The organism is Janthinobacterium sp. SUN120, from assembly GCF_030397735.1.
In the GTDB taxonomy this organism is placed as follows: domain Bacteria; phylum Pseudomonadota; class Gammaproteobacteria; order Burkholderiales; family Burkholderiaceae_D; genus Janthinobacterium; species Janthinobacterium kumbetense.
This window is the reverse complement of the sequence record NZ_JAPUBW010000007.1, coordinates 56,245-110,787: the sequence shown is the minus strand read 5'-3', so window position 1 is coordinate 110,787 and position 54,543 is coordinate 56,245. Positions and strand designations below refer to the sequence as shown.

At 63.1% G+C, this 54,543-nt stretch carries 61 protein-coding genes (1 of these 61 only partly in view); 38 read left to right on the top strand and 23 right to left on the bottom strand.

All coding sequences use genetic code 11. The annotated features are described in order from the left end of the window. Window positions 1-3, top strand: the end of a protein-coding gene (proC, locus tag O0879_RS26620) for a pyrroline-5-carboxylate reductase (RefSeq protein ID WP_099665474.1). It extends 828 nt beyond the left edge of the window; only the last 3 of its 831 coding nucleotides appear in the window; its start codon lies beyond the left edge, outside the window; its stop codon occupies window positions 1-3. Here proC and O0879_RS26615 read toward each other — a convergent pair whose 3' ends face one another. The 8 genes from O0879_RS26615 to O0879_RS26580 form a co-directional block, all read right to left on the bottom strand. Continuing rightward, window positions 4-720, bottom strand: a complete 717-nt coding sequence (locus tag O0879_RS26615) for an anti-sigma factor (protein WP_289919623.1) — start codon at window positions 718-720, stop codon at window positions 4-6. Further along, window positions 717-1,274, bottom strand: coding sequence for a sigma-70 family RNA polymerase sigma factor (locus tag O0879_RS26610; RefSeq protein ID WP_180278816.1), 558 nt, complete (start codon window positions 1,272-1,274; stop codon window positions 717-719). Before O0879_RS26610 ends, O0879_RS26615 begins: the two co-directional genes overlap by 4 nt. A 92-nt stretch (window positions 1,275-1,366) precedes the next feature. Continuing rightward, window positions 1,367-1,924: a DUF3455 domain-containing protein gene (locus O0879_RS26605; protein ID WP_099665472.1), complete on the bottom strand. Its 558-nt coding sequence runs from the start codon at window positions 1,922-1,924 to the stop codon at window positions 1,367-1,369. Between the two features lie 90 nt (window positions 1,925-2,014). Beyond that, a complete protein-coding gene (locus O0879_RS26600; protein ID WP_289906834.1) occupies window positions 2,015-2,362 on the bottom strand; it encodes a hypothetical protein in 348 nt (115 codons plus the stop codon). Next, window positions 2,359-2,745, bottom strand: coding sequence for a phage holin family protein (locus O0879_RS26595; protein WP_289919621.1), 387 nt, complete (start codon window positions 2,743-2,745; stop codon window positions 2,359-2,361). The genes O0879_RS26600 and O0879_RS26595 overlap by 4 nt, the downstream gene beginning before the upstream one ends. Before the next feature lie 56 nt (window positions 2,746-2,801). After that, entirely contained in the window at window positions 2,802-3,158 is a 357-nt protein-coding gene (locus tag O0879_RS26590) for a DUF883 family protein (RefSeq protein ID WP_099665471.1), read from the bottom strand. 108 nt (window positions 3,159-3,266) lie between these two features. Next, window positions 3,267-4,121 carry a 4-hydroxybenzoate octaprenyltransferase gene (gene ubiA, locus O0879_RS26585; protein WP_034784859.1) on the bottom strand — a complete coding sequence of 285 codons (855 nt, stop codon included), beginning with the start codon at window positions 4,119-4,121 and terminating at the stop codon, window positions 3,267-3,269. Window positions 4,122-4,198: 77 nt separating this feature from the next. Continuing rightward, window positions 4,199-5,137, bottom strand: a complete 939-nt coding sequence (locus O0879_RS26580; RefSeq protein ID WP_099665470.1) for a hydrogen peroxide-inducible genes activator — start codon at window positions 5,135-5,137, stop codon at window positions 4,199-4,201. A 134-nt stretch (window positions 5,138-5,271) separates the two neighbouring features. Here O0879_RS26580 and O0879_RS26575 point away from each other — a divergent pair, with 134 nt between their 5' ends. From O0879_RS26575 to O0879_RS26540, 8 genes are all read left to right on the top strand, one after another. Further along, entirely contained in the window at window positions 5,272-5,511 is a 240-nt protein-coding gene (locus tag O0879_RS26575; protein WP_077399697.1) for a DUF3717 domain-containing protein, read from the top strand. 44 nt (window positions 5,512-5,555) lie between these two features. Then, the gene (gene rfaE2 / locus O0879_RS26570) at window positions 5,556-6,038 is read left to right on the top strand and encodes a D-glycero-beta-D-manno-heptose 1-phosphate adenylyltransferase (protein ID WP_251351044.1); all 483 of its coding nucleotides are present in this window, start codon (window positions 5,556-5,558) and stop codon (window positions 6,036-6,038) included. Window positions 6,039-6,215: 177 nt separating this feature from the next. After that, the gene (locus O0879_RS26565; protein WP_289919619.1) at window positions 6,216-7,649 is read left to right on the top strand and encodes a hypothetical protein; all 1,434 of its coding nucleotides are present in this window, start codon (window positions 6,216-6,218) and stop codon (window positions 7,647-7,649) included. Further along, window positions 7,646-9,121, top strand: coding sequence for a hypothetical protein (locus tag O0879_RS26560; RefSeq protein ID WP_289919617.1), 1,476 nt, complete (start codon window positions 7,646-7,648; stop codon window positions 9,119-9,121). The genes O0879_RS26565 and O0879_RS26560 overlap by 4 nt, the downstream gene beginning before the upstream one ends. A gap of 44 nt (window positions 9,122-9,165) precedes the next feature. Next, on the top strand, window positions 9,166-9,615 hold the full coding sequence (locus O0879_RS26555; protein ID WP_289906843.1) for a hypothetical protein: 450 nt from the start codon (window positions 9,166-9,168) through the stop codon (window positions 9,613-9,615). Between the two features lie 36 nt (window positions 9,616-9,651). Then, entirely contained in the window at window positions 9,652-13,350 is a 3,699-nt protein-coding gene (locus tag O0879_RS26550) for a tubulin-like doman-containing protein (RefSeq protein ID WP_289900390.1), read from the top strand. Between the two features lie 33 nt (window positions 13,351-13,383). Then, window positions 13,384-14,625 (top strand): hypothetical protein, encoded by a 1,242-nt coding sequence (locus tag O0879_RS26545; protein WP_289919615.1) that lies wholly within the window; start codon window positions 13,384-13,386, stop codon window positions 14,623-14,625. Between the two features lie 17 nt (window positions 14,626-14,642). Beyond that, complete coding sequence (locus tag O0879_RS26540) at window positions 14,643-15,392, top strand: hypothetical protein (protein WP_289919613.1); 750 nt, start codon at window positions 14,643-14,645, stop codon at window positions 15,390-15,392. Window positions 15,393-15,534: 142 nt separating this feature from the next. On the opposite strand, the gene trmL is transcribed toward O0879_RS26540, so the two are convergent. Continuing rightward, on the bottom strand, window positions 15,535-16,005 hold the full coding sequence (gene trmL / locus O0879_RS26535; RefSeq protein WP_099665463.1) for a tRNA (uridine(34)/cytosine(34)/5-carboxymethylaminomethyluridine(34)-2'-O)-methyltransferase TrmL: 471 nt from the start codon (window positions 16,003-16,005) through the stop codon (window positions 15,535-15,537). A 38-nt stretch (window positions 16,006-16,043) separates the two neighbouring features. Then, window positions 16,044-16,793 (bottom strand): ComF family protein, encoded by a 750-nt coding sequence (locus tag O0879_RS26530; RefSeq protein WP_289919612.1) that lies wholly within the window; start codon window positions 16,791-16,793, stop codon window positions 16,044-16,046. Window positions 16,794-16,850: 57 nt separating this feature from the next. On the opposite strand from O0879_RS26530, the gene O0879_RS26525 reads away from it, so the two are divergent. The 7 genes from O0879_RS26525 (at window position 16,851) to O0879_RS26495 (ending at window position 22,946) form a co-directional block, all read left to right on the top strand. Then, window positions 16,851-17,774, top strand: coding sequence for a methyltransferase domain-containing protein (locus O0879_RS26525; protein WP_251351052.1), 924 nt, complete (start codon window positions 16,851-16,853; stop codon window positions 17,772-17,774). 465 nt (window positions 17,775-18,239) lie between these two features. Continuing rightward, complete coding sequence (gene coxB / locus O0879_RS26520; protein ID WP_099665461.1) at window positions 18,240-19,448, top strand: cytochrome c oxidase subunit II; 1,209 nt, start codon at window positions 18,240-18,242, stop codon at window positions 19,446-19,448. Between the two features lie 13 nt (window positions 19,449-19,461). Further along, window positions 19,462-21,060 (top strand): cytochrome c oxidase subunit I, encoded by a 1,599-nt coding sequence (gene ctaD, locus O0879_RS26515; RefSeq protein ID WP_099665460.1) that lies wholly within the window; start codon window positions 19,462-19,464, stop codon window positions 21,058-21,060. Between the two features lie 80 nt (window positions 21,061-21,140). Further along, window positions 21,141-21,260, top strand: a complete 120-nt coding sequence (locus O0879_RS26510) for a cytochrome oxidase small assembly protein (protein ID WP_289919610.1) — start codon at window positions 21,141-21,143, stop codon at window positions 21,258-21,260. Then, a complete protein-coding gene (locus O0879_RS26505) occupies window positions 21,257-21,829 on the top strand; it encodes a cytochrome c oxidase assembly protein (RefSeq protein WP_099668235.1) in 573 nt (190 codons plus the stop codon). The genes O0879_RS26510 and O0879_RS26505 overlap by 4 nt, the downstream gene beginning before the upstream one ends. A gap of 9 nt (window positions 21,830-21,838) precedes the next feature. Next, the gene (locus tag O0879_RS26500; RefSeq protein WP_077399736.1) at window positions 21,839-22,045 is read left to right on the top strand and encodes a DUF2970 domain-containing protein; all 207 of its coding nucleotides are present in this window, start codon (window positions 21,839-21,841) and stop codon (window positions 22,043-22,045) included. A 40-nt stretch (window positions 22,046-22,085) separates the two neighbouring features. Then, the gene (locus O0879_RS26495; protein WP_099665459.1) at window positions 22,086-22,946 is read left to right on the top strand and encodes a cytochrome c oxidase subunit 3; all 861 of its coding nucleotides are present in this window, start codon (window positions 22,086-22,088) and stop codon (window positions 22,944-22,946) included. Window positions 22,947-23,193: 247 nt separating this feature from the next. Here O0879_RS26495 and O0879_RS26490 read toward each other — a convergent pair whose 3' ends face one another. Further along, a complete protein-coding gene (locus O0879_RS26490; protein WP_034748996.1) occupies window positions 23,194-23,394 on the bottom strand; it encodes a twin transmembrane helix small protein in 201 nt (66 codons plus the stop codon). A gap of 36 nt (window positions 23,395-23,430) precedes the next feature. Between O0879_RS26490 and O0879_RS26485 the strand changes: the two genes are divergently transcribed. The 6 genes from O0879_RS26485 to O0879_RS26460 are packed head-to-tail and all read left to right on the top strand — an operon-like array spanning window position 23,431 to window position 28,593. Next, entirely contained in the window at window positions 23,431-24,189 is a 759-nt protein-coding gene (locus O0879_RS26485) for an SURF1 family protein (protein ID WP_289919607.1), read from the top strand. After that, on the top strand, window positions 24,170-24,793 hold the full coding sequence (locus tag O0879_RS26480) for a cytochrome C oxidase subunit I (protein WP_289919606.1): 624 nt from the start codon (window positions 24,170-24,172) through the stop codon (window positions 24,791-24,793). The genes O0879_RS26485 and O0879_RS26480 overlap by 20 nt, the downstream gene beginning before the upstream one ends. Window positions 24,794-24,811: 18 nt before the next feature. Then, entirely contained in the window at window positions 24,812-25,981 is a 1,170-nt protein-coding gene (locus O0879_RS26475; RefSeq protein WP_289919776.1) for a COX15/CtaA family protein, read from the top strand. Further along, entirely contained in the window at window positions 25,982-26,881 is a 900-nt protein-coding gene (gene cyoE / locus O0879_RS26470) for a heme o synthase (RefSeq protein WP_070258805.1), read from the top strand. Next, a complete protein-coding gene (locus tag O0879_RS26465; protein WP_289919604.1) occupies window positions 26,878-27,471 on the top strand; it encodes an SCO family protein in 594 nt (197 codons plus the stop codon). Before cyoE ends, O0879_RS26465 begins: the two co-directional genes overlap by 4 nt. 42 nt (window positions 27,472-27,513) lie before the next feature. Further along, window positions 27,514-28,593 carry an AI-2E family transporter gene (locus O0879_RS26460; RefSeq protein WP_099665455.1) on the top strand — a complete coding sequence of 360 codons (1,080 nt, stop codon included), beginning with the start codon at window positions 27,514-27,516 and terminating at the stop codon, window positions 28,591-28,593. Here O0879_RS26460 and O0879_RS26455 read toward each other — a convergent pair. The 3 genes from O0879_RS26455 to nhaR all read right to left on the bottom strand — a co-directional run bounded on the left by O0879_RS26455 (window position 28,590) and on the right by nhaR (window position 32,423). Then, on the bottom strand, window positions 28,590-29,930 hold the full coding sequence (locus O0879_RS26455) for a hemolysin family protein (RefSeq protein ID WP_289919601.1): 1,341 nt from the start codon (window positions 29,928-29,930) through the stop codon (window positions 28,590-28,592). The genes O0879_RS26460 and O0879_RS26455 overlap by 4 nt on opposite strands. Before the next feature lie 120 nt (window positions 29,931-30,050). Continuing rightward, window positions 30,051-31,385 carry an MFS transporter gene (locus O0879_RS26450; protein WP_289919599.1) on the bottom strand — a complete coding sequence of 445 codons (1,335 nt, stop codon included), beginning with the start codon at window positions 31,383-31,385 and terminating at the stop codon, window positions 30,051-30,053. A 123-nt stretch (window positions 31,386-31,508) separates the two neighbouring features. After that, the gene (gene nhaR / locus O0879_RS26445) at window positions 31,509-32,423 is read right to left on the bottom strand and encodes a transcriptional activator NhaR (protein ID WP_289919597.1); all 915 of its coding nucleotides are present in this window, start codon (window positions 32,421-32,423) and stop codon (window positions 31,509-31,511) included. 117 nt (window positions 32,424-32,540) lie between these two features. Here nhaR and O0879_RS26440 point away from each other — a divergent pair, with 117 nt between their 5' ends. The 5 genes from O0879_RS26440 to O0879_RS26420 all read left to right on the top strand — a co-directional run bounded on the left by O0879_RS26440 (window position 32,541) and on the right by O0879_RS26420 (window position 36,011). Then, entirely contained in the window at window positions 32,541-33,614 is a 1,074-nt protein-coding gene (locus O0879_RS26440; RefSeq protein WP_076568380.1) for a DUF475 domain-containing protein, read from the top strand. 131 nt (window positions 33,615-33,745) lie between these two features. Beyond that, a complete protein-coding gene (locus tag O0879_RS26435; RefSeq protein WP_070222543.1) occupies window positions 33,746-34,321 on the top strand; it encodes a TerD family protein in 576 nt (191 codons plus the stop codon). Between the two features lie 79 nt (window positions 34,322-34,400). Further along, a complete protein-coding gene (locus O0879_RS26430; RefSeq protein ID WP_099665452.1) occupies window positions 34,401-35,096 on the top strand; it encodes a TIGR00266 family protein in 696 nt (231 codons plus the stop codon). A gap of 34 nt (window positions 35,097-35,130) precedes the next feature. After that, complete coding sequence (locus O0879_RS26425; RefSeq protein WP_289919595.1) at window positions 35,131-35,712, top strand: TerD family protein; 582 nt, start codon at window positions 35,131-35,133, stop codon at window positions 35,710-35,712. 80 nt (window positions 35,713-35,792) lie between these two features. Then, the gene (locus tag O0879_RS26420; RefSeq protein WP_034784905.1) at window positions 35,793-36,011 is read left to right on the top strand and encodes a hypothetical protein; all 219 of its coding nucleotides are present in this window, start codon (window positions 35,793-35,795) and stop codon (window positions 36,009-36,011) included. 70 nt (window positions 36,012-36,081) lie between these two features. Here O0879_RS26420 and O0879_RS26415 read toward each other — a convergent pair whose 3' ends face one another. The 3 genes from O0879_RS26415 to O0879_RS26405 form a co-directional block, all read right to left on the bottom strand. Beyond that, the gene (locus tag O0879_RS26415) at window positions 36,082-37,734 is read right to left on the bottom strand and encodes a patatin-like phospholipase family protein (protein WP_289913642.1); all 1,653 of its coding nucleotides are present in this window, start codon (window positions 37,732-37,734) and stop codon (window positions 36,082-36,084) included. 241 nt (window positions 37,735-37,975) lie between these two features. Then, window positions 37,976-38,830, bottom strand: coding sequence for a DUF3667 domain-containing protein (locus tag O0879_RS26410; RefSeq protein WP_289919773.1), 855 nt, complete (start codon window positions 38,828-38,830; stop codon window positions 37,976-37,978). Between the two features lie 139 nt (window positions 38,831-38,969). Beyond that, a complete protein-coding gene (locus O0879_RS26405; protein ID WP_289919594.1) occupies window positions 38,970-39,668 on the bottom strand; it encodes a helix-turn-helix transcriptional regulator in 699 nt (232 codons plus the stop codon). Between the two features lie 76 nt (window positions 39,669-39,744). Between O0879_RS26405 and O0879_RS26400 the strand changes: the two genes are divergently transcribed. After that, window positions 39,745-40,872, top strand: a complete 1,128-nt coding sequence (locus O0879_RS26400; RefSeq protein WP_289919591.1) for a cytochrome P450 — start codon at window positions 39,745-39,747, stop codon at window positions 40,870-40,872. Further along, window positions 40,869-41,216 carry an antibiotic biosynthesis monooxygenase gene (locus O0879_RS26395; RefSeq protein ID WP_289900380.1) on the top strand — a complete coding sequence of 116 codons (348 nt, stop codon included), beginning with the start codon at window positions 40,869-40,871 and terminating at the stop codon, window positions 41,214-41,216. The genes O0879_RS26400 and O0879_RS26395 overlap by 4 nt, the downstream gene beginning before the upstream one ends. A 3-nt stretch (window positions 41,217-41,219) precedes the next feature. Here O0879_RS26395 and O0879_RS26390 read toward each other — a convergent pair whose 3' ends face one another. Continuing rightward, window positions 41,220-41,672 (bottom strand): hypothetical protein, encoded by a 453-nt coding sequence (locus O0879_RS26390; RefSeq protein WP_289919588.1) that lies wholly within the window; start codon window positions 41,670-41,672, stop codon window positions 41,220-41,222. A 178-nt stretch (window positions 41,673-41,850) separates the two neighbouring features. Between O0879_RS26390 and O0879_RS26385 the strand changes: the two genes are divergently transcribed. Next, window positions 41,851-42,117: a hypothetical protein gene (locus O0879_RS26385; protein ID WP_077399791.1), complete on the top strand. Its 267-nt coding sequence runs from the start codon at window positions 41,851-41,853 to the stop codon at window positions 42,115-42,117. Window positions 42,118-42,207: 90 nt separating this feature from the next. On the opposite strand, the gene rpoH is transcribed toward O0879_RS26385, so the two are convergent. From rpoH to O0879_RS26360, 5 genes are all read right to left on the bottom strand, one after another. Beyond that, window positions 42,208-43,107, bottom strand: a complete 900-nt coding sequence (gene rpoH / locus O0879_RS26380) for an RNA polymerase sigma factor RpoH (protein WP_170846504.1) — start codon at window positions 43,105-43,107, stop codon at window positions 42,208-42,210. Between the two features lie 411 nt (window positions 43,108-43,518). After that, window positions 43,519-44,439: a permease-like cell division protein FtsX gene (ftsX, locus tag O0879_RS26375; protein WP_099665445.1), complete on the bottom strand. Its 921-nt coding sequence runs from the start codon at window positions 44,437-44,439 to the stop codon at window positions 43,519-43,521. Then, window positions 44,436-45,173, bottom strand: coding sequence for an ATP-binding cassette domain-containing protein (locus tag O0879_RS26370; protein ID WP_077399798.1), 738 nt, complete (start codon window positions 45,171-45,173; stop codon window positions 44,436-44,438). Before O0879_RS26370 ends, ftsX begins: the two co-directional genes overlap by 4 nt. Window positions 45,174-45,181: 8 nt before the next feature. Continuing rightward, complete coding sequence (gene ftsY / locus O0879_RS26365; RefSeq protein ID WP_251351064.1) at window positions 45,182-46,240, bottom strand: signal recognition particle-docking protein FtsY; 1,059 nt, start codon at window positions 46,238-46,240, stop codon at window positions 45,182-45,184. Window positions 46,241-46,404: 164 nt separating this feature from the next. Then, window positions 46,405-47,346 (bottom strand): MerR family transcriptional regulator, encoded by a 942-nt coding sequence (locus O0879_RS26360; RefSeq protein WP_289913646.1) that lies wholly within the window; start codon window positions 47,344-47,346, stop codon window positions 46,405-46,407. Between the two features lie 205 nt (window positions 47,347-47,551). Between O0879_RS26360 and O0879_RS26355 the strand changes: the two genes are divergently transcribed. The 8 genes from O0879_RS26355 to O0879_RS26320 all read left to right on the top strand — a co-directional run bounded on the left by O0879_RS26355 (window position 47,552) and on the right by O0879_RS26320 (window position 54,467). Continuing rightward, complete coding sequence (locus O0879_RS26355) at window positions 47,552-48,865, top strand: FAD-dependent oxidoreductase (RefSeq protein ID WP_289919586.1); 1,314 nt, start codon at window positions 47,552-47,554, stop codon at window positions 48,863-48,865. Then, entirely contained in the window at window positions 48,855-49,652 is a 798-nt protein-coding gene (locus O0879_RS26350) for a DUF1365 domain-containing protein (protein WP_289919584.1), read from the top strand. Before O0879_RS26355 ends, O0879_RS26350 begins: the two co-directional genes overlap by 11 nt. A 74-nt stretch (window positions 49,653-49,726) precedes the next feature. Further along, the gene (locus O0879_RS26345) at window positions 49,727-50,890 is read left to right on the top strand and encodes a cyclopropane-fatty-acyl-phospholipid synthase family protein (protein ID WP_289919772.1); all 1,164 of its coding nucleotides are present in this window, start codon (window positions 49,727-49,729) and stop codon (window positions 50,888-50,890) included. Next, on the top strand, window positions 50,890-51,441 hold the full coding sequence (locus O0879_RS26340; protein ID WP_289919581.1) for a chalcone isomerase family protein: 552 nt from the start codon (window positions 50,890-50,892) through the stop codon (window positions 51,439-51,441). Before O0879_RS26345 ends, O0879_RS26340 begins: the two co-directional genes overlap by 1 nt. Next, window positions 51,438-52,721 (top strand): MFS transporter, encoded by a 1,284-nt coding sequence (locus tag O0879_RS26335; protein WP_289919578.1) that lies wholly within the window; start codon window positions 51,438-51,440, stop codon window positions 52,719-52,721. The genes O0879_RS26340 and O0879_RS26335 overlap by 4 nt, the downstream gene beginning before the upstream one ends. After that, the gene (locus tag O0879_RS26330) at window positions 52,718-53,269 is read left to right on the top strand and encodes a DUF3833 domain-containing protein (RefSeq protein WP_289919771.1); all 552 of its coding nucleotides are present in this window, start codon (window positions 52,718-52,720) and stop codon (window positions 53,267-53,269) included. Before O0879_RS26335 ends, O0879_RS26330 begins: the two co-directional genes overlap by 4 nt. Then, window positions 53,266-54,033 (top strand): SDR family NAD(P)-dependent oxidoreductase, encoded by a 768-nt coding sequence (locus O0879_RS26325; RefSeq protein ID WP_289919577.1) that lies wholly within the window; start codon window positions 53,266-53,268, stop codon window positions 54,031-54,033. Before O0879_RS26330 ends, O0879_RS26325 begins: the two co-directional genes overlap by 4 nt. Continuing rightward, on the top strand, window positions 54,030-54,467 hold the full coding sequence (locus O0879_RS26320; protein WP_289919575.1) for a nuclear transport factor 2 family protein: 438 nt from the start codon (window positions 54,030-54,032) through the stop codon (window positions 54,465-54,467). The genes O0879_RS26325 and O0879_RS26320 overlap by 4 nt, the downstream gene beginning before the upstream one ends. Window positions 54,468-54,543 lie beyond the last annotated feature (76 nt).

The following is a 54,543-nucleotide window of genomic DNA, read 5'->3' as shown; positions in this document are numbered from 1 at the left end:
TAATTAGATCACCTTGACGGCGCGGCCGATGTATAAAACCGGTCCCGTCGGCCGGCCTGTGGGCGAGCCCGTTACCGGTTCCAGGGTGATTTCAAACAGTTGCTCCGGCTGCAGCGGCGGCAGCTTGTCCAATGTCAACTTGAGGCTTTGTCCCGGCTTGACCAGGCCCAGCGAGACGGGTGCGCCCCAGTCCTTGCCCTTGGTCCAGAATTGCAGGGCCTTTTGCTGCGGCACGCTGGTCGGTCCCAGCGGGATCAGGCTCAGGTCGCGGTTCTTGCCGCCGCGTCCGCCCGCCTGCACGATCCAGCCCGGCGATTTATCCTGCGGCGCCACCAGCACCACCAGGTAGCCGGGTCCGCTGGGTGTTTGCAGTTGCACGCTGACCAGCACGGCCAGCGCGGCCGTGGCCGCCAAGCCGCCGCCCGCCAGCACTCTCCAGAAGGCCAGGCTGTTCCACCACGCTTGCCAGCCGCCCGCCTGCCGCACGGCTGAAGGCGTCAACAGGCTGGCGCTGATGCGCGGCCACAGTTGCGCGGAGGGCGTTTCGGGCGGCGCCAGGGTCGTCAAGGGCAGCAGACGCCGTTCCCAGGCTTCGACGGCGTCGCGCAAGGCTGCGTCGCGCGGCAAGCGCTGTTCCACTTCCGCCCGTTCGGCCAGTTCCAATGTGCCCAGCACGTATTCGCTGGCCAGCCTGTGCAATTCCTCGTCGCCGTTGATCATCCCATGCACTCCCGCAAGGCGGCCAGGCCCCGCTTGACCCAGGCCTTGACGGTGCCCAGCGGCGCTTGCAGGCGCTGCGCGATTTCGCTGTGGGAACAGCCATCGACATAGGCGTACAGGATGCTGTTGCGCTTCGATTCATCCAGGTGGCCCAGGCAATCGTGCAGCTTGCCCAGGTTCGCCTGGTCGGCATAGGCTTCGCCCGCATCGTGGCTGTGGCGTTCGTGCAGCAGGGTTTCCACGGTATCCTCGTCGGCCGGTACTTCATGGGCGCGGGCGCGGGCCACGTCCAGCGCCTGGTGCCGCACCACCACATAGATCCAGCCCTTGCCGCTGCCGCGCGTGGCGTCGAAACTGCCGGCGCGGCGCCAGATATTCAGGAAGGCGTCGTGCAGCACGTCTTCGGCCAGGGCCCGCTGGCGCACGATGCGCAGGGCCACGCCCAGCAGGTAGCGGCTTTCCTGCTGGTACAGGCCGTGCAATGCCTGCTGCTCGCCCCTGGCGCAGGCGCGCAGGGCGGCATCGTAATCGAACGGAGTGGCTAGCGTTGGCAAGGTCGGCGCAATCGTCAATAGTAAACGGTTAGCAAGTTTTCAAGGCCGAGTATAGGCTAGAAACCCGCTTGCCAACCGTCGCTTTCACTGATTTAGGCGGCCTTCCAGAAAATGTAGTCGGCTTGATAGGGCACCCATTGCTTGGCGCCGATGCTTTCCATGCCGCAGGGGCTGCTTGGCGCCACGCCGCCGCTGGTGGCCACGCGCTGGATGTAGCTGACGCCCTGCATGGCGCCGCTGCCCGTGGCCGGATTGGCCTTCACCAGCTGGTACGGGATATTTCCCGCGCCGGCCGGCGCCACGGCCACTTGCGTCGCCGTCACTTTCGAGCCGTCCAGGTTGGCCCAGGTGGCCGGTGGACCGACATACGTGCCCACTTGCATGCCGCTGCGGTCGTTCAAGGCCGCGTCCGGTCCCACGAAAACCCATTCATGGCCCGTCATGTCTTTCTTGGCCTTGCATTCGTAGGCGATCTTGCCTACGCCCACGGTCTGCATGGCCACCTGGTGGCCATCGGGCACCTTGACGGCGTTCGGTAATTGTTCTTGCGAATAGCGCGCGCTCATGGGAGCGCAAGCGCTCAGCAGCAGGGCGGCGCCCAGCACAGCGAGGGCGGGAACGGCGTGGCGTGGGGCGGTGAAGGCAAGCATGGCGAACTCCTGGTAGTTGGCTCAACCGGCTGGTTGATACCATTACTACGCATGGGTCTGCCATTTGGATGCAGCCGGGTCAAAAATATTTTATGACGGCGTTTCTTTCTTGCTGAAACGCTGCGCCAGCGCCAGCAGGACGGGCATGGCGGTGGCGGCGTGCTTGAGCAGCGCGCCGCTGGCCCGCAGCAGCGGCAGGATGCGGCGCGGACGCACCAATGCCAGGCCCAGCACGGCGCCGCCCACCATCAGGGGAATTTTGAAACGCGTGGCCAGGGTGTGGCGCAGATTGCCGCCCGTCAGCGGTTCCAGCAACTGGCGCGTCTGCACGCCCAGGGCCAGGCGCTGCAGCGCGCATTCGGCCAGCAGCGCGTCGCGCCGCTGCGCCAGGCTGGCGGCCGTGTGGACGCTGGACAATTTGGTGGGGTGCGTGGTCATGGCCGCTCCGATCCCCGGCGCGCCAGCAATTGCAGCTCGTCCAGGTCTTTGTTCAGTTCGGAAAGTGTAAAAGAAAGCAGTTTCGGCTTGCTGCGGAAACTGGCGCGCACGCCCAGCAGGGTGGCAATGGCGGCGACGATGAAGACGGCGGCCGTGATGGCGATGGCGGCGATGCGGTGCGTATCCCAGAACAGCACGATGGCGAGGAACACGATCAAGACCAGGCCGACGAACAGGCACAGCAGTGCCAGCATGGCCAGCGCCAGATAGGACAGGAAGCGCAGCGACTCTTCTTCCATTTCCACGGCCGCCAGGGCCAGACGGGTCTGGACGATGGCGGCGAGGGTCGCTGCGACTTGGGCGACATGGTGCACGATAGCCATATGCTGCCTTTCGCGTCAGGTGACGGCCTGCGCCGTCGGTACCGCGTCGTTACAATCTAGCGGCGCGACGAGGAAAGCAGCAGACCGAACAGCACGCCGACGACGGCGCCCGCGCCCACGGCTTTCCAGGGATTGTCCTGCACGTATTCGTCGGTGGCCTTGGCCGCCTTCTTGGTCCGTTCGAGCAAGTCTTCTTCCAGCTTGATCAAGTCTTTCTTGGCCGTTTCCAGGGTGGCGATGAACTTGTCCTTGACGGCTTTGACATTCTCACCCGTCTGATCCTTGGCGCCATCGAGCCAGCCTTCTGCTTCATCGATGACGGTCTTCAAGTCGCCGACCAGTTTGTCGCGAGCCTTGTCGGCGTCGGCGAGGATGCTGTCGCTGCTGGATTTTCCGGTATGTATCGAGCTCATGTATTACCTCATGGAAGTGAAACTGCACAGTGAAATACCAGTGTAGGCAGCTGCGGCCAGGCTTGTCTTGCGCCGCCTCAAGGGCTGCCGCGGCGCAAGGGTCATTGCTTAACGGAAAGCAAAGTCCAGTACCACGCCCGCAAATACCGCCGCTCCTAGCCAGTTATTATGCCGGAATGCCGCAAAACACGGCATACGCTCGCGTGCGCGGATCAAGGTGTAGTGATAAACGGCGCAGCCGGCCGCCACCAGCAAGCCCGCGACGAACCAGTAACGCAAGCCCAGATACCAGCCGCATGCCAGCCACAGCAGCAGGAAAACGGCATAGCAGGCCATGACGATGGCCACGTCGTAGCGGCCGAAGGTGATGGCCGAGGTCTTGATGCCGATTTTCAAGTCATCGTCGCGGTCGACCATCGCGTATTCCGTATCGTAGGCCACGGCCCAGAAGACATTGCCCAGCAGCAGCAGCCAGGCGACGGCGGGCACGGCATCCGTGATGGCGGCAAAGCCCATGGGAATGCCGAAGCCGAAGGCGATGCCGAGATACGCTTGCGGAATCGCAAAGAATCGCTTGAAATAGGGATAGGTGCCGGCGATGATGACGGCGGCCACGGACAGCTGCTTGGTCAGCGCGTTGAGGGGCAGGATCAGGCAAAAGGCCAGCACGGTCAGCACGCCTGCCACGGCCAGCGCTTCCTTGCCGCTGATGCGTCCGCTGGTGATGGGGCGCTCGGCCGTGCGCTTGACGAATTTGTCGATATCCTGGTCGGCGTAGTCATTGATGGCGCAGCCTGCCGAGCGCATCAGGAAAGTGCCGAGGGTAAAGATGAGCAGCAGCCGCCAGTCCGGCACGCCCTGCTGCGCCAGCCACAGCGCGCACAGGGTAGGCCACAGCAGCAATACGGTACCGATAGGCTTGTCCAGCCGTATCAGGCGGAAATACAGCGCCAGCTTGTTCATGGAAGACTCGATCTTGTTGAAGAGAAAGGTCGATTATCGCAAATAGTATGTAAATGTACTATTTTGCGCCTGGGGCGCTAGTCTTCATCCTCGCACAGCGGCGTAATGCCGGGCAAGTTGCAGCTGGCGATGGCCGCGCACAGGGCGTCGATGGCGGCCTTGCGCGTGAAACTCTTGCGCCACAGCATGACCACGCGGCGCGAGGGCACGGGGGCGGCGAAGGGCCGGTATTCGAGCATGCCGTCGGTGGCGTGCATATTGGCGACGGAGGCGCGCGGCAAGACCGTCAGGCCGATGCCGCTGGCCACCATGTGGCGGATGGTTTCCAGCGAGGAACCCTCAAACGTGCGCTGCATGCCATTGCCGGGCGAGGAAAAACGCGCCATTTCGGGGCACACTTCCAGCACCTGGTCGCGGAAACAGTGGCCATTGCCCAGCAGCAGCATGGTTTCCGATTTCAAGTCTTGCGCGGCGATTTTCTCGCGCGCCGTCCATGGATGCTGGCGCGGCATGGCGACGACGAACGGTTCGTCATACAGTTCCTGCATGGCCATGCCGTGTTCGGGCAGGGGCAGGGCCATGATGGCCACGTCCAGTTCGCCCTGGCGCAGCAATTCGAGCAGGCGAACCGTGAAGTTTTCCTGCAAGATCAAGGGCATCTGCGGTACCTGGTCTATCATGGCCTTGACCAGGGGCGGCAGCAGGTAGGGGCCGATCGTGTAGATCACGCCCAGGCGCAGGGGGCCGGCCAGCGGGTCCTTGTTTTGCTTGGCGAGTTCCTTGATGGCGGCCGTCTGTTCCAGCACGCGCTCGGCTTGCGCAATGATTTGCGCGCCAAGTGGCGTGACGGAGATTTCCGCGCCGCCCCGTTCGAACAGGACCACGCCCAATTCGTCTTCGAGTTTCTTGATGGCCACTGACAGGGTGGGCTGGGCAACGAAGCAGGCTTCGGCGGCGTGGCCGAAGTGCTTCGCTCGCGCGACTGCAACGATATATTTCAGTTCAGTCAGTGTCATAGGTTGATTGAAACACAGGAAGTACTTACTTGCAATGAATGAAAGGTGGCGCAAACGTGAAACTGTGGCGCCGATGGCGTATTGTAGCGGATCGCCCCCTATAATGCGGGACCGGGCGTCGAAGGGAGATGGCGATGGAATTGCGGATGCAGGCGCTGGAAGCGGCGATCAATTACTGGCGTGCCAGGCAACCGGCGCGCGGCAACGAATATGCGCTGTCGCCGCCCGTCAGCCGCCTGGCCGGCGTGTATGCGCTGATGATTTATTACCGGCAAGATCGCATCGCCGAAGAGACCCTGGAACCGGCCGTCGTGGCCCTGATCGATGCCTGGCGCCGGGATGCCGGCGGCATCCAAGGCGATAGCCACGCCTGAGTGCGACCATGGCGTGACCCCATTTAACCCAACCAGAGATATCCATGCCTGATTTTGAAAACAAACTGTGCGGCCGCGACGAATTGCGCGCCCGCGCCGCGGCCCTGCCGAAGCCGGTGGTGGTGACGAACGGCGTGTTCGACATTTTGCACCGCGGCCACGTGACCTACCTGGCGCAGGCGCGCGCACTGGGCGCCTCGCTGATCGTTGCCGTGAATACCGATGCCTCGGTGAAACGCCTGGGCAAGGGCGATGACCGTCCCCTGAACAGCTGCGAAGACCGCATGGCCGTGCTGGCCGCGCTGGAAGCGGTGAGCCTGGTCGTGCCGTTCTCGGAAGACAGCGCCCTGGAAGTGGTGCAGGATATCGAGCCGGAAATCTATGCCAAGGGCGGCGATTATGACATGGCGGCCATTCCCGAAGGCAAGGCCGTGCTGGCGTATGGCGGCCAGGCCGTGGCCATCGATTTCGAGCATGACCGCTCGACCACCAAGCTGTTGACGAAAGTGCGGACGCAGCAAGGCTGAGGAAGCTCGTCAATGTTTCCATACAGATAAAAAGACGTTACTATGAGAACTGCCAGGGCTGCGACTTTGTTTCGACAGCCCCAGCACGTTACACCGTCTGAATGCATTGCTAGTCATAGAAAATAAATGGATCATAAAACTTCTGGGGATTGGCCACTGCCTTCCGGCGCCTGGCACGTGGATGACGAGGGCGCGTGGACCATGCAGCGCAGCGCGGATGGTCAGAACGTCTCGCCCTTGGTGAGCCATGCCGATATCGGCAAGCTGATGCTCGCGCGGCGCCTGCCCGCAGCCGCCGGTGCGCCCGTGCGCCAGTTTCCGCCTGAATTTGCGTTCGACCCCGCCTCGGGCGCGGCCTTGCAAGTGCCGCCTGCTACCTCCGCCACGCCGCCCTGGGTGCCGCCCTACGGCGCATCTCCCGTCAGCGACGTGCCGCCAACGGGCCCGTCCGGCTTGCGCCAGGCCAGCGCGCCCCTGAAACTGGCTGACCAGCGCGCGCGCGAAGAGCATGCGCAGGCGGACGTTTCGCTGCCGATGCCGCCGCCCGGCGAATACGAATTCTTTTCCGCCCAGTTCGGCACCAGCGCGCCCGCGCTGCTGGCGCTCGACCCGCGCAAGGCCGTCTTGCACGCCTGGCTGCCCGCCTCGAAACGTTGGCTGGCGCTGGACCCCGACTATGGCAGCTTGCTGGCCGAATCGGACCTGGCCCACGGCGCCTGGCGCGCCGAGCTGGTGCCGGAGTTCAATAGCGTGCTGGTCTTGCCGACCAGCCATGGCCTGGCCTGCATCCGTCCCGACGTGCCGTCGCTGACCTACGTGGTCGAGCACGTGGGCGGCGCGCCGTGCGCAGCCGCGCCCGTCTGGTTCCAGAACCGGTTGTGGGCACCGCTGCGCGACGACGATGGCCGCCTCCGCTTCGTCAACCTTGATGCGCAACAAAAGCCGGGCAGCGACGTGCTGCTCGACGGCCTGTTTGACCTGGGCACCGTCAGCGCGCCCGTCGCCTACAACCGCATGGCCGTGTGGCCCTGCGCCAACGGCCAGCTGCGCCTGCAATTGCAGCCGGACGGCAACGTGGCCGCCTCGTTCACCCCCTGGCCAGAAGGACTGGTGCCGCATTTCGAGTTCGGCAGCCCCTACGTGTCGCGCGACGGCGGCTTGTGGCAGCTGTGCTTCGAGCGCAGCCGCGGCACCTATGTCTACGTGAAACTGGGCGCGCAGTCCGAACGGGCTGACGCGCTGGCGCCGCGCCTGTGCTCGGGCAGCTTCAATTACCGCTTCGCCACCAAGCTGAAAACGGCGCCGTGGGAAGAGCCGGAACACGGCGACGACGGCGGCAAGAACCAGGCCGTCATGCCGCTGCTGGAATCTAGCGTTGGCAACAGCGTCTTCGGCGTGAAGTTTGCCACCAGCGCCGGCCTGTCGAGCGTGCTGCGCTCGAACGATCGCCTGGCGGCGCAGCTGGTGCAGGACGACGAATTGCGCGAAAACGTGTTCCATACCTTTGCCGTCAGCGAACCGTGGCGCGTGCGCCTGTTTGTGCATGAAGGTACGCTGTGGGCTTACCACCCGCTGCTGTCGCGTATCGATGGCTGGGCCTTGCAGGCATGAAAGCGCGCGTCCTGATCGCGGCCGGCGCCGCCTTTCTCGCCTTCGCCAGCGCCAGTGTGCAGGCCGCCGGCATCCAGCAAGCGTTCCTCGTGCAAAATTCGGGCTGGATGGAGCCGTTTTACACGGATGAGCACTCGCAACTGAAAGCCCTGGTGGGCGCCGTGGCGCAGGCCGCTACAAACCCGTCCGATAAAGTGTATACCCTGGCCTTCAGCCAGAGCAGCGGCGCGCACGTGTCGCCGTCGCTGCTGGGGCAAGGGCAGGGCGGCGCCGGCGTGGCGGGCCAGCTGGCCAGCCTGGGCCTGGCGCGCAAGGGCGCCGGCGGCGCGCTGGCCGACACGGATTTCCAGGAAGCCGTGACAAAAACCATCACGGGCCCGTTCCAGTCCGCGTCCGGCATCGTGTGGATCTTTACCAATAACAAGAACAGCCCGAACAACGACAGCCAGACGGCCGAGCGCAACCGCGACTTTTACCGCCTGCTGCACCTGGAACCGTCGATCACCAAGACGGTGGTGTTTCCGCTGCGCATGCCCGTGCAGGGCAAGCTGTACAGCGCCAAGGGCTTGATGGTGTATGCGCTCGCGTATGGCCAGCCGGCGTCGGAGGCCTTGAACCGCATCCTGGCCGAAGGGCGGCTGTCGCAAGTGCTGACGCGTCCGCCCGCGCGATTGAAACCGGTGGACCAGGATGCCGTGCGCATCGTGCCGCAATCCGTCAAGAACAGCGCCAACGTGCACGCCAGCCTGGGCCGCGACGGGCGCACCATCGTGCTCGACGTCGATGCGGCGGACCTGGTGCCGCAAGTGGTGCTGCAGGCATCCTTGCAAAACATGTTTTTCCCGTACGTGATCGACAGCGCCAAAGTGCATGCCAGCCTGGCCGGGCAGAACGCGCCCTTGCACGTTGCGCCAGATCAAATCCGCCAGCTGCAGCCGGGCGCCAGCCAGTCCGTGCAAGTGCAGTTCGCGCTGCCGATGGCGCAGATCCCGTCGCCGTGGTCGGCGCAGGCGATCGCCGCCATGGGCAAGCAGGTGCTGCTGCCCATGCAGGCGCAGGTGGGCCTGTCGGAACAGCGGCTGGCGCTGGCGTCCAGTTTCGGCAAGGATTTGCAGGAATTGTTCCCTGGCGACCCGATTTCCGGCATGTTTACGCCGCCCGACAGCGTGCGCGCGTCGCAGGCGACGATACCGCTGCTGGTGCGCATCCAGTATCCGCTGCTGCCCGTGCTGGTGATCCTCGGCGGCGTGCTGGCGCTCGTGCTGGGCTTGCTGGCGCTGGGCCTGGTCGGCACGCGCGCCACGCGCTACAAGGTGACGGCCGACGGCGTGCAGCGGCAAGTGTTACTAAAACCATTTAAAAGCGTGCAGATCCGCGACGATGACGGCCGCGACATTGGCGAACTCAAGCGTGGCCTGGGCAAGCCGGCCGTCGTGCGCGTGGCCGAAGGCCATACCTTGACCCTGGCCTGAACACAGATTCCTTAAAAATTCCTTCCATTCAATAGAGGCATACCATGGCGCAAGACACTCCAAAAGACAACGCAGGTTTCACCTTGCCGGCCCCGGTAACGGCCCCGGCGTCGGCGCCGCCCGCCGCGGACGCTGCCGCTGCGGCCAGCGCCGCCACCGCAACGACCGAAGCTGCGCCCGCGTTTGACGCTGCCGGCACGACCGATACCTCGTCGCGCGACACCCTGGTCGGCGGCGTGGTGCTGTTGCTGCTGTTCATCGCCTTTTTCTTTGCCAAGAATGCCTATGCGAATGGCCTGGTGGCCAAGCGCGTGCCGCCGAACAAGGCCAATGCCTCGGGCTGGTGGCTGTTCATCTTCCTGGCCAGCCTGGCGACGGGCGTCGTGCTGGCTGCCGTGAATGCGCATAAATTCCTTGCGCCACTGTTCATGGGCCCGCTGGTGCTGGTGGGCCTCGTTGCACTCTTGTTGACCTTTACTTCCAGCCGCCGCTAAGAACACGCCGTTGCACGCATCATCGAAGGAATCACCATGGCAGAGAACCTGAACCAAACCATCACCGGCGGCGCCAGCGAGCGCAAGCAGGACAAGATCATCGAACTGCGCCCGACCCTGTTCATCGGCATCGGCGGCACGGGCATGCAAGTGCTGATGCGCGTGCGCCGGCGCATCCTCAATACCCTGTGGGGCGGCGCGGGCAACCGCACGCGCATCGAGGGCTTGGCGGACTTTCCCATCGCGCAATTCATCCATTTCGACCTCGACAATGGCGCCGTGATCGAAAGCGGCGAGTCGCAGGCGAAGGACTTGCAGTTCGACCAGGTGAAGTTCACGGATGACGACAAGGTGGTCGAATCGTTCGACATGGACAAATACAGCCGTGATGAAGATTCTCTGGAGAAATATCCGCACATCAAGGAATGGCTGCCTTTGACGCCGCAGCGCATCCGCGAATTGCGTTTCGACATGAGCAGCGGCGCCGGCCAGATCCGCGCCGTGTCGCGCCTGTATTTCTTCGACAAGTACGCGAAGATCCGCGACAAGATCCGTCTGAAATTGAAAGCCCTGAAGGCGGGCCTGTCGCACGAGCGTCAGCTGGCCGAGCTGGGTTTGCGCATGGAAACGAACCGTTTCCGCATCGTCATCGTCGGTTCCGTTGCAGGCGGCACGGGTTCCGGCTCCTTCCTGGACATGGGCTTGCTGGCGCGCTGGCTGGCGCGCAGCGAAGTGGGCGCGGCCGACGTGGAGCTGATGCTGTTCTTGCCGACCGGCTACACCAAGGCCAACAAGGACCGGGTCGAAGCCAACGGCTACGCGGCGCTGATGGAGCTGGAATCGGCGATGATGGGCAACAAGGGCTATGTGGGCCGCTGGGATGCGTATGACCGTCCGGAACTGACGCGCGAACCGTACAGTGAGGTTTACCTGATCGATTCGGGCAACCTTGCCCAGCAGCACACCAAGGATGTCAGCGACGTCTACCACATGGTGGCCGATTCGCTGTTCGAGGATTTCGCCTCGGCCGACTTCGCGCGCGCCAAGCGTTCGATCGCCGTCAACCAGGCGCAGCACAAGAATTCGCTGTACAACGCGCCCGTGCCGCAAGACCGCTTCGGCGACATGCGCCTGTATTTCTCGAAGCGCTTTTCCTCGTTCGGCATGGCCGTGCTCGATACGCGCCAGGAAGCGGCGCGCGACGAGCGGGCTCACCGCTGGGCCGGCGCCATGCTGCAAGCGTTCTTTGGCGTGGGCGGCACGGATGCGGGCGCCAACCGGGCCACGGATACGCAACGCGATAATTTCCTCGCCGCCAATATGTTCCTGAAGGGCACGCCGTTCAGCGATTTCCCCGAGTTTTCCGACAAGAGCATCGAACTGAAGCGCTCCAGCGGCGACTTCATCGATTTCCGCGTCGTCGACGAATTGCTGGAAGACCGCCACGGCCACTTGCTGGCCGGCGTGGAAAACCGCGTCAATACGCGCATCAACGATATCCGCACGGGTTTCGACCGCAGCGAATGGCCGGCGCAAGTGCGCGACGCCATGAAGCATTTGGAACGCGACGCCGTGCGCGACCAGGATTCCACGGCCGACACGACGGAAGACCGCATCAGCAAGCGGCGCCGCGAAGTGCTGGAAGACGTCAAGAAAGTCGTGCGCGACCAGCTGTATGGCTATCTTGATAATAAAGAATTCGGCGGTCTGGAATACGTGCTGTCGCTGGTGGAACAGATCAAGGACCGCATCGAGGCGCCGGGCAGCGGCTTGACGGCGCAGATCGGCAACAATGCCGAGCGCTACCGTGAAATCAAGGAAGCCGTGCGCTCGCGCGAATACGAGCGCCTGTTGAACAACCTGGAACAGACGCGCAGCACCTTCGGCTTCCTCAGCAATGGCGAAAAGCAGGCGGGCGTGGTGATGGATCATTTGCGCACGGAAATGGCGAATGCGCTGAAATTCCATCTGCGCGCCAAGGCGGCGGACGAGTCCGTCCTCCTGCTGGGCGAGCTGTCGCGCTGGCTGGGCAACCGGGTCGGCGTCGATGCGCAAGGCCGCGCCCAGTGGAATGGCCTGGTGGGCGAGCTGCAATCGGGCCGCGAAGGCGTGCTGGCCATGCTGACGGAGTTGAAAACGGCCAATACCATCCTGCAAAAGGACCTGGACAAGGAACACGCGACCCTGATCGTCATTCCCGTCACGGAAAAAGACATCGCGCTGCCGTCGGCGGCCACCTTGCGCCAGTGGGCCGATGAAGCGTTCAAGGACATGGGCGGCTCGAAAGCGCTGTTCCCCATGTTGGGCGAACCGGCGCAACGGGCCTTGATCCTGGCCAAGGTTACGCGCATGGCGGAAAACATGATCGCTACTGCGGGCCTGGCGGAAGGGGCGACGAGCACGCCCGACCCGTTGTTCGAAGCGCTGGAACAGATGGATGTGTCCGAACGTCTGGACCGCTTCCGCAAGCTGCTGGCCTGCTCCATGCCGTGGATCGACGCCAACATGGCGGGCGACTTCACGGTCGTGTCGGACCAGTTCAAGTGCGTGATCGGCGTGGCCAATGCGGCCGCCTTCAAGGCGAAGTTCGGCGCCGAGCTCGAATCGTGCGTGCCGACCCAGGTGGGCATCACGGTGAGCCAGCTGGAAATCGTCGAAACGGGCATCCGCGGGCGCGCCGTCTGCTATTGCGAACTGGCTGGCGTGCCGATGACGGTGTTGCGCGGCCTGGAAGGCTGGCGCACCAGTTACCGCAAGGAAGGCGACAACGACAAGGCGCCGACCCACACGCATATTGATCCAACGCAATTCACGCACCCGATCGCGCCGAACACGGACGAGATGAAGCGCCTGGCGGAAGACTTCGGCGAATTCCTGCAAGCGATCATGCTGGGCGTGCTGACGCGCCACACGGGCCGCGTCGTGCCGCCGGGCCAGTACCAGTTTGCCGTCGAGCCGGGCGACTTGCGCCGCATCGGCAACGAACGGGCCATCCGCCAGAACGGCATGCCCGCCTCGTACGAGAAAAATATCGCCTTGCGCATCGAAGAAAAATTGACGGCGCTTGACGCCGTGCAGACGGCGGCCATGGCGGCGCTGGCAAAATACTACGAGCGGGGCGTGTATGCGCCCAAGCTGGTGGCGCAGGCCGATGGCTCGCAGCTGCCCTACATCGGCTTTGGCAGCGCCATTTCCGCCGAAGTGGGCACGCGCCTGCGCGAGTCGGCGCGCCGCAAGGGCATGGCCAGCGACGAGCTCGACCGCACGGTGCAAGCCTTGCTGGGCCGGCTGAAGGAGTGGGCCAACGTCATCGGCGATTCCGACGGCGATGCCTACGACTGGGAAGTGCGCGAGCCGGAAGCGGACGGCCAGCCGCGCCTGAAGTATGCGATCAAGCCGGAAATGCTGGAAGCGGGGCGCCTGGAGCAATTGCTGCGTCCGGCCGGCGCGGCGGCTGCCCCGGCGGCGGCCGCGTTCGGCATGGCGCCGCCACCACTGGGCGGCATGCCGCCGCCGCTGGTGGAATACCAGTACTTCCTGGGCATCAACGGCCAGCAGCAGGGACCGTTCACGGCCCAGCAGATCGTGCAGTACGTGCAGGCGGGACAAGTGGTGCCAGCCACGACCAAGGTGTGGCGCGCCGGTTTGCCGGCCTGGGCCGACCTGGCCCAGTTCCCCGAACTGGCGCCCTTGTTCCTCGGCGCGCCGCCACCGTTGATGCCGCCGCCCTTGTGAACGCTGGAATGACGTTGGAATGAAGGATTAGTTTTGGATATCTGCAACAAATGCAAGACGGGCCTGTGGACCGTTGTCAGCCATTGCCCGTACTGCGGTCACGCCATGGCGGGCGCTGCCAAGCCAGCCGCGGCCGTGCCGCCGCCGCTGCCCGTCCCTGCGCCTGCGCCGGTAGCGCCGCCACCTGCGCCCAAGCCGCCGCCCGTGCCGGTGACGCCTGCGCCTGCGCCGAAAGCGCCGCCGAAGCCGGCGCCAGTACCGCCAGCCAAGCCGGTGCCGCCGCAAGCGGCGCCGAAGCCCGTGCCCGCGCCTGTGCTTCCACCGGCGCCTGCCCCGGCAACACCGGTACCGCCGGTACCGCCGCCACCGCTGCGCAAGTGGCTGCGCTGGCTGGGCGCTGCCGCTGTGCTGGCGGCCGTCATCGTCTACATGAATGGCAAGCCGGGCGGCAAGAATGAATCGGCTTGCAACGACGCCATCGACAGCGGCTTGAAGCTGGTGGCAAATGGCAGCCTGGACGGCGCCCGGCAAAAGTTGGCGACGGCGAAGAATGTGTGCACGGGCAAGTCCAGCGCCAAGGCGGACGATTTGCAGGCGGCGATCGGCAAGGCCGGCGCCGCATCGGGCAGTTGCCAGCGGGGCGTGCGCGCCATCGAACGCCATATTGATGGCCATCAATTGCAAAGCGCGGCCAGGGGCATCGCCGCGCTCGACGCCGATTGCGCGGGCGCTGCCAGCGTGGATTCCCTGCGCAAGCAGCTGGCGCGCCAGCAAGCGGCAGCCGCGTCCGTGCTGGTGGGCGTGCGCCAGGCGCTGGACGGCAAGGATGCGACGGCGGCCGGCAATGGCATCGCCAGGCTGGAAGCCATCGACCGCGAAGCGGTGGAATTGCCGCAGTTGAGGGCCGATGTGCAGGCGCTGTCGGCGCCCGCGTCCATCGCTGCACCGGTCCCGGCGCCGGTGGAAACGGCACCGGCCCGCGTCGTGCCCACGGAACCGGCGCCCGCGCGCGCGGTCGAACGATCAGCGGTGGCCGAACGCCGCCCGCAGGAAACGGCGCCCGTCGACAGCGGCGCGGCCATGCGCAGCGAGATGGCGCAAGCGTTCTTGCGCGATGCCGAGCGTTCTTTGCTGGAAGGTAAGTTCGATGCGGCCAAGACGTATCTGGAAAGCGCGCGCCGCGTCGATCCGGGCAATGCGCGCATCGACAATCTGTCGCGCCGCATCCGCGAGCGCGAACGGCAAGTGTTGCAGACGGAAACAACGATCAATTAGTCATCTGGAGAGTCACAATGCTGAATCACACCACCTTGCGGACGGCCGCTGCGCTGACCATCGCGGCCATGCTGGCCGGCTGCGCCACGGCGCCGATGAGCCCGAACGGCGTGCGGCAGGACAGTTCCTATCCGCAAGGTGGCGCCCAGGCGGCCACGGATGAGGACCCGTGCAGCGTGGGCGCGACGGCCGCGGCCGGCGCGGCCGTGGGTGCATTGCTGGGTGCGCTGGCGGGCGGCAAGAATGGCGCGCTGAAGGGGGCCGCCATCGGCGGCGGCCTGGCGGCGGCCGGTTGCCTGGCCATCAATGTCAATTCGCGCCAGACCAAGACGGCGGCGCAGGCGGACCGCGATTACATCCGCACGCGCGGCGCGCTGCCGCGCGAGCCGCAAGTGGTGTCGTACACGCCGCAACTGAGCGCGTCGACCGTCAAGCGCGGCCAGCCGTTCAAGGTCAATTCCGTGGTGGAGCTGGTCAATGGCAGCGCGCAAAGCGTCAACGACGTGCGCGAAGAGCTGGTGGTGCTCGATCCGCAAGGTCAGCCGTTCAAGTCCGGTTCGAAAGCCTTGGCCAGCAGCAACAAGTCGGGCGGGCGTTTTGAAAACTCGTTCGAGCTGACCTTGCCGGCCGGCGTGTCGCAAGGCGTGTATGGCGTCAAGACGAATTTGTATGTGAACGGCAAGCTGGCCGCCACGCGCGACCTGCGCACGCAGCTGGTGATGCTGGACGACAATAGCGGCGCGGCGCAGCAATTGGCGCAGCGGTAAAGGGAGATTGCAGGAGTCTCAACATCTCATCCAGTCGTAGCGAGCGGCGATGATTTGTGGCCGAGAAGCGCAGCGCTACTTTAGTAGCGCGAGCATCGTCGGCCGCAAAGTGCGCCGCGCAGTAGACTGGGTGAGGTGTCAGCTACGCGCCGCCGGCGTATCCGTGCTGGCGCCACGCTTCATACACGACGACGGCCACCGTATTCGACAGATTCAAGCTGCGGTTGTCTGGGCGCATCGGCAGGCGGATGCGTTGCTCGGCCGGAAAGCCGTCGCGCAGGGCCGGGTCCAGGCCTTTTGTTTCCGAACCGAACACGAACACGTCGCCGGGCAGGAAGGCCACGTCGCCGAACGGGCGCGAGCCGCGCGTCGTCATGGCGAACATGCGGGCCGGGTCGGGCTGGGTGTCGGCCAGGAACGCTGCCCAGTTCTTGTGCACCTTCATGTTGGCGTAATCGTGGTAATCGAGGCCGGCGCGCTTCATCTTGGAATCGTCGAGCGGAAAGCCCAGCGGTTCGACCAGGTGCAGCTGCGCGCCCGTGTTCGCGCACAGGCGGATGACGTTGCCCGTATTGGGCGGGATTTCAGGTTCTACCAAAACAACGTGAAACAAAATGCTCTCCTCATATATATAGCGAATCTGATGCGGTTCTAGTGCGGCGGCGTGCGCGCCACGACCAGAATGCTGACCCTGGCCGCCCCTGCGCTCTTGCAGGCGGTGGCCAGCGCGTGAACGGTATGGCCGCTGCTCATCACGTCGTCGACGATGCCCACATGGCATCCTTGCAACAAGGCCCCATGTTCGGGCGCGATGGCAAACGCGTGCGCCAGGTTGGCTTGCCGTTCCTGCGGCGCCACGCCGCTTTGCGCCCGGGTTTCGCGCACGCGCAGCGCCAGGCGCGGCTGTAAAGGCACGTCCAGCAGGCGCGCCAGCGGACGGGCAACTTCCAGCGCCTGGTTAAAACCCCGTTCGGCCAGCCGGGCCGGGCCCAGCGGTACGGGGCACAGCAGTTGCGGCGCTTCCCACGCTTGCTGTTGCTGAATGGCAACATACAGCAGTTCTGCCAACAGGGGCGCCAGCGCCAGGCGCGCGCCGAATTTCAGCTGCAGCAGCAACTGGTCGACGGGCGCCGCATAATCAAACGCCGTGACGGTGGCGTCATACGCGGGCCGCTGGCGCAAACAGCGTCCGCACAGCAGCGCCGCATCGTCGAGCGGATTGGCGCACTGGCGGCAGCGGGGGCGTCCTTGCGTCAGATATTGGGCGCGGCAGGGCGAACACAGTACTTCCGGGCAGCCCATGCCGCACAGCGCGCATTGCGCCGGCAGCACCGTGGCGCCCAGCCACAGGCGCAGCGCCTGCCAGGCGGCGTCAAGGCGGTGCCGGGTGGCGGTCCGCATCGCGATGGCGTCGTTCCATGTACACTGCCGACATTATCTCACCTCACCCGATTCAACATGCCAGTTCCCACCAGTCCGCCCAAAATGAGTGCGCCCATCGATGCGGTGCAAGTACGCGATTTCTTTTCCCGTCCGGCGCGCGTCGCGCCGTCGGACTTCCTGCGCCGCGAAGTGTCGGCACGCATGCACGAGCGCCTGGAGCTGGTGAAAATCACGCCGCACCGTGTGCTCGACGCGGGCTGCGGCCCCGGCGCGGATTTGGCGCAGTTGCAAAAGGATTATCCCGCAGCGCAGATTATCGGTCTCGATGCAGCGCAAGCGATGATGCAGGCGGCGCGCGCGCCCGCGTCGAAACTGGCCAGCCTGAACCAGTTCCTCAGCAAACTCTTGCCGGCCAAGGCGGGCGTGGATTTATTGTGCGGCGACCTGGGCGACCTGCCGCTGGCGCAGGGCAGCATCGACCTCGTGTGGTCCAATCTGGCGCTGCACTGGCATGCCCAGCCCGACCGCGTGTTTGCCGAATGGCGGCGCGCGCTGCGCCTCGATGGCTTGCTGATGTTTTCCTGTTTCGGCCCCGACACCTTCCGCGAAGTGCGCGACGCCTTCGCCGAGGCGGACTTGTACCCGCACGCCTTGCCCTTTGTCGACATGCACGACTTTGGCGACATGCTCGTCGAGACGGGCTTTTCCACGCCCGTGCTGGACATGGAAATCATCACCGTCACCTACGACACGGCGGAAAAACTGCTGGCGGACGTGCGCGCCTTCGGCGGCAACCCGCTGACCACGCGCCGGCGCGGCCTGATGGGCAAGGCGGCCTGGCAGCGCATGCTCGATGCGCTGGAAAAGAGGCGCCGTCCCGATGGCAAGCTGGGCCTGAGTTTCGAGGTGATCTATGGCCACGCCTTCCGTCCCGCACCGCGCGTGACGCGCAATGGCGAAGCCATCATCCGTTTCGACCTGCCCAGAAAACCCAAATAAAAGACCAAAGAAACCGACACTTGGTCGCCATCCGCGCATGGATGTTGCAGCAACCGTTGCAAAGCGCGCGGCGGCCGGGAGAAGGGCGCGCACAAAGCCGATTATTGCTTGATGGATTCAAGTTTACTTGATTATAATCGTTGATTGTTTGTCAGCTTGTTAAGTAGAAAAAACAAGGGCTGCATACAAAATAAAAAAAACAAAGCAAGACTAATTCGAAGTTACTGCATTAGTATAGTAACCATCTTCCACACGAGGCCATTTCAGTGTGGGGAAGAAAAACAGGGTTCCAGCATGGTTGCGCGCCGCCGTTTTTGCTGCCGCAGCCAGCATGGAATTCGCTGGTGCTTGACGCACATGGCCGCATTCCGGCCGTGTTGCTTTCATGGAGGAGCGGCAGCGGTCCAGTACGGAGAAGTCCGCAGCCGTTTAAAATATCATTATTTTTGGGTGGTTGGGGAAAACATGACACATGCAAAGCGACTTCAATCGTTGCTGCTCGGGCTGTCTTTGACAGCGTTTGGCATCGGGCGATGGGCCACGGCGGCACCGGCTGCCAGCACCTATCCCGGCACCGGCGGTCCCGTGCCGTTCGAAATGAATCTGCAACCGCCGGCGACACAGATCGCCCATGAAATCTACGATTTGCACACCCTGATGATGATCATCTGCCTGGTGATCTTCGTGGCCGTGTTCGGCGTCATGTTTTATTCCATCTTCAAGCACCGCAAGTCCCTGGGTCACAAACCGGCCACTTTCCACGAAAGCACCACCGTCGAGATCGCCTGGACCGTCGTGCCTTTCCTGATCGTCATCGGCATGGCCCTGCCTGCCACGCGCACCGTTGTCGGCATGAAGGACACGTCGAACGCCGACATCACCATCAAGGCCACCGGCATGCAGTGGAAATGGGGCTATGACTACCTGAAAGGCGAGGGCGAAGGCATTTCCTTCCTCTCCAACCTGGCCACGCCGCGCTCGCAAGTGGGTGCGCCGGGCGCGCCGCCGACGGAAAAACGGGGCGAAAACTACCTGATCGAAGTCGACAATGAAGTCGTCGTGCCGGTCAACAAGAAGATCCGCGTAGTGCTGACAGCCAACGACGTCATCCACGCCTGGTCCGTGCCTGCCTTTGGCGTCAAGCAAGATGCGATTCCCGGTTTCGTGCGCGACACCTGGTTCAAGGCCGACCATATCGGCACCTTCCGCGGCAATTGCGCCGAGCTGTGCGGCAAGGAACACGCGTTCATGCCCATCGTCGTCAAGGTCGTTTCGGCAGATGATTACAAGGCCTGGGTTGATGTAAAACAAAAGGAAATGGCCGCATTGGCTGATGATCCAAGCAAGGTGTGGACCATCGACGAATTGAAGGTCAAGGGCGAGAAAGTGTATGCGGCCAACTGCGTGGTCTGCCACCAGGCGACAGGCAAGGGCGTGCCCGGTGCGTTTGCGCCGCTGGATGGCTCGGCCGTGGTGAACGGTCCGAAAGCGGATCAGATCCACGTCTTGCTGAACGGGCAAAAGAGCGGCAAGTATCCCGCTGAAATGCCAGCATGGAAACAGCTGTCCGACACGGAAATTGCCGCAGTGATCACTTACACGCGCAATACCTGGTCGAACAAGGCCGCAGAGAACATCGTTCAACCAGCCGAAGTCGTGGCTGCACGCAAGTAATTAGGAGCCGCAGATGAGTACTAGCACGAGCACGAGTACCTTGGACCACGCCGATCACGACCATGCCCACGACCACCCGACCGGTTACCGCCGCTGGCTGTTTGCCACCAACCACAAGGATATCGGTACCTTGTACCTGTGGTTTTCGTTCATCATGCTGCTGTCGGGCGGCGTGCTGGCCCTGATGATCCGTACGGAACTGTTTCATCCAGGCTTGCAATTTTTCCACCCAGAATTTTTTAATCAACTGACCACCATGCACGGCCTGGTGATGGTGTTTGGCGCCATCATGCCGGCCTTCGTCGGCTACGCCAACTGGATGATCCCGCTGCAAGTGGGCGCATCCGACATGGCGTTTGCCCGCATGAACAACTTCTCGTTCTGGCTGCTGCCGCCGGCCGCGCTGCTGCTGGCCACGTCCTTCCTCGTGCCGGGCGGCGCCACGGCCGCCGGCTGGACCCTGTATGCGCCGCTGTCGACGCAGATGGGCCCTGGCATGGACATGGCCATTTTTGCCATGCATCTGATGGGCGCCTCGTCCATCATGGGTTCGATCAACATCATCGTCACCATCCTGAACATGCGCGCTCCTGGCATGACCCTGATGAAAATGCCGATGTTCTGCTGGACCTGGCTGATTACCGCGTATCTGTTGATCGCCGTCATGCCGGTGCTGGCTGGCGCCATTACCATGACCCTGACGGACCGCCATTTCGGCACGTCCTTCTTTAACGCGGCAGGCGGCGGCGATCCCGTCATGTACCAGCACATCTTCTGGTTCTTCGGCCATCCCGAGGTCTACATCATGATCTTGCCGGCTTTCGGCATCGTCTCGCAGATCCTGCCCGCGTTTGCCCGCAAGCCCCTGTTCGGCTACGCGTCGATGGTGTACGCCACGGCTTCCATCGCGATCCTGTCCTTCATCGTCTGGGCGCACCACATGTTTACTACCGGCATGCCGGTGACGAGCCAGCTGTTCTTCATGTACGCGACCATGCTGATCGCCGTGCCGACGGGCGTGAAAGTGTTCAACTGGATCGCCACGATGTGGAAGGGTTCGATGACGTTCGAGACGCCGATGCTGTTCTCGGTGGGCTTCATCTTCGTGTTTACCATGGGCGGCTTCACGGGCCTGATCCTGGCCGTGACGCCGATCGACATCCAGCTGCAGGATACCTATTATGTGGTGGCGCATTTCCACTACGTGCTGGTGGCCGGTTCGCTGTTTGCCCTGTTTGCCGGCTTCTACTACTGGTCGCCGAAATGGACGGGCCATATGTACAACGAGACGCGCGGCAAGATCCACTTCTGGCTGTCCTTGATCACGTTCAACGTGACCTTCTTCCCGATGCACTTCCTGGGCCTGGCCGGCATGCCGCGCCGCTACGCCGACTATCCGGCGCAGTTCACCGACTTCAACATGATCGCCTCGATCGGCGGCTTCGGTTTTGGCCTGATGCAGGTGTACTTCCTGTTCTTCGTTGTCTTGCCGACCATCCGCGGCGGCAAGGCTGCACCGGCGAAACCATGGGAAGGCGCGGAAGGCCTGGAATGGACCGTGCCGAGCCCGGCGCCTTTCCACACGTTTGAAACGCCGCCGACCGTCAAGTAGTCATCGTCAAGTAGTAATCCGCAAATAATGCCAGTGTCACGGGCCGGCGCCTGCCGGCCCCTTTGAATAGAGTGCCTGCCATGACCGAAGTGAAAACTGAGCGCAAGAAACCGAACAACCTGCGTACGGGACTGATACTGGGGGTCCTGGCGGCCTTCTTCTTCCTGTCCGTCTTCGCCAAGCGGCTGTGGCTGTCGTGACGACGCCCCACCAACAGGAAACACGCGGCCTGAACCGCAAGATGCTGGGCAAGCTGCTCGTCATTGCCGTGCTGATGTTTGGCTTCGGCTATGCCCTGATTCCCGTCTACAAGCAGATTTGCGAAGTGATGGGCATCAACGTGCTGACGCAAAAAGATGGCACGGTGGCGTACGACAACAATACGCAAGTCGACACGACGCGCAGCATCACCGTCGAGTTCGATGGCAATGCGCAGGGGCCATGGCGCTTCCGCCCGACCGTGTCGAGCATGCAAGTGCATCCGGGCGAACTGGTGACCGTCATGTATGAAGTGGTCAACACGCAAGACCGCGTCGTCAATGCGCAAGCCATCCCCAGTTACGCGCCGCAGAGCGCCACGCCGCATTTCAAGAAGGTCGAGTGTTTCTGCTTCAAGCAGCAGACCTTGAAGCCGAAGGAAGCGCGGCAGATGCCGGTGGTGTTCTTCCTCGATCCGGCCCTGCCGAAAGAGGTCAAGACCATCACCCTGTCGTACACGTTTTTCGAGATTGCCGGTCTGAGCCAGGCTCAGACGCCGGCCGTCCAATAGGAGAGTGCCATGGGCGAATCCGCCAAACCGGAAAAAGCGTCGTTCCTGTATTCGCTGCGGGCCGTCGTGTGGTCATTCACGGGTCTGCGCCGCAAGAGCGATTTCGACACGGATTCGGCCAAGCTCAATCCCGTGCACATCGTCATCGCCGGCTTCCTGGTGGTGGCTTGCCTGATCGGCATCTTGATTTCAATTGTTAAATTCGTCGTTTTATAAATTATAAAAAACCACCCTATAAGTTTTTGAGGAGATGATGATGAGTTCCAACCACGCCGCCGTACCCTATTATTTCGTGCCCGGCCCGTCGCGCTGGCCCATGCTGGGCGGCGCCAGCCTGTTGCTGACCATGATCGGCGCCTCGGCCTGGGTCAACGACGTCTCCTGGGGCCCGTACGTCAACTACCTGGGCATCGCCGGCATCCTGCTGGTGCTGTATTTCTGGTTCGGCGACGCCATCAGCGAATCGGAGCAGGGCTTGTACAGCGAGCGCATCGATCACTCCTTCCGCTGGAGCATGAGCTGGTTCATCTTTTCGGAAGTCATGTTCTTCGCCGCCTTCTTCGGCGCCCTGTTCTATGCGCGCAGTATTTCCATGCCGTGGCTGGCCGACCTCGACCACAAGGTGATCTGGCCTGATTTCGCCGCCCACTGGGGCAATACGGGCCCGGCCGGCACGGTGCAGGAATTCACCACCATGACGCCGTTCTGGATTCCAACCATCAATACGGCCTTGCTGCTGACGTCGGGTGTCACCCTGACCATCTCGCACCACGCGCTGCGCGCCGGCCACCGCGCCATGACGGCCCTGTTCCTGTTTGCCACCATCGTGCTGGGCGCCATCTTCATGGGCTTCCAGGTGTATGAATACATCCACGCTTACAGCGAACTGAACTTGAAATTGACGTCGGGCATCTACGGCGCCACCTTCTTCATGCTGACGGGTTTCCACGGCTTCCACGTGACCCTGGGCGCCATCATGCTGTCCGTCATCCTGTACCGCGTATTGAAAGGCCACTTCACGCCCGAGCACCACTTCGGCTTCGAAGGTGCCGCCTGGTACTGGCACTTTGTCGACGTCGTCTGGCTGGGCCTGTACGTGGTCGTGTATTGGTTATAATGGCGGGGCAGGGCGCGCGTGGTTGTTAGGCGCGCCGGCACCATAAAAAAAGCCGTACCGGGACATCCTGGGTACGGCTTTTTTCTTAGTGTGAAGAATTTGCCAATCAGGCAAGAAAAGACTTACAACGCCTAACAAAACCGTAGCGAGCGGAAGGAAGTTGTGGTCGAGAAGCGCAACTGTACGAAGGTACAGTGAGCATCGCAGGCCGCAAATTACGACGCGCAGTAGGTTTTGATAGGCGTTCTTAATGTATGCCCGTCGGCTGGATGTAGCCGAGCTTGTGCGCCAGCAGGATCAGCAAAAACAGGGTGATCGACAAGCCCACGCGCAGGGCCAGCGCCTGCACGGTGCGGTTGCTCTTGCCCTTGTCGCGCATGAGGAAGAACAGGGCCGAGCCCAGGCTGCCCAGGATCAGGATGAAGGCAATGGCAACGAGGATTTTCATGGATGGTAGCGCCAAGCTTGAGGAGGTTTCATTGTAATGCGTATCCGCTTCCATTTTAGATGGATTCCATTTGTTGTAATGCTGCTACTGGTGGCGCTGGGCGTATCCCTGGCGCAATGGCAGCAGCGCCGTGGCGATGAGAAGGTCGCCCGCGCCGCCCGCCTGGAAGCGGGCAATGTGGCCGCGCCGCTGTCCTTGACGGCCGCGCCCCTGTTGCCGGCCGACGCGCAAGCGATCGAATACCGCAGGGTTACCGTCACGGGCCATTTTCTTCCCGCCTGGACGGTGTACCTGGACAACCGCCCCTACAAGGGGCAAGCGGGCTTTCACGTGCTCACGCCGTTCCAGATCGACGGTTCCACCATGCACGTGCTGGTGGCGCAGGGCTGGTTGCCGCGCAACAATGCCGAGCGCACGCGCATCCCCGACTACGCCACGCCCACGGGCACCGTCACCATTTCCGGCATCGCGCGCCTGAATGCGGGCCATGTGATGGAGCTGGGCACGGCGCCGGCCCTGGCGCCGCACGCCATCGTGCAAAATGCCGATATCGCCCAGCTGGCGCAAGCCAGCGGCCTGGCCTTGCAACCTTTTATCCTTGAACAAACAGCTGATCCAGTCGATTCGGCAGCCACGACGCCAGCGTCCAGCCAGCTTCCCGTGCGCGACTGGCCGGCGCCGGACCTGGGCGCCGACAAGCACCGCGGCTATGCATTCCAGTGGTATGCACTGGCACTGATGGCTTTTCTATTTTTTGTCTTTACAGGATTTCGACGTGCAAACAAACAGCCCTGACGCAACGCAAGACAGCAGCAATAAACAGGTACAAGGACGGTGGAAACTGCTGGCTGTGGTGGCCGTATGCGCCTTTCCCATCATTGCTTCGTATTTCACGTATTACATCATCAAGCCCACGGGCCGCAACAATTACGGCGCCCTGATCGACCCCCGTCTGCATCCGATACCGGAAGCCCAGCTGCAGGTGGCGGAACTGGACGGCAAGGCCGCGCCGCTGGCCCAGTTCAAGGGCAAGTGGGTACTGCTGCAAACGGGACCGTCCGATTGCCAGGAAACATGCAAGAAGCAATTGTTTGACATGCAACAACTGCGCCTCATGCAGGGCAAGGAACGCGAACGTCTGGAACGGGTCTGGCTGGTGACGGATGCGCAGCCGCTCGACACCCTCGTGATGCGCGAATTCGACGGCACCAGCATGCTGCGCGTCAATAGCGACGCGCTGAAAGCCTGGTTGCCCGTGGAAGCGGGCGGCAAGACGAGCGACCATCTGTATTTGATCGACCCGCTGGGCAATCTGATGATGCGCTTCCCGAAAGATGCGGACCCGAACAAGATCAAGAAAGACATCGCCAAGCTGCTCAAAGCTTCGGCGATCGGTTGAGGGGAACGCATGCCGACGATGCATCTCTCCGCGCTGGCCCAGCTGGGCTTGACTGGTCTGCTGGTGGCGCTGCTGCCGCTGACCATGGTCTGGGTGTCCGCGGACGCCAACAAGTACCGCAAGCTCGTATGGATCGCCGTCTTCCTGACGGTCGACCTGATCATGTTCGGCGGTTTTACGCGCCTGTCCGATTCCGGCCTCGGCTGCCCTGACTGGCCTGGCTGTTATGGTTCTGCTAATCCTTTCCTCGCGCACGAGCACATCGTGGCGGCGGAAACCCTGATGCCGACGGGCCCCGTGACGGTCGTGAAAGCGTGGATCGAAATGACGCACCGCTACCTGGCCATGGCCATTGGCGTGCTGATTGTGGCGATGATGGTGCAGTCGTGGCGCCAGTGGAAGAAAAGCAAGCGGCAGGAATTCGCTCCCGCGCTGCCGACGGCGCTGTTCCTGTTCGTCTGCCTGCAGGGCGCGTTCGGCGCCTGGACCGTCACCCTGAAGCTGCAGCCGGTGATCGTCACCATCCACTTGCTGCTGGGCATGGGCTTGCTGGCCATGCTGACGTGGCTGGGCGGACGCCAGGACCATGCCGTGGCGCCTATCAAGCGGGCCGATGCGGACGCGTCCGTGCTGCGCCCCGTGCGCGCGCTGGCCGTCATGTCGCTCGTGCTGCTCACCGTGCAGATCGCGCTGGGCGGCTGGGTGAGCACCAACTACGCCACCCTGGCGTGCACGGATTTCCCCCTGTGCGGCGGCAAGGTGATTCCGGAAATGGATTTCGAGCATGGTTTCCATTTGTGGCGCGAACTGGGCAAGACGGCCGCCGGCCATTACTTGCCGTTTTCCGCGCTGACGGCCATCCACTGGGTGCACCGCAATTTCGCCTTCATCGTGCTGGCCGGCATCGGCTATACCGTGTTTCGCGCGTGGAAACTGCCGTCCTTGCGCGGCACGGCCCGCTGGGTGGCGCTGGTGCTGGCCCTGCAGGCGGCCACGGGCCTGGCGACCATCTACCTGAGCTGGCCGCTGTCGATTGCCGTCATGCATAACGGCGGGGCGGCGCTGCTCGTGTTATTGCTGACCATGTTAAACTACAAGGCTAAATTCCAACTCGATGTAGCGCGGACACCTGCTTCCGCCGCCGCGCCAGTGCCCTCGGCACCAGCCAGTCCTTCCCGTACCGCATAAATGACTACTCAGACCATCAGCCGTAAACCTTCCCCCCGCATCGCCCAGTATTGGGCGCTGACCAAGCCCCGCGTGACGCAACTGGCCGTGTTTTGCGCCGTCATCGGCATGTTCCTGGCCAGCGAAGAGTTGCCCGACTGGCATGCGGTGGTGTTCGGCACCATCGGCATCTGGCTGCTGGCCGGCGCCGCGTTTGCCGTCAATTGCCTGGCCGAGCGCGAAATCGATGCGCGCATGGCCCGCACGGCGCGCCGCCCTATGGCCATGGGCGACATCACGGTGAAACAGACGGTGGTGTTCGCGCTGGTGATCGGCGGCCTGGGCATGGCGATCCTGTACCACCTCGTCAATCCGCTGACCATGTGGCTGACCTTTGTCACCTTTGTCGGCTATGCCTTGATCTATACCATGGTGCTCAAACCGGCCACGCCGCAAAATATCGTCATCGGCGGCCTGTCCGGCGCCATGCCGCCTGCGCTGGGCTGGGCGGCCGTCGCCAACGACGTGCCGATGCAGGCCTGGCTGCTGGTCCTGATCATTTTCGTCTGGACGCCGCCGCACTTCTGGGCGCTGGCCATGTACCGCCGCGACGATTACGCGCGCTCGGGCTTGCCCATGCTGCCCGTCACGCACGGCTTGAAGTTTACGCAATTCCACGTCTGGCTGTACTCGATCGCGCTGGCCGCCACCACCTTGCTGCCGTATGCCGTGCGCATGAGCGGGCTGATCTACCTGGCTTCTGCCGTGGTGCTCAACGCCGGCTTCCTGTATTACGCGTGGAAGATGTACCGCCACTACACGGACTTGATCGCACGCAAGGCCTTTACGTTTTCCATCATCTACCTGGCCTTGCTGTTCGCGGCTTTGCTGGTCGACCACTACATTCCCCTCGGAACATGAAAAAAACCCTGACACTGTTGCTGGCGGCCGCACTGGTCGCCGTCCTGGCCGGCTGCGGCAAGCCGGCCGCGCCCAAGCTGGCCTTCAAGAACACGGACGTGACGGGCCTCGGCTATGCGCGCGAGTTCGCGCTGACGGACCACACGGGCCACCCGCGCACCCTGGCCGACTACAAGGGCAAGCTGGTACTGATGTTCTTCGGCTACACGCAATGCCCGGACGTCTGCCCCACCACCATGGCTGACATGGCACAGGTGATGCAGGAAATGGGGCCGCAGGCGGGGCAGGTGCAAGTGCTGTTCGTCACCGTCGACCCCGAGCGCGACACGCAGCAATTGCTGGCGCAGTACGTGCCCGCCTTCGACAAGCGTTTCGTCGGCCTGTATGGCGATGCGGCCGCGACGGCCAAGGTGGCCAAGGAATTCAAGGTGTATTACGCCAAGGTCGAGGGCGAGACGGACGAAAGCTACACGGTCGACCACACGGCCGGCACCTATGTCTTCGACCGCGAAGGCAAGATCCGCCTGTTCGTGCGCCACGGCGAAAAGCCGGCCGCCATCGCGCACGATCTTAAACTTCTGCTATCCTGACCTGGTCGCGCCCCCAGGCGCCATCTTCAGGATACGCAGTACATGGATAAACGTTTCGAGCCCCACGCCCGTCTGGCAGCCATCATCTTTTTGTTGATCGGCTGCTTTTTCGTCTTGCGGCCCTTCCTCGCCGCCATGCTGTTTGCCGCCTGCGTGGGCATTTCCAGCTGGCCCCTGTATCTGCTCCTGCTCGAACGCCTGAAAGGCCGGCGCAACTGGGCCGCCGCCATCATGACCCTGTCCCTGATCCTGGTCATCGTGCTGCCGCTGGCCCTCGTCACCTACAACCTGGCCGACAATGTGTCGCGCATCTATGAACAGCTGCGCGCCGCGCTGGAATCGGGCGGCCTGCATCCGCCGGCCTGGCTGGCCAGCATTCCCGTGGTGGGCGAAACCATCGACGGCTATGTGCAGCGCCTGCTGGCTGACCGTGAGGAATTATTGAATTTGGGTAAGACCATGCTGGAACCGGCGCGCCACTTCCTCGCTTCCGGCGGCATCCTGCTGGGCACGGGCCTGGCGCAGACCAGCCTGGCCGTGTTCGTCAGCTTCTTCCTCTACCGCGACGGCCAGCAGCTGAGCCGCGCCCTGATGACGGGCGCAGGCCGCATCATCGGCGACAGCGCGCCCGGCGTGGGCCTGACCATCAGCCGCACCGTGCGCGGCGTCATGTACGGCTTGCTGGGCACGGCGCTGGCGCAAGCGCTGGTGGCGGTGGTGGGGTTTTTGATCGCCGGCGTGCCGGCCGTGGCGCTGCTGGGCGTGGCCACCTTCATCTTTTCGCTGATTCCCGTGGGCCCGCCCCTGATCTGGGGCGGCGCCGCCATCTGGCTGTTTACCGACGGGCAGACGGGCTGGGGCATCTTCATGCTGGTGTGGGGCGCGCTGCTGATCAGCGGCGTGGACAACGTGGTCAAACCCATGTTGATCAGCCGCGGCAGCAGCTTGCCGTTCCTGCTGGTGCTGCTGGGCGTGCTGGGCGGCGTGCTGGCCTTCGGCTTCGTCGGCATCTTTATCGGCCCGACCCTGTTGGCGGTACTGTACAGCTTGCTGCAAACGTGGACGGTGGGCGAAACCACCGTGCCGCAGGGTAAAGATACGCTTACCTTGAAGAAAGATTAATCGCGCAAGTCCGCATCGAGGTCGCGTTCCTGTTTCGGGATCACCTTGATCAGCACGATGCGGGGCCCGTTCATCTTCTTGACGACGATGTCGAAGTCGACGAAGGTGATGCGCTGGCCCTGCTTGGGGATGTCGCCCAGCTTGACCATGATCAAGCCGCCCACCGATTCCACGTCGTCCAGCCCCAGTTCCTCGTTTTCGATATCGATGCCGAGGATGCGTTCGAGCGAAAAGATGGGCAGGCTGGCCTTGCCGATCAGGGTGCCGTCGCTCTGCTTGAGCCAGTCGTTTTCATTGCGGCGGAATTCATCGCGGATTTCGCCGACCATGGCGCCGAGCAAGTTATCCAGGGTGATGAACCCCAGCGGGCGCTTGCCCTTTTCGCCGATCAGGGCGAAGTGGGGCGCGCCGTCGCGAAAGCGCCGGAACAGTTCCAGCGCCGGCGTGCGCGCGGAAATGACGTCGACGGGACGCAGGAAGGGCGTGAGCGAGGTGATCGGCTTGCCCGCCTGCTGGGCAAAGAACAGGTCCTTCAGGTGCACCACGCCCAGCACGTCGTCTTCATTCGTGTCGAAATACGGGTAGCGGCTGAAGCGGTTGCGCAGCACCGTGTCGAGGTTTTCTTCCAGCGTGTTGGACGCGTGCAGGGCGATCACTTCATTGATCGGGCGCATCAGGTCCGACACCGTCATTTGTTCGAAATCAAGCGACTGCGCCAGGATGTTGCGTTCGTCGCGCGTAAATTTCTCGCCCGGCTGGCTGGTGCGCAGGATCAGTTTCAGTTCTTCGGACGAATAATGGGCGTCGTGGCCGCCCTTGCCGGACAGGCCCGCCAGGCGCAGCACCCAGTTGGCGCTGGCGTTGAGCAGGTAGATGGCCGGGTACATGGTCCAGTAGAAGCCGTACAGGGGAATCGCGCTCCACAGGCCGACGGCTTCCGGGTTGCGGATGGCCATCGATTTGGGCGCCAGCTCGCCTACGACGATGTGCAGGAAGGAAATCACGCTGAAGGCGACGACGAAGGACACGCCGTGGATCAGCTCTTGCGAGGTGACGCCGATGGTGCCGAACAGGGGCTCGAGCAAGCCGGCGAAGGCCGGTTCGCCGACCCAGCCCAGGCCCAGCGACGCGAGGGTGATGCCCAGCTGGCAGGCGGACAGGTAGGCGTCCAGCTGGCCATGCACCTTGGCCAGGATGCGGCCCCGCAGCCCCTGTGTCTTGGCGATGGCGCGGATGCGCGTGCGCCGCAAGGTGACGATGCCAAACTCGGCGGCAACAAAAAAACCGTTCAGCGCGACCAGGAAGAGGGCGAGCAGGACTAGCAAGACATTGTGCATGGGGGCGCTGAAGATGGGCTGTAAAAACGACATCTTAAACGACGAAGGGCGCCATAGCCTAATTTAGCCGCGCTCGCCGCCCGTGCGGGCGGGCGGGCGCGGCAGGTTTTTCACGCTCGTTCAGCCTTTGGCCGCCGTTTGCGGCCCGCCGCGCATGGCAAACACCATGACGGCCGAGACGATGGCGGGGATGGCGACGACGAGGAAAATCGTGCTGTTGGGCCAGTTCAGGCGGATCAGCTCGCCACCGAGCACGGGGCCGATGATGGAGCCGATGCGGCCCACGCCCAGGCTCCAGCCGATGCCCGTCGAGCGCAGGGTGGTTGGATAGTAGCTGGCCGCCAGGGCGTTGACGGCAGGCTGGCCGCCCACCACGCAAAAGCCGGCGATGAAGATCGTGATGAACAGGAAGGCCAGCGACACGTCCGGGCGGCCGATCAGGGCAATGGCGACTGCGGCGACGAGGAAGCAGGGCAGCAGGATGCGGCGGAAGCTGGAGCGGTCGATCAGCTGGCCCATGACGAGGGTGCCGATGGTGCCGCCCACTTGCAGGGCCGTGCCGGCCAGCACGGCGTTGGCCGTCGACAGTCCCGCTTCCTTGGCAATCGTCGGCAGCCAGTTCGACAGGAAATACAAGTTCAGCAAGTTCATGAAGTTGATGACCCACAACAAAATCGTCATCTTCGCGCGGCCGCCCGTAAACAATTGCAGCACGGGCGCGCCCTTGTGTTCCTTTTCATGCACGACGTATTGCGTCTCGGCCGTGATGCTGACCGTCGGATCGATGCGCTTGAGCCACTTGGCGACTTTATCCAGCTTGCGTTTCTTCAATACCAGGAATTGCATCGATTCCGGCAGCAGGAAGAACATCAGCACGCCGATGACCAGCGGCACGACGCCGCCCACGTAAAACACGGATTGCCAGCCGAATGCGGGAATCAGCGCGGCGGACAATAAACCGCCCAGCACGGCGCCCAGGGTAAAGCCGCACGAGACGAGCATCATCAGGGTGACTTTCTTGCGCAGGGGGCTGTATTCGCCGGCCAGCGCCATGGCGTTCGGCATCACGGCGCCCAGGCCCAGGCCCGTGATGAAACGGATCAGCTGCAATTGTTCGATGGTGGTGGCCAGCGGCGTGACGAGCATGCACAGCGAAAAGAAGATGGTCGAGCCGATCAGCACGGGACGGCGGCCGAACTTGTCGGCCGTGATGCTGAAGACGAGCGAGCCGACCAGCATGCCCAGCAAGCCCGCGCCGAACACGGGGCCCAGGTTGGCCTTGCTCACGTGCCAGTCGGCAATGATGGCGGGCGCCACATAGCCCATCGCCTGCACGTCGAAGCCATCCATGATGACGCACAGCCCGCACAGGATCAGCATGCCGATCTGGAAGGAACCGATCTTGTTGTTATTGATGAGATCGGGAATATCGATCGTCTTGCCTGCCGTGGACATGGTGCCGCTCCTGTTTTTTATGGTGGTCGCGCCTTTCCGGCGAGGGAGGGGCGCGTGTTTGTCTCAGGCTTCATTACAATCGCTTTTGATTAATTATTCAAACGTTATTTTCGAATGGATTTATCAGGTTTCCTTGTGAATCTTCGGCTGGCCCTGGATGGCCGCCAGGATCACGTCGAGGGCAGGATGCATGATCTTGCGCTCGTTGGAAATGACGTAAAACTGCTCGCGCAGGGACGAGGCGTCGCCGACCAGCACGGCGCCGAATTGTTCCTCGATATCGGCCGCCAGGCTGGCGGAGGCGAAGAACAGGCCCAGGCCCTTGCGGCCGAATGCGTTGAGCATGGCGTTGTCCTCGAATTCGCCCACCACGTCGGGGCGCACGCCTTGCTGCACCATCCATTCGTCGATGCGCCCGCGCAAGGCGTTGTTGCGCGCGGGCAGTAAAAAGGGGGCGCCGTGCAGGCTGTGCGGGAAATTGTCGCGGTACTGGGCGGCCAGCGCGGGGATGCCGAACAGCTTCATGGCGCTCTCGCCCCACAGGTGGCTGGACACGCGCAGGCTGGCGCCGGCCGGCACGGCGCGGTCCGTCAACACCAGGTCCAGCTTGTGCAGGGCCAGGTCGGCCAGCAGGGATTCGAATTCATCTTCCAGGCACACCAGCTTGACGGGCTTGTCCAGGCTGCGCGTGGCGTCGAGCATGCGGTACGCCATCAGTTTCGGCAAGGAATCGGAAATGCCCACCGTCAGGCGCATCTTTTCCGCGTCGGTGTCGGCCAGCGCTTCCTGCATCTGCTCGCCCAGCAGGAAAATCTGGTCCGCGTAGCCGAGCGCCAGCCGGCCCGCTTCCGTCGGCACCAGGCGCCGCCCCTGCGGCTGCAGCAGCGACTTGCCCAGTTCCTTTTCCAGCAGGGCCAGCTGGGTGCTGATGGTTTGCACGGCCAGTCCCAGCCGTTCAGCCGCGCGCGTCACGCCGCCTTCCTTGGCGACCACCCAAAAGAAGTACAAATGGCGGTAATTGAAACCGGTGGTTTTCATTGCTGCATCCTCTATCTTCTGTTTTTACGAAGTAATACTTCCATTATCTTCTATTTTTAAATGTGTCACACGTCCCTATACTACGTTCCATTGAATTTGGATAAAGGGGAACTATCGATGAAACATTTCAGAGTGTCATTTCTAGTGACATTTATCTGCCTGGGCATTTCCGCCTGGTGGGGTTACACGCACGGCGGCGTGCAGACGATGCTGGCGGCGCTCGGTATCGCGGTGATCCTGGGCGTGATGGAAGTCTCGCTGTCGTTCGACAACGCGGTGGTCAACGCCTCGGTGCTGAAGAACTGGGACAAGTTCTGGCAGGGCTTGTTCCTGGGCGTCGGCATCATCATCGCCGTCTTTGGCATGCGTCTGGTGTTCCCGCTGGTCATCGTGGCGCAAGCGGCCGACCTGGGCTTGATGGAAGTATGGAATCTGGCACTGAGCAATCCTGAACAGTACTCGATGCACCTGACGAATCACCATGCGGAAGTGGCGGCCTTCGGCGGCATCTTCCTGCTGCTGGTGTTCCTGAACTTCCTGCTGGACTCGGAGAAGGAAACGCACTGGCTGGGCCGTATTGAAGAAAAACTGGGCGCGCTGGGCAAGATTTCGTCGATTTCCGTGATGATCGCGCTGGGCACCCTGATGGCCAGCCTGTCGATGATCGAAGAAGGCCAGAAACTGGTAGTGCTGACGGCCGGTCTGTGGGGTATTTTGACCTACGTGGGCGTCGATGTGGTCAGCGGCTTGCTGGAAGGCGATAACGGCGACGGCAACGTGGGCGACATCGTCAAGCGCGGCGGCATTGGCGGCTTCCTGTACCTGGAAGTGCTCGACGCCTCGTTCAGCTTTGACGGCGTGATCGGCGCGTTTGCCATCACCAAGGATGTCGTGATCATCATGCTGGGCCTGGCTATCGGCGCGATGTTCGTGCGTTCGATGACGGTGTTCCTGGTGCGCAAGGGCACGCTCGACGAGTTCGTTTATCTGGAGCACGGCGCGCACTATGCGATCGGTATCCTGGCCGTGATCATGTTGGTCAGCATGAAGTTCCACATTCCCGAGATCTTCACGGGTCTGATCGGCGTGGCCTTCATCCTCGCCTCGCTGTGGTCGTCGATCCGCTACAAGCGCAGGATGGCCCTCGAAGAAGGCCGGACGGAAGCGCTGGAAGCGGTCAAGGCAGTGTAAAGAATGCGCGACAAACGACTACACCCGTTTGTCGGCAAGTTGTAGCAAGCGTCGCCGCCGGCCTGGGGAGTCAGGCCGGTGGAGGACGCCAGGTGTTTGGTCTTACACAACCCACATAGGAGTAATACATCATGGCAATCAGTCTGCAAAAAGGCGGCAACGTCAACCTGAGCAAGGAAGCCCCCGGCATTTCGAAGATGATCATCGGCCTGGGCTGGGATGCCCGCGCCACCGATGGCGCCGCGTTCGACATCGACGGTTCCGTGTTCCTGCTGAAGGCCGACGGCAAGGTTCGCGCCGACGTCGACATGATTTTCTACAACAACCTGAAATCGAGCGACGGCTCCGTTACCCACTCGGGCGACAACACCACCGGCGCCGGCGATGGCGACGATGAAACCGTCGTCGTCGACCTGGCCACGGTGCCGGCCGAGATCGACAAGATCGCCGTCTGCGTGACGATTCACGATGCCGAAGCGCGCAAGCAAAACTTTGGTATGGTATCGAAGGCGTACGTGCGTTGCGTGAATGCCAACGGCAACACGGAAATCGCCCGCTTCGACCTGTCGGAAGACGGTTCGGCGGAAACGGCCATGGTCTTCGGCGAAATCTACCGCAATGGCGGCGATTGGAAATTCAAGGCCATCGGACAGGGTTACAAGGGCGGTTTAGGTCCACTGGCTGCCTCGTTCGGCGTCGGCGTGTAAGTCGTCAATAGTAAATAGTACAGGCGGTCCGCGCTGCGGGCCGCCCCCATCATTACCTAGTTGAGGAAGGAACAGTCAGATGCCAGTTTTTACTATTACCGGGGACGTCGACCCGTTCCTGCATGTGTCGCTTGCCAAGGGCGAGAAGATTTATTGCGAATCCAATGCGATGGTGATGATGGAAACCAATCTTGAGCTGAAAGGCAAGATGACGGGCGGCATAGGCGCCGCGCTGATGCGCACCTTTGCCAACGGGGAATCGTTCTTTCAGCAGCATATCGAGGCCATGCGGGGCGACGGCGATTGTCTGCTGTCGCCCACCTTGCCCGGCGCGATGCGGGTGCTCGAGGTTGGCGCCCAGCAATACATGATCAGCGACGGCGCCTTCGTGGCGGCCACGTCTGGCGTGGAATTGAAGGTGCGCACGCAAAGCCTTGGCAATGCGCTGTTTGCCCAGAGCGGTGGTTTTTTCATCACCGAGACGGCAGGCAGCGGCCAGTTGGCGGTATCCGGTTTTGGCGCGATGTCGATACTCGAAGTGACGCCTGGCAAGGACGTGGTGATCGATAACTCGCACGTCGTGTGCTGGGACAACCGCCTGCAATACGAAATTTCCATGACGACCGGCAGCAGCGGCGGCTTTCTGGGTAACCTGATCAACAGCCAGACCAGCGGCGAGGGCATGGTGCTGAAGTTTTCAGGCACGGGAAAAATCCTCGTGTGCTCGCGCAACCGCGCAGCCTTCCTCGCCTGGACCCAAAGCAAGCCGGCGTAATCAAGCAGTAACCAACCAAACAGGAGCTATGCGTATGTCTGTCAATTTGAGCAAGGGCCAGAAGATTTCTCTGGACAAAGAAGCTGGTACCACCCTGACCCGTATCACCATGGGCCTGGGCTGGGATGCGGCCAAGACCAAGGGTTTCCTCGGTTTCGGTTCGAAGACGGAAGCCGTCGACCTGGACGCCTCGTGCGTCATGTTCGACGACAACAAGAGCATGTCCGACATCGTCTGGTTCCGCCAGCTGAAAAGCAAGGACGGCAGCATCGTCCACACGGGCGACAACCGCACGGGCGCGGGCGATGGCGACGACGAACAGATCAATGTCGATCTGTCGAAAGTGCCGGCGCACGTGAAGAGCCTCGTCTTCACCGTCAACAGCTTTACTGGCCAGAACTTCTCGCAGGTGGAAAACGCCTATTGCCGCATCTTGAATGCCAGCAATAACCAGGAAGTCGCGCGTTTCAACCTGTCTGTGCAAGGTTCCCACACGGCACAGATCATGGCCAAGCTGTACCGCCATAACGGCGAATGGAAGATGCACGCCATCGGAGAAAACGGCAACGGTCGCACCTTTGACGACTTGATGCCCCAGATATCCGTGCATCTATAAGGAGCAGTACGCAGCGGGCGGGGGACGGACCGGATACCGGCCCTCGTCCGCTGCTCTATATTGAAGGAGAGTATGTCGTGATGCGATTGCTGATAGCCTTGCTACTTCCGTGTCTCACGTTTTTCATGCTGGGGCGCCCGCTGGCCGGTGCCGCCGCCTTGATCTTGCAGTGCACTGTGATCGGCTGGGCGCCGGCGGCCCTGTGGGCCCTGTACACGGTGAACCAGCATAAAACGGAGCAGGAACTGGAAGGCGCGTTAAGCCGCAGCTACATGCGCAGGCGTAGTCGGTTGATCTAAATCAACCGGGCGCCAGGTATCCTTGCGCTAAGGCCCGCACGAGCGATCGTGCGGGCTTTTTTGTGCGCGCTCACTTCTTGCAGCGGATCGGCACGTTCACGGAATTGCCGTCCGAACTCAGGTTGCGGTACTGCAAATCTTCGCTTTCGATGGCGAAGCGGGGCACGGCGTGGACATAGCGCTGCTTGCAGACGGTGTCGTCATTGATCAGCTGGCCCGCCAGCATGTAGTCGCACAGGGCGAAGCGCGATTCCTCGTCGTCGAGGATCAGCACGCGCGCGGCGCTGTACAGGGCCGATTGCAACACTTCCGGGCTGCAATTTTCCGGGCCCGTCAGCTTCAGATGGGTTTTCGTCTGCGTGGCCAGCCGTTGTAGCTTGACGAGGGCGGCGCGCTCTTCCTTGCGGGCACTGTCGACGTGCACGTCTTCGCTGGCCAGGCGCAGCGCCAGCGAGGCGATCTGGTCGATGGAAATGTGCCAGGCAAAGCCTTCCAGCCGCGTGCGGATCTGGCCCGGCAAGGGATCGGCCGCATCGACTTCGCAGCGGTACTGGCCCAGGTGGGGGCGGCACAGCACGGGGATGGCAAAGGCCGAGGTGCGCTTGCTCTTGACGAATTTCTGGCTCAGGTCGCCAAAGTTTTCATGCGTGATGGTATCGAAGCGGGCTTGGCCAAAGCCCATCTTGACGAGGTTTTCCTTGCGCTGGCGCGAGAACAGGGCGTCGACGGCATCGTAGATATTCTTGTTGAAGATGCGGTCCAGCGGCTGGCGCTCGTCCGACATCTTTTCAAACACGGCGCTGGAATTGGGCGCGTTGGCATCGATGGAAATGAGGATGAAGGGCTTGCTGTTCAGGCGCGGCGGCACGACGGCCATGTCGTTGCCGTACAGTTGCGTCAGGGCCACGTCCCACAGGGTTTCCACGCCCAGGTTGTCGGCCGCGCCGCCATCGAACAGATGCACGTAGGACGGCGATTCGCGCGACTCGGAACCGAGCTCCGGCACGAAACTGTTTTTCGGACGGAAACGCTCGAAGGTGACGGAATCGAACACGCCGGGAAAGGCGGCCGAGGTGGCCACGGCCGTGGCCAGGCGGATATCCTGGATCGGCGAATGCAGGGTGCTGTAGAAATACTCATAGGAAAACACCACGCGCTTGCCGCCATCCGTGGCGTCCGTTGCGTTGGCCAGGAAGATGGGGCCGCCGTGCGGCAAGTCCTGGTAGGTTTTCTTGTCGTACAGCACATCGTCCAGTACATCGGACAGGAACGAGGTGCGCGTCTTGTTCGTCAACAACATCGTCGTCAGGTTGGCGGGTTTCAAGATGGTCTGGCCAAAGAAATCCGTTTTCAGCTTGCTGCGCAGCAAGGGCCAGTCCGTCTGCTTGCCATGCAGCGCATAGTAGCCGCCCGCGATGGCGCCGCCCGAGACGCCGGAAATGGCCGAGGCGCCGCTGACGAGGCCGAACTGCTCCAGCTGTTCCAGCGAGGCGGCCGAGAAATTGGCTGCGCGGCTGCCTCCGCCGGAGAGGGCGATGCCGATGAAGTGGTCGTTGGGCATGGGATTCTGGATGCGCGCCTTGGGCGCGTCGATGCGCAGGCGCGGGGTTTCCTGCACGGCAAACGTGCGGTTTTCGACGCCGCTGTTGGGGCGCAGGGCGAGTACCGTGCAGCCGCTCAGCAGCGCAACGAGGATAAATGGGGCGAACAAACGTGGATGCATGCGTGATCTGTGCGTAGTCAGGGGTTGGGATACGGACGGAAACGTGTGCGATTCTAGCAAACCCGGCAACAATCACCTATTCAGCTGATAAGCGGACAGGGCAGCGCTGCTGCGCGCCCAGGCATGGCCCGTGCGCCAGCACGCCCAGTGCCAGCGGCCACAAGCCATCGTCATTGATATGCATCAATGGTGGAGCGTCCGCTGGCAGCAGGACCGCCGGAGCGCTTCTTGGTGGCGTAACTTAATGCCGCAGCATCACGCCGATGGCGATGCAGGCCACGATCGCCAGGCTCATGGCGAGGCTGTAGGCGACCATCAGCAGCAGCCAGCGGCAGACGGTGGCGAGTTTGCCGCTTGGATACACGCGCCACATGGCCCAGGGCAGGTAGGCCAGCAGCCAGGCGCCGAGCACGAGGCGGACCAGGTCGACGGGGATGAGGATCATCAGCGCCATCGTGATGAAGGCGAAGGCATTCGTATGCAGGGCGAACAGGAAATGCTCGCCATAGCGCCGTCCGCTGCCCAGGTAGAGGATTTTCAGGAACAGGGCGAACAGCGGCATCAGGCAAAACATGGCGTACGGCGCGTAATGGAAAAAGCTTTCCACCACGAGTTTTTGTTTCTCGGCCGTGGGCAGTTGTTCAAAGTCTTGCCATTGGCGCGGCAGGGTGGGCGTCTGGCCCAAAATGCTGACCTGCATGGTCGACGTCTGGTTTTCCGGAGTTTGGCGGGGGCCATGGGCGCCTACCTGGGCTTGCTGGTCGTGGACGGTGAGGAACACGTCGGGACTGCTGAACTTGAGGATGGCAAAGAACAGGATGCTGAAGGTCAGGTAGACGCGCAGCGGCTCGACGTAGCGCACGCGGCGTCCCGCGAGGTATTCGTTGCTGAGTGCGCCAGGGCGGAACAGCAGCAGGGCCAGGGTACGCCAGAGCTTGCCTTCGAGCGCCACATAATGGGCGACAAATTCATGCAGGAATTCGCGCGCGCTGGGCATGTGCACGGCCGTTGTCTGGCCACAGGCGCTGCAGAAGTTGCCTGGCGCATCGGTATGGCAGTTATGGCAGGTGCTGGCGGGATGCGTGCTGGATGACACTGTTTTCAAGATGGACTCTTTCCATGGCCGAAAGGTAAAGATGATCGCTCAAGGGCGCAGCATATGATGAAGGAAAACAATGATAAAAGCGCATTTTTTCGCGTTCTAGTTGCTTCCGAGATACAAAATCCTGCACCGTTCAGGCGCCACGGAAGGCGGCCAGCAGGCGCTGTTCACCGGCCGGCGTGAGGTGCAGGGCGCGGCTGTCGAGTTCGCGCTCGGCCCAGCGCTGGCGCAGGGCCAGCTGCAGCAGGGCCGCCCCCAGCGCGCCGCCCAGGTGGGCGCGCCGTTCGCTCCAGTCCAGGCAGGCACAGGCGAAGCGGCGGCGCTGGCGCTGCAATTGCGGCACGTCGATGCCCAGGGCCGCCATGCCAGCCGCGCCCGCTTCCGACAAACGATATTCTCCGCCTTCGTCCAGCAGCCAGCCTTGCGTGTGCAGCTGGTCATGCAGGGCGACGGCCACCGTGCCGGCCATGTGGTCGTAGCAGGTGCGTGCATGGCGCAGGCGGTCTGGCGTGGTGGGCGTAAACGGCGTCGCCGCTACGCCGGCCACCACCAGCAGCGCTTCGAGGGCCTGGCCCACCTCCATGCTGGCCAGGCGGTAGTAGCGGTGCTTGCCCTGCGCCAGCATCGACAGCAAGCCATCGTCGCGCAACCGGCTCAGATGCGCGCTGGCCGTCGAAGCGCCCACCTCGGCCAGCGCCGCCAATTCCGTGGCCGTGCGCGCATGGCCGTCGAGCAGGCTGCACAGCATGCGCGCGCGGGCCGGTTCGGCGATGGCGCCGGCCAGTTGCGCCAGTCCCATGTCGGCCGTGCGGGCTTGATGCTTGTCATCCATGATTCGTTCGCTAGCGAAGTGTTGTGGTGGAAGGGCCAGCATACTCTGCTCCCTACCTCACTGCAATGGAAGCCGCATGCCGCTCACCGATTCTGTTACCGACCCCGCCGACCCTTTCTCTGCCGTCACCCACGCGGCGCCGTACGATTACTATCGCCGCCTGGCGGACGGCCCGCCGCTGCGATTCGATGCGCAGCTCGACTGCTGGCTGGCGACGGGCGCGGCCGGCGTGCGGGCCGTGCTGGCGCATCCCGCCTGCCGCGTGCGGCCAGCGGACCTGGGCGTGCCGCACAACCTGGCGGGCACGCCGTGCGGCGCGATCTTTGCCGAACTGGTGCGTATGAACGATGGCGAACGGCATGCCTTGCCAAAACAGGTGCTGGCGCGCGCGCTGGGCCAGGTGGATATGGCGCGCTTGCAGGGGCGGGCGCTGCACCTTGCCGGCGACCGCGTGCCCGGCAGCGCCGCGCAGCTGAACGACGCGATTTTTGAGCTGCCCCTGTTCGCCATGGCGGACTTGCTGGGCTTTGCGCCAGCGCAATGGCCGGCGCTGGCCGCCTGGACGCGTTCGTTTGTCGCCTGCCTGTCGCCGCTGAGCAATGCCGAGCAACTGGCCGGTGCGCACGTGGCGGCCGAGGCCTTGCTGCAAAGTTTTGGCCGTCTGCTGCGCGCGGGCGACGTGAGACCCGGCAGCATGCTGGCCGCCATCGTGGCCGAGGCGGATGCCTTGGGTTGGCAAGCGTCGGGCGGCGTGCTGGCCAACCTTGTGGGCTTGCTGTCGCAGACGTGCGACGCCACGGCCGGCTTGCTGGGCAATGCCATCGTGGCCTTGCGCGCGCAGTCGGATTTGCTGCCGCAACTGCGCGCCACGCCCGAGCTGTGGCCGGCCATGCTGCGCGAAGTCAGCCTGCGCGATCCCGCCATCCACAACACGCGCCGCTACACGGCGGAAGACGCGGAGTTCAATGGCGTGCGCGTGCCGGCCGGGCAGATGATCCTCGTCGTGCTGGCCAGCGCTGGCCAGGCGGAGTCGGGCTTCGGCCATGGCCGCCACGCGTGTCCGGGCCAGGCCATCGCGCTCGCCATCGCCACGGCTTGCCTGCAGGCGTGGGCCGGGGCATGGGAAAGCTTGCCGCTGGCGTGGCGTTATCTGCCGTCGCTGAACGCGCGCATCCCCGTGTTTGCGCAAGGAGAAAACGCATGATTGCCGTGATTTTCGAGGTCTGGCCCAGCGCCGCAGGACGCCAGCAGTACCTGGACCTGGCGGCGTCCCTGCGGCCCCTGCTCGATGAGGTGGACGGTTTCATTTCCATCGAGCGCTTCAGCAGCCTGAGCGAGCCAGGAAAACTGCTCTCGCTATCGTTCTTTCGCGACGAGGCGGCGCTGGCGCAGTGGCGGCAGCTGGAAGCGCACCGCGCGGCGCAATCGGCCGGCCGGCACGGCGTGTTCGACGATTACCGGCTGCGCATTGCCGCCGTCGTGCGCGATTACGGCATGCTGGAGCGGCAGCAGGCGCCCGAAGACAGCCAGCGGCGCCACGATGCCTAGCCATCAGCGGGGCAGCGCGCCCTGCGTGATTTTCACCTTGACCCGGTAGGTGGGCTCGGCCGCATTCAGGGCCGGCGGCGTGGCCGGGTCGACGTCGAGCAGGGTGAACGTCAGGTGGTTGACGGTGACGGAACTGGCGGCGCCGGGCATGGAATCGGACAGGACGATGTCGGTCGTGCCCGCGCTGTTGAGCAAACTGAAACTGTAGCTGACGTAGCCTTTCCACACGCACACGGCGCCCTTGCGGCAGCGGCTGTCGTTGACGCGTTCGAGTTTCAGGGTATCGGTGGCCGTGATGGTCACCTGTTCGCCCGGCGAAAGCACGTGGGTGACGCTGCGCGGCGTGTTTTCCGCGTCGCCGGCGCTGCCGGCCGCGCCGCAGCCCGCCAGCATGGCCAGGCAGGCGAAGAAAAGGGGAAGCAGCACGGTGCGGTAAGAGCGGTTCAGAGTAGACATGTTTTTCCTTTCAGGTGGTGCGTCCCCGGCGTGCTTGTTCACGCGTGGGATAAAATGATAGTAACAAAATGATATTTTTCCGGCGCACTATTGGCGTGCTGCCGATGAATTGAGGCGCGAGCCACGCGGCGCGCCGATTACTGCGTAGAATGGCTGTTTTGAAAATCAGGAAACAACCATGAAAAAAACCGACCTGGCCAAAAGCGATGCCAAGAAACTGATGGGAAAGATGAATGTTCCCGGCGCCGGTGCATTCGGTAAGGAAGCGGTGGTCGTCGACCGCCGCGAACAGCGCAAGCGCGACCAGGCCCTGGGCCTGGTGCCATTCGCCGTCAAGCTGAACAGCGATCTGGTCTTGCAATTGCAGACCCTGGCCAAGGAGCGCGGCGCGGATCTGAATGAAGTCGTTGCTGAATTGATCAGCAAGGGCCTGGCTGCAGCTTAACTGGCTGCCATGTTTATCTGTTGATAAACATCAAGTAGTAAAACTAAAAGGCGCCTTGCGGCGCCTTTTACATTGCGGCATTGCTTGCGATTACACGTAGGCCGCCAGGGCGCCCTTCATTTTTTTCAGGGCCGCCACTTCGATCTGGCGGATGCGCTCGGCCGATACGCCGAACTCTTCCGCCAGCGCGTGCAGGGTGGCGCCGGAACCGTCGTCGTTGGCCAGCCAGCGCGCTTCGATGATGCGGCGCGAACGGGCGTCCAGCTTGGACAGGGCCGTTTCCAGGCCTTCCGATTGCAGGCGCGTCACTTGTTCCGCTTCCAGCACCTTGGTCGGCTCGCTTTGCTCCGACGACAGGTAGGCGATCGGCGAAAACTTGTCGTCTTCATCGTCGGTCGGCGATTCCAGCGCGATGTCGCGGCCGCTCAAGCGCGTTTCCATCTCGATCACTTCTTCGCGTTTCACGTCGAGCAGCTTGGCCAGCGCATCGATCTGCTTCGGCGTCATCGCATCCAGGCCCGTCTTGTGGCTGCGCAGGTTGAAGAACAGCTTGCGCTGCGCCTTCGTCGTCGCGACCTTGACCAGGCGCCAGTTTTTCAGGATGTACTCATGCATCTCGGCTTTCACCCAGTGCATGGCGTACGACACCAGGCGCACGCCCTGGTCCGGATCGAAACGTTTCACGGCTTTCATCAAGCCGATATTGCCTTCCTGAATCAGGTCGGCGTGCGGCAAGCCATAGCCCAGGTAGCCGCGGGCAATCGAGACCACCAGGCGCAGGTGCGATAGCACCAGTTCTTGCGCGGCGGCCAGGTCATTTTTTTCGCGCAGGCGTGTCGCCAGCGAAATTTCTTCGTCGTGGGTCAACATGGGCAGGCGGTTCACGGCCGAAATATAGGCGTCGATATTGCCCAGATTGCCAGTGAACCCGAGGCCCAGCGCATTACTTTTGGTCGGAACCAATGCGGACGTTGCGGACATCATAGTCATGTTTTCTCCCTCGTAGTCTTGCTTTGTTCCAGTTGGCCACGTCACGCGACGTGGCAGCTTGTATCGTCGTTTTTGCGTATTCGGTCTTGCACTTTGCAGATCGCGGCACCATCTTGATCTGGCGTCCATGGCGGTTCTGCTGTTGGTATGTCCCTATATTAGCACTCTCTGCTTGAGAGTGCCAATCAGCACATTTAATCGATCTGATAGCCTAAATGCTATGGCGAATGAATGCCTGATAAATATGTCTGAATGGCGATCTGAACAGCGCTGCAGGCCGCTTCACGACAACGTAGCCAGTCTACGGCCTCTGGCTGAAGCGAACCTTAAGAATACTTGCTTAATATCAAGATAACAGCAGTATGGGGAGGGCGCATGGCGGCACCGGAGGCGCCGCCATGGGAAAGAAGATCAGTTCAGGCGCGCCAGGTGGCGCTGCACGCACAGGAAGGCGCCGATCAGGCCCAGGCCGGCGCTGACGGCCAGCAAGCCGGCCATCGGCAGCGGCGCCAGCGGCACCAGCTGGAATTCGGACGCGTACAAACGGGCAAACTCGGCAATCGCCGTGTTCAGCGGCTGCAAGGCCAGCGCCACGGCGCCCAGGGCCAGCGCACCGGCGCACAAGCCCAGCAGGGCGCCCGTGTAATAGAAGGGGCGATGGATGAAGGTGTCCGTCGCGCCGATCAATTTCGAGATGCTGATTTCATCGCGCTGCTGCATCACTTGCAGGCGGATGGTATTGAAGACGACGGCGATCACGGCCACGCCCAGGGTAATGGCCAGCAGCAACAGCACCAGGCGCAGCACGCCCAGCAGGGCCGCCAGGCGCTTGACCCAGGCCGAATCGACTTGCGCCGATTCCACGCCGGGCAAGTGGCGCAGCTGTTCCGCCACGGCATCGACATCCTGCGCTTCGCTGGCGCTGCTGAAGGCGTCGAGTTTCAGCACATAGCTGTCGGGCAAGGGATTGTCGCCCAGGGTGCTCAGTACATCGGCCAGGCCATTCTTGTTTTTCAGCGAGTCCAGCGCCTGTTCGCGCGGGATGAAGACGATCTTCGCTTTTTGCTCGCCGACAATCTTGCGCATGGCGCCCGCCAGGCCCACGGCTTGCTCGCGCGGCGTGTCGATCTTCAGGAAGACGCTGATTTCCGGGTCGACCGACATCTGTTCCGACATGGGGCGGACATTGTCGAGCATGGTCAAGCCGGCGAACGGCAGCGACAGGGCGATGGCGACGACGAGCACGTTCAATAAGAAGCCGCCCGGCGACTTGCGCAAGTGGATCAGCGCCGAACCGAGGGCGAAGCGATGTTGACGGAACCAGCCTCTCATGCCTGTTCTCCCGCGTCATCTCCGGCGCCGGGGGCGAAATCGGGATCGGGCGGCGCGAACACGGGCGCCTGCGTGGCCTTGTCGATGGCCACCAGTTGGCCGTTTTTCAGGTGGATCACGCGGGCGGCGGCGTCGAGCATCTGTTCGTCATGGCTGGAAATGAGGCAAGTCACGCCCACGGAGTGGAATGCTTTCAGGGCGTCGAGCACCTTGTTGGCGCTGGCGCGGTCCAGGTTGGCCGTCGGTTCGTCGGCCAGGATGATCTGCGGCCGGTTGACGATGGCGCGCGCGATCGACACGCGCTGCTGCTCGCCGCCCGACAGCGACAGGGGACGCGCCATGGCGCGGTCCAGCAAGCCGACTTTATCGAGCGCGGCGCGCGCGCGCTGTTCGGCGGCCGTCTTGTGGGCGCCGACGACGAGCAGCGGCAGCATGACGTTGGCCAGGATGGAGCGGTCGTTGAGCAATTTTTGCTGCTGGAAGATCAGGCCCATGTTGCGGCGCAGGAAGGGCACGCCGGCCGGCTTGATCTTCGCCATGTCCTGGCCATTGACGATCAGCTTGCCCGACGTGGGGCGTTCCATGGCGGCGATCATTTTCAGCAAGGTGGATTTGCCGGCGCCGGACGGGCCCGCTAAAAACACCAGCTCGCCTTTGGCAATATTGAGGGAAATATCGCTGAGCGCCACGGCGTCGGCGGAGTATTGCTTGGAGACGTGCTGAAATTCAATCATGTATAGGCTTATCCTAGCAGCGCTTCGACAAATTCGGCAGCCACGAAAGGCTGCAAGTCTTCAATTTTCTCACCGATGCCGATGAAATACACGGGCACGGGACGCACGCGGGCGATCGCCGCCAGCACGCCGCCCTTGGCGGTACCGTCCAGCTTGGTAATCACCAGGCCGCTCAGCTGCAGGGCATCGTCGAAGGCCTTCACTTGCGTGAGGGCATTCTGGCCCGTGTTGCCGTCGATCACGAGCAGGGTTTCATGCGGCGCGCCATCCATGCCCTTGCCGATCACGCGCTTGATTTTCTTCAATTCTTCCATCAGGTGCAACTGCGTCGGCAAGCGGCCCGCCGTGTCGACCATCACCACGTCGATGCCGCGCGCCTTCGCCGATTGCACGGAGTCGTAGGCCACGGCGGCCGGATCGCCCGATTCCTGCGAAATCACGGTGACGTTGTTGCGTTCGCCCCAGACCATCAACTGTTCGCGCGCGGCGGCGCGGAAGGTGTCGCCCGCGGCCAGCAGCACGGACTGGTTATTCGACTGCATGTGCTTGGCCAGCTTGCCGATGGTGGTCGTCTTGCCGGCGCCATTCACGCCGGAAATCATCATCACCAGCGGCTTGTGGCGGCCCAGCTCGAAGCGCTTTTCCAGCGGCGAGAGCAGGTCGATCAGCAGCACTTTCAGGGCGGCCTTGACGGCGGCCGCGTCGAGCAGCTTGTCTTCCTTGACCTTTTTCTTCAATTCCGTGAGCAGGAATTCCGTGGCGTCGATGCCGGCGTCCGACATCAGCAGCGCCGCTTCCAGCTCTTCGTACAGGGCGTCGTCGATCTTCGCGCCGACGAACAGCACGGACAGGGTGTTCGAGGTTTTCGACAGGCCGGCCTTCAGGCGCGTCATCCACGATTTTTTCTCGGGTTCGGCTGCGACGATCACGGGCACGAGCTCGGCCGGTGCGCCGCTCAGGGGCGTGGCGGCAGGCTGCGGTGCAGGCGGCGTGGCGGCGGGAAGGACGAGGGGCTCGGCTGGTGCAGCCTCGGGAGCGATGGGTTTTTTCTTGAAGAAACTAAACATGGATGTGTGGTGGCGGGTGCTGACCTAAGGCCCGGCGGCGCCGGACACTGTGTTACGGGCTATTCTACCAGAGCGCGCCCGGCCCTTCATGCTTTACTGTTCGATTGGCAACATTGCGCCGCTATCCACGGAGATCGCCGCAGTTGCCGCGCTTTTCCGCCGGTTCAGTGGGTTTGCAGGGCCAGCGCCTGATGGCGGCGGCGCCAGTCGGCGATGCTTTCGTCGACTTGCCGCAAGTCCAGCACATGCAAGAAGGGTGGCGGCTGCCTGGTCAGCACGGGACTGCGTCCCCCTGCCCACAATTCCATGCTTGGCGGCAAGCTTGCATGCAGCTGCTGCAGGCTGTCGCGCGTCTGCCGTTGCTTGCTGGCGCTGGAAAACGATAGCGCGACGATGTCGGCCCGCTGCGCGCGGGCGGCCGCGACGATGTCCGTCAGCGGCGTTTCCACGCCCAGCGACATGCAATGGGCGCCTGCCGCCGCGCACAGCGCTTCAGCCATCAGCAGCCCCAGGCCGTGACGCTCCTGCGGCAAGGTGCTGAGGACGATGCGCGGCGAGCGCATGGACGGGCTGCTTGCTTGCGGCAGGGAAAAGATGGCGTGCCGCATCACCGTTTGCAAGGTTTCGCTATACAGATGCTCTTCGTACACGGCCAGTTCGCCGCAAGCCCACGCTTCGCCCACCATGCCGGTGAGGGGGGCGATGACGTCGATGGTGAACGCTTTCAAGCCCAGCACGGCCAGCGCCTGGCGCAGGGCGTCGCCCAGTTCCGCCATCTGGTGGCTGCGGCACAGGGCCAGGTAGTGTTCAAGCTGGGGCGCCGGCGCGGGCGGCGGCGTGCTGCCGGCGCTGGCCAGCTGCTGCAGTTGCGCAGTGCTGTGCTGCATGATTTTTCCCGGACGAAATCCGAGGTCCAGCAGGCGTTTGACCATGCGCAACTTTTGCACTTGCTCGGCCGGGTAGCTGCGCTCGCCAAAGGCGTCGCGCCGCGGCTGGGGGAAGTCGTAGCGGCGCTCCCACACGCGCAAGGTTTCCTTGGCCAGCCCGGTGTCGCGTTCGACATCGCCGATGCTGAAGGCAGGAGATAGTTGCAGGTCAGTATCCATACCAGTGGGGTTGCTCGCATGCCGAAAAGAACGTTACTGGCATTCTACGCCTTCCGCCGCCCCGTACCAAATAGCTGAATCCGATTGGATATTGCTCGCGTATAAGTTTGTGAACGACAACAGGTGCTCATTGACATAGATCAATATTTGACTGACTATCGATGCAGCTTGTTTTGTCCAGGACAAACATAACACGGGTGCACTCATGAAAATTGCCGTCGTCGGAGCAGGAATCGCAGGATTGTCGTGTGCCTATCGCCTGGCGCAAGCGGGCCAGGACGTCACCTTGTACGAGGCAGGCGATTACTTTGGCGGCCACAGCCATACGGTGGATGTCACGCTCGATGGCGTCACGCATGGCGTCGACACGGGTTTTCTCGTGTTTAACCACGCCACCTACCCGCATCTGGTACAACTGTTTGACGAACTCGGCGTCGAGGCGGCCGACAGCGACATGTCGTTTTCCGTGAAGATGCCGCTGGGCGCTGCGCCCGATGCCCGCGTGCTGGAATGGGCGGGCGCCAATCTGGACACCGTGTTTGCCCAGCGCAGCAATCTGCTGCGCCCCGCCTTCCTGCGCATGTTGCGCGACATTCTGCGCTTCAACCGCCAGGCCAGCGCCCTGGCCACGGCTGCCTTGCCGGCGCCGGCCCTGTCGCTGGGAGAATTCCTCGACCTGCACGCCTACGGCGACGAATTCCGCCACTGGTATCTGTTGCCGATGGCCGCCTGCATCTGGTCGTGTCCGGCGCGCCAGATGCTGGCCTTTCCCTTGGCCACGTTCATCCGTTTCTGCCACAACCATGGTTTGCTGCAAGTGAGCGACCGGCCCCAATGGCGCACGGTGCGGGGCGGCTCGCGCGTGTACGTGGAAAAATTGCTGGCGGGCATACCGCAGCAGCGTCTGGCGCGCCCCGTGCTGGCCGTGCGCCGCCAGGGGCACGGCGGCGCGCGCATGGTCGAGCTGCATACGGCCGCCGGCGTCGAGCATGTCGATCACGTCGTGCTCGCTTGCCACAGCGACCAGTCGCTGGCCCTGCTGGGAGATATCCGCGACGACGAGCGCTCCGTGCTCGAAGCCGTGCGCTACCAGCCGAACCGGGCTGTGCTGCACACGGATGCCTCCTGCCTGCCGCAACGCCGCCGTGCCTGGTCCGCCTGGAATTACCAGGGGCGGCCGGCAGCGGGGGAGGGCGAAGCGCCGCAAGTGTGCGTGCATTATTTGCTGAACCAGCTGCAGCCGCTGCCGTTCACCACGCCCGTCATCGTCTCGCTCAATCCGCTCGATGAGCCCGATCCGGCAAGCATCATCGACGAGTTTTCGTATGCCCACCCCGTGTTCGATGGCGCGGCCATTGCCGCCCAGACGCGCCTGGCCGGCTTCCAGGGCGCGCAGCACACGTGGTTCGCGGGCGCCTGGACGGGCTATGGCTTCCATGAAGACGGCTTGAAATCGGGCCTGGGCGTGGCGCAAGCCCTGAATAGCCTGGCGTCGGCGGAGCTCGGCCATGCCGCGTGATCCCACGCAAACCGCACCGCCGCAGCCGCAGCTGTGCCTGGGACGGGTGCGCCATGCGCGGCTGCGTCCGCGCGCGCATGCTTTTGCTTATGGCATGTTTTACCTGCGCCTGCCCCTGCGCAGCCTGGGCGCGCACGATTTTCCTGCCCGTTTGATTTCGCGCAACGGCGCCAATGTGCTGTCCTTCCGCGACAGCGACCATGGCGATGGCACGACCCCGCTGCTGGACTGGATCGACGGCTTGCTGCGCCAGCATGGCGTGGTCGACGCGGGCGGCGAAATCTGGCTGCAAACCATGCCGCGCATGTTCGGCTATGTCTTTAATCCCGTCAGTTTCTGGTTTTGTCACGGGCTTGACGGCGCGCTGCGGGCCGTGCTCTGCGACGTGCGCAATACCTTTGGCGAGCGCCACCTGTACTTGCTCGAGCGGGGCGGCGCCATCGCGTATGGCAGCGAACTGGTCGCCAAGAAAATCTTTCACGTGTCGCCGTTTTGCAAGGTGGAAGGCCAGTACCGCTTCCGTTTCCTGCGCAACAACGACCAGGATGGCGAGCGCCACCTGGCCCGGGTCGATTACGACGACCTCGACGGTCCGCTGCTGCAGACGAGCTTGTCCGGCACGGCGCAGCCGCTGCGCGATGGCGCCATCGCCTGGGCCTTGCTGCGCTATCCCCTGATGACGTTCGGCGTGATGGCGCGCATCCATTGGCAAGCCTTGCGCCTGTGGCTGCGCCGCGTGCCGTTTTTCAGCAAACCCCACCCTCCACAAGAAAAGGTGTCCCGATGAGCTCCGATTCCCTGCCGACCGGCCTGCATGCGCGCAGCAGTTCCACTCCCTTGCATGGGCATGCGCACGTGGACATGCCCGCTGCCGGGCGCATGATCGTGCGCCTGCTGGAAAAATTGCAATACGGCGCGCTGCGCCTGCGGACGCCCGACGGCAGCATCTTGCTGTACGGCGATGGCAGCCATCCCGTCACCCTGGACTTGCACAACTGGCGCCTGTGTGCGGCCGTCCTGCGCTCGGGTGACATCGGCTTTGCGGAAACGTTTATCGCCGGCGACTGGCGCACGGACAATTTGCCGGGCTTGATCGAGTTGATGATACGCAACCGCGCGCACATCGAGTCATTGATCTATGGCAACTGGTGGGGCAACCTCATCTACAAGGTCCGGCATTTGCTCAACCGCAATTCGCGCGCGGGCAGCAAGAAGAATATCCACGCTCATTACGACATCGGCAACGCCTTCTATCAGCTGTGGCTGGACCCGTCGATGACGTACTCGAGCGCCCTGTTCACCGAAGGCGCCAGCCTGGAGCAGGCGCAAGGGGCGAAATACGCGCGCATCGCAGACCAGTTGCAACTGCAGCCGGGCGCACGCGTGCTGGAAATCGGTTGCGGCTGGGGCGGCTTTGCGGAAGCGGCGGCGCGCGACTGCGGCGCGCACGTGACGGGCCTGACCTTGTCGACCGAACAGCTCGCCTATGCGCGCCAGCGCCTGCAGGACGCGGGTCTGGCGGGGCAGGCCGACTTGCAGCTGTGCGATTACCGCGACAGCGCAGGCCAGTACGACGCCATCGCCTCGATCGAGATGTTCGAAGCCGTGGGACAAAGCTACTGGCCCGGCTATTTCGCATGCGTGGCGCGCAACCTGAAGCCGGGCGGACGCGCCTGCATCCAGACCATCGTCATTGCCGACGACTTGTTCGAGCGCTACAGCAAGAGCACGGATTTTATTCAACAGTACATTTTCCCGGGCGGCATGCTGCCCTCGCCGGCCGAATTCCGCCGCGCCGCCGAGGCGCAGGGCTTGCGCGTGGAAGACGCCTTCAGCTTTGGCCTCGATTACGCGGAAACCTTGCGCCAGTGGCGCGCCAGCTTCCTGGCCCAGCGCACGGCGCTGGAAAAGCAGGGTTTCGACGGCCGTTTCCTGCTCACCTGGGAGTTTTACCTCGCGTATTGCGAGGCTGCCTTCCAGGCGCACAACACGGATGTGATGCAATTTACCCTGATCAAGGAGTGATGATGCGCCAGCTGCTCGTCGCCGCTTTGCTGTCGTTGACCATGTTAGGCGCCGCGGCCGCGCCGCCGGCCTTTATCGCGGCCGATGTGCCCGAAGCCCGTCTGGCGGGGGAGGGCGAATACACATGGTTCGGCATGCGTATTTATCGGGCGCAACTTTGGGTGGGCGCGAACGGTTACCAGGGCGCGGCATCGGCAACGGCGCCCTTCGTGCTGGAATTGCGCTACGCGCGCTCGTTCGACGGCAAGAAGATCGCCGAAGCCAGTTATGAACAGATGCAGAAAATCGGCGCCGGCACGCCGGAGCAGCGCCTGGCGTGGCTGGCCACCATGCAGCGCATCTTTCCTGACGTCAAGGAAGACCAGCGCATCGCGGGCGCCTACCGGGCCGGCATCGCGCCCGGCGTGCGCTTTTATCTCGATGGCAAGGTGCTGGCCGACGTGAACGATGGCGACTTCGCGCGCGCCTTCTTCGCCATCTGGCTGTCGCCGTCGAGCACGGCGCCGAAGCTGCGCGCCGCCTTGCTGCAGAATGCGGCGCCGCTGCCATGAATGCCGGGGCCAGCGCCTTGAGCTTGCCGGCCTTGTTCAGTTATGGCCTGTTCGGCTTGCCGCTGGCCATGCTGGCGCTGCCCATCTATATATATGTGGCGCCGTTTTATGCGCAGCGCAGCAGCCTTGACCTGGCGCAAATCGGCGCAGTGCTGCTGGCGGCGCGCATTGCCGCCGCCTTCATCGACCCGGCCCTCGGCGCCTGGATGGCGCGGGGCGGGCGCAGCTATGCCATGCTGGTTGGTGCATCTCTGCCCTTGCTGTTGCTGGGCTTTGGTGCCCTGTTCCATCCGCCGGCCATGCCGCAAGCGGCCACCCTGGCCTGGTTCCTGGCTGCCTTGCTGCTCGTGTACGCCGCCTATGGCCTGGCCGGCATCGCGCATCAGAGCTGGGGCGCGGCCTTGAGCCAGGCGCGCGCGCAGCGGGCGCGGGTGACGGCCGTGCGCGAGGGTTGCGGCTTGCTCGGCGTGATCCTGGCGGCGGGGCTGACGTCCATGCTCGGCTATGACGGTCTGTCGCTGGCCTTTGCCGGCTGCCTGCTGGCGGCGGGTGCGTTGCTGCTGGCGCGCGCGCCGCGTCCGGTCTTGCGCCAAGGCACGGCGGCGCTGCCCGCTGGCGCCTGGCGCCTGCCATTTCGCCAGCGCGCGTTTCGCTGGCTGTTTGCCGTCCTGCTCGTCAATGGCGTGGCTGCCGCCATTCCCGCCACCCTGTTCCTGTTCTTTGCCACCGACTACTTGCGCCTGGGCCAATACGCGGGACCGTTTCTGATCGTCTACTTTTGCGCGGCGGCCGCCTCGATGCCCGTGTGGGTGGCCCTGGCGCGCCGCTTTGGCGAAGCGCGCGCCTGGGGCGGCGCCATGCTGCTGGCCGCCAGCGTGTTTGTCTGGGCGTATGGCCTGGGCGAGGGCGCCGCCTGGGGTTTTGCCGCCATCTGCCTGCTGTCGGGCCTGGCGCTGGGCGCCGACCTGGCCTTGCCGCCGGCCCTGCTGGCAGGGTTGATCGGCGCGGCCGGCCATGCCGGGCGGCACGAAGCGGCGTATTTCGGCTGGTGGAACTGGGGTGTGCAGATGAGCCTGGCGCTGGCGGCCGGCATCGCCTTGCCCCTGCTGGCCTGGCTCGGCTATGTGCCGGGCAGCGGCAGTGGCGGCTTGCCGGCCCTGTCTGCCGCTTACGCCTTGCTGCCCTGTGTTTTGAAACTGCTGGCGGCGCTATTGCTGTGGCGCGCGCCGCTACAACATATATATAGTGACCATCGGGAGAATCGCGCATGCGCTTCATGACTTATTGCAAACGTTGCCTGCCACTGGCCGCCTTGCTGCTGGCGCTGGCCGCCTGTTCCACGCCGCCCACGCCGGCCACGTACGCGCAGGAATTGCCCATACTGGATCTGCAACAGTATTTCAACGGCACGCTCGATGCCCACGGCATCTTCCAGGACCGTTCCGGCAAGGTGGTGAAACGTTTCACCGTGGTGATGCGGGCCAGCTGGGTGGGCGAGACGGGGACCCTGGACGAGGATTTCACGTATGCGGACGGCAGCCGGCAACGGCGCGTGTGGACCTTGCGCAAGACGGCGCCCGGGCGCTTCATCGGCACGGCGCCCGACGTGATCGGGGAAGCCATCGGCGAAGTGGCGGGCAATGCGCTGCGCTGGCAATACGTGCTGGCGCTGCCCGTCGATGGCACGGTCTACCACGTCGATTTCGAGGACTGGATGTTCTTGATGGATGACAAGGTCATGCTCAACCGTGCCGCCATGAGCAAGTTCGGCTTCAGCCTGGGCGCCGTCACCTTATCGTTCAGCAAGCGTCCAGGGGCGACCCCATGAATCGCAAGATCAGCAATTGGGCCGGCAAGCGCGTGTGGATCATCGGCGCGTCCAGCGGCATCGGCGCCGCGTGCGCCACCTTGCTGCTGGAGCAGGGCGCGTGCGTGGCCTTGTCGGCGCGCCATCGCGCCAGCCTGGAACAGCTGTGCGAGGGACAGCCGCTGGCGCAGGCCTTGCCGCTCGATATCACGCAGCATGCGCAAGTGCGGGCCGTCTGCGTGCAATTGCAGCAGCAGTGGACGCATATCGACCTGATATTGGTGGTCGCTGGCGGCTATCAGGCCATGCGCGCCGATAGCTTCGACCTTGAGGCGGCCCAGGGCTTGCTGGCCCTGAACGTGGGCGGCGTCTTCAATTGCCTGGAGCCAGCCTTGCCGTGGCTGTTGCGCCAGGGTAGCGGCGGCATCGGCATCGTCGGCTCGGTGGCCGGCTATGGCGGCTTGCCCAAGGCGCTCGCGTATGGCGCCAGCAAGGCGGCGCTGATCAACCTGACGGAATCGCTGTACCTGGACTTGCATCCGCGTGGGATTGATGTGTATCAAATCAACCCTGGTTTTGTCGCTACGCCTTTGACGGCGAACAATGATTTCACCATGCCGGCCCTGATGACGGCGCAGGACGCGGCCGCCGCCATGCTCGACGGCATCGAGCGGGGGCAATTCCACATCCACTTTCCGAAACGCTTTACCAATGCCATGCGCCTGGCGCGGCTGTTGCCGTACCGCGCCTATTTTTGGCTGATCCGCAAGGTGACGGGCTTATGAGCGCAACCATGGAAGGCGCGCTGGCGCGCCTGGTGGCGTTTTACGAGCACCTGAGCCTGGAGAGTCTGGCCCAGCTGGGTGCCGTGTACGCGCCAGACGCCCGTTTCAAGGATCCGTTCAACGAGGTGGTGGGGCATGCCGCCATCCTGGCCATCTTCGAGCACATGTTCGTGCAAGTCGATGCGCCCCGGTTTGTCGTGCTGGAAAGCCTGGGACAGGGGGAACAGGCGTTCCTGACGTGGGAGTTTCACTTTCGCATGAAGCGCCTGGTATCTGGCGAACAATGTATCCGTGGGGCAACACATGTGCGTTTCGACGGGCTGGGGCGGGTGGTATTGCACCGCGATTATTGGGATGCGGCGGAAGAATTGTATGAAAAGCTGCCTGTGCTGGGCCCTTTCATGCGCATGCTCCGGCGCGCAAGCCGACACTGAGCGTATTTTCTGATGCTTTTAAGCAAAAAATGCGAAAAAGAAAAAGTAAATTGTGTGGAATTGGGCTGGTAAAAAC

Excerpts from the sequence above, each read along its gene's own strand:
- O0879_RS26390 (WP_289919588.1), bottom strand. The coding sequence starts at position 41,672 with ATGTCTACTCTGAACCGCTCTTACCGCACCGTGCTGCTTCCCCTTTTC.
- O0879_RS26500 (WP_077399736.1), top strand. The coding sequence starts at position 21,839 with ATGGGCGAATCCGCCAAACCGGAAAAAGCGTCGTTCCTGTATTCGCTG.
- O0879_RS26385 (WP_077399791.1), top strand. The coding sequence starts at position 41,851 with ATGAAAAAAACCGACCTGGCCAAAAGCGATGCCAAGAAACTGATGGGA.
- O0879_RS26430 (WP_099665452.1), top strand. The coding sequence starts at position 34,401 with ATGCCAGTTTTTACTATTACCGGGGACGTCGACCCGTTCCTGCATGTG.
- O0879_RS26405 (WP_289919594.1), bottom strand. The coding sequence starts at position 39,668 with ATGGATGACAAGCATCAAGCCCGCACGGCCGACATGGGACTGGCGCAA.
- O0879_RS26495 (WP_099665459.1), top strand. The coding sequence starts at position 22,086 with ATGAGTTCCAACCACGCCGCCGTACCCTATTATTTCGTGCCCGGCCCG.
- O0879_RS26580 (WP_099665470.1), bottom strand. The coding sequence starts at position 5,137 with ATGACACTGACTGAACTGAAATATATCGTTGCAGTCGCGCGAGCGAAG.
- ftsX (WP_099665445.1), bottom strand. The coding sequence starts at position 44,439 with ATGAGAGGCTGGTTCCGTCAACATCGCTTCGCCCTCGGTTCGGCGCTG.
- O0879_RS26425 (WP_289919595.1), top strand. The coding sequence starts at position 35,131 with ATGTCTGTCAATTTGAGCAAGGGCCAGAAGATTTCTCTGGACAAAGAA.
- O0879_RS26485 (WP_289919607.1), top strand. The coding sequence starts at position 23,431 with ATGCGTATCCGCTTCCATTTTAGATGGATTCCATTTGTTGTAATGCTG.
- O0879_RS26465 (WP_289919604.1), top strand. The coding sequence starts at position 26,878 with ATGAAAAAAACCCTGACACTGTTGCTGGCGGCCGCACTGGTCGCCGTC.
- O0879_RS26555 (WP_289906843.1), top strand. The coding sequence starts at position 9,166 with ATGGCGCAAGACACTCCAAAAGACAACGCAGGTTTCACCTTGCCGGCC.
- O0879_RS26590 (WP_099665471.1), bottom strand. The coding sequence starts at position 3,158 with ATGAGCTCGATACATACCGGAAAATCCAGCAGCGACAGCATCCTCGCC.
- O0879_RS26330 (WP_289919771.1), top strand. The coding sequence starts at position 52,718 with ATGACTTATTGCAAACGTTGCCTGCCACTGGCCGCCTTGCTGCTGGCG.
- O0879_RS26440 (WP_076568380.1), top strand. The coding sequence starts at position 32,541 with ATGAAACATTTCAGAGTGTCATTTCTAGTGACATTTATCTGCCTGGGC.
- O0879_RS26325 (WP_289919577.1), top strand. The coding sequence starts at position 53,266 with ATGAATCGCAAGATCAGCAATTGGGCCGGCAAGCGCGTGTGGATCATC.
- O0879_RS26475 (WP_289919776.1), top strand. The coding sequence starts at position 24,812 with ATGCATCTCTCCGCGCTGGCCCAGCTGGGCTTGACTGGTCTGCTGGTG.
- O0879_RS26600 (WP_289906834.1), bottom strand. The coding sequence starts at position 2,362 with ATGACCACGCACCCCACCAAATTGTCCAGCGTCCACACGGCCGCCAGC.
- O0879_RS26415 (WP_289913642.1), bottom strand. The coding sequence starts at position 37,734 with ATGCATCCACGTTTGTTCGCCCCATTTATCCTCGTTGCGCTGCTGAGC.
- O0879_RS26550 (WP_289900390.1), top strand. The coding sequence starts at position 9,652 with ATGGCAGAGAACCTGAACCAAACCATCACCGGCGGCGCCAGCGAGCGC.
- ubiA (WP_034784859.1), bottom strand. The coding sequence starts at position 4,121 with ATGAACAAGCTGGCGCTGTATTTCCGCCTGATACGGCTGGACAAGCCT.
- ftsY (WP_251351064.1), bottom strand. The coding sequence starts at position 46,240 with ATGTTTAGTTTCTTCAAGAAAAAACCCATCGCTCCCGAGGCTGCACCA.
- cyoE (WP_070258805.1), top strand. The coding sequence starts at position 25,982 with ATGACTACTCAGACCATCAGCCGTAAACCTTCCCCCCGCATCGCCCAG.
- coxB (WP_099665461.1), top strand. The coding sequence starts at position 18,240 with ATGACACATGCAAAGCGACTTCAATCGTTGCTGCTCGGGCTGTCTTTG.
- O0879_RS26350 (WP_289919584.1), top strand. The coding sequence starts at position 48,855 with ATGCCGCGTGATCCCACGCAAACCGCACCGCCGCAGCCGCAGCTGTGC.
- O0879_RS26490 (WP_034748996.1), bottom strand. The coding sequence starts at position 23,394 with ATGAAAATCCTCGTTGCCATTGCCTTCATCCTGATCCTGGGCAGCCTG.
- rfaE2 (WP_251351044.1), top strand. The coding sequence starts at position 5,556 with ATGCCTGATTTTGAAAACAAACTGTGCGGCCGCGACGAATTGCGCGCC.
- O0879_RS26615 (WP_289919623.1), bottom strand. The coding sequence starts at position 720 with ATGATCAACGGCGACGAGGAATTGCACAGGCTGGCCAGCGAATACGTG.
- nhaR (WP_289919597.1), bottom strand. The coding sequence starts at position 32,423 with ATGAAAACCACCGGTTTCAATTACCGCCATTTGTACTTCTTTTGGGTG.
- O0879_RS26435 (WP_070222543.1), top strand. The coding sequence starts at position 33,746 with ATGGCAATCAGTCTGCAAAAAGGCGGCAACGTCAACCTGAGCAAGGAA.
- O0879_RS26360 (WP_289913646.1), bottom strand. The coding sequence starts at position 47,346 with ATGGATACTGACCTGCAACTATCTCCTGCCTTCAGCATCGGCGATGTC.
- O0879_RS26395 (WP_289900380.1), top strand. The coding sequence starts at position 40,869 with ATGATTGCCGTGATTTTCGAGGTCTGGCCCAGCGCCGCAGGACGCCAG.
- O0879_RS26450 (WP_289919599.1), bottom strand. The coding sequence starts at position 31,385 with ATGTCCACGGCAGGCAAGACGATCGATATTCCCGATCTCATCAATAAC.
- rpoH (WP_170846504.1), bottom strand. The coding sequence starts at position 43,107 with ATGACTATGATGTCCGCAACGTCCGCATTGGTTCCGACCAAAAGTAAT.
- O0879_RS26525 (WP_251351052.1), top strand. The coding sequence starts at position 16,851 with ATGCCAGTTCCCACCAGTCCGCCCAAAATGAGTGCGCCCATCGATGCG.
- O0879_RS26595 (WP_289919621.1), bottom strand. The coding sequence starts at position 2,745 with ATGGCTATCGTGCACCATGTCGCCCAAGTCGCAGCGACCCTCGCCGCC.
- O0879_RS26560 (WP_289919617.1), top strand. The coding sequence starts at position 7,646 with ATGAAAGCGCGCGTCCTGATCGCGGCCGGCGCCGCCTTTCTCGCCTTC.
- O0879_RS26355 (WP_289919586.1), top strand. The coding sequence starts at position 47,552 with ATGAAAATTGCCGTCGTCGGAGCAGGAATCGCAGGATTGTCGTGTGCC.
- O0879_RS26335 (WP_289919578.1), top strand. The coding sequence starts at position 51,438 with ATGAATGCCGGGGCCAGCGCCTTGAGCTTGCCGGCCTTGTTCAGTTAT.
- O0879_RS26575 (WP_077399697.1), top strand. The coding sequence starts at position 5,272 with ATGGAATTGCGGATGCAGGCGCTGGAAGCGGCGATCAATTACTGGCGT.
- O0879_RS26420 (WP_034784905.1), top strand. The coding sequence starts at position 35,793 with ATGCGATTGCTGATAGCCTTGCTACTTCCGTGTCTCACGTTTTTCATG.
- O0879_RS26320 (WP_289919575.1), top strand. The coding sequence starts at position 54,030 with ATGAGCGCAACCATGGAAGGCGCGCTGGCGCGCCTGGTGGCGTTTTAC.
- O0879_RS26370 (WP_077399798.1), bottom strand. The coding sequence starts at position 45,173 with ATGATTGAATTTCAGCACGTCTCCAAGCAATACTCCGCCGACGCCGTG.
- O0879_RS26530 (WP_289919612.1), bottom strand. The coding sequence starts at position 16,793 with ATGCGGACCGCCACCCGGCACCGCCTTGACGCCGCCTGGCAGGCGCTG.
- O0879_RS26540 (WP_289919613.1), top strand. The coding sequence starts at position 14,643 with ATGCTGAATCACACCACCTTGCGGACGGCCGCTGCGCTGACCATCGCG.
- O0879_RS26510 (WP_289919610.1), top strand. The coding sequence starts at position 21,141 with ATGACCGAAGTGAAAACTGAGCGCAAGAAACCGAACAACCTGCGTACG.
- O0879_RS26605 (WP_099665472.1), bottom strand. The coding sequence starts at position 1,924 with ATGCTTGCCTTCACCGCCCCACGCCACGCCGTTCCCGCCCTCGCTGTG.
- O0879_RS26460 (WP_099665455.1), top strand. The coding sequence starts at position 27,514 with ATGGATAAACGTTTCGAGCCCCACGCCCGTCTGGCAGCCATCATCTTT.
- O0879_RS26345 (WP_289919772.1), top strand. The coding sequence starts at position 49,727 with ATGCCCGCTGCCGGGCGCATGATCGTGCGCCTGCTGGAAAAATTGCAA.
- O0879_RS26340 (WP_289919581.1), top strand. The coding sequence starts at position 50,890 with ATGATGCGCCAGCTGCTCGTCGCCGCTTTGCTGTCGTTGACCATGTTA.
- O0879_RS26400 (WP_289919591.1), top strand. The coding sequence starts at position 39,745 with ATGCCGCTCACCGATTCTGTTACCGACCCCGCCGACCCTTTCTCTGCC.
- ctaD (WP_099665460.1), top strand. The coding sequence starts at position 19,462 with ATGAGTACTAGCACGAGCACGAGTACCTTGGACCACGCCGATCACGAC.
- O0879_RS26455 (WP_289919601.1), bottom strand. The coding sequence starts at position 29,930 with ATGCACAATGTCTTGCTAGTCCTGCTCGCCCTCTTCCTGGTCGCGCTG.